Here is a 56,479-nt window from a genome sequence, read left to right as displayed (position 1 = left end):
GAAATGCCGCTGGTCGAGCTGACGGCCAAGGATCTCCCCGCCTACTGCCCGAACCCGGCCATGACGCGCTGGAACGCGCACCCGCGCGTGTTCATCGACGTGTCGCACGGCGAGGCGCGCTGCCCGTACTGCGGCACGCGCTACAAGCTGCGCGACGGCGAGGTCGTCAAGGGCCACTGAGCCCCGGCGCCGGGCCTCACGGCCCGCCGACCCGCAAGGCGGCGCAGCCGGACGCCCGGCGCGCCGCCCTTTCCCATTCTGGCAACCCGAACGCGGCGCCCGCGCGCCGTGCTTCATTACGACATCGGAAGTCGACCTGATGCGTCGAGCGCTGGTTATCGCACCGAACTGGATCGGTGACGCATTGATGGCGCAGCCGCTTTTTGCGCTGCTGAAGAAACTCCATCCCCGCATCGCGATCGATGCCGTCGCACCGTCGTGGGTCGCGCCCGTGCTCGAGCGGATGCCCGAGATCCACGATGTCCACGCGACCGATCTCGCGCACGGCAAGCTGCAGCTGCTGCGCCGCTGGCAGCTCGCGAGCGACCTGCGCGACGTCGGCTACGACGCGGCGTACGTGCTGCCGAATTCGCTGAAGTCCGCGGTGATCCCGTGGCTCGCGAACATCCCGCTGCGGATCGGCTATACGGGCGAGCACCGCTACGGGCTGCTGAACGTGCGGCACGCGAACCCCGACAAGTCGGGCGAGCGGCCGCCGATGACCACCCACTACGCGGCGCTCGCGTACGCGCCGGGCGCGAAGCTGCCCGAGTCGATGAAAACCCTGCCCGCGCCGCGCCTCGACGCCGACCTGAACGAGACGGCGCGCGTGTCCGCACGTTTCAATCTCGATACACGCAAGCCGCTCGTCGTGTTCTGCCCGGGCGCCGAATACGGCCCGGCCAAGCGCTGGCCGCCCGAGCACTTCGCGTCGCTCGCGACCATCGTCCATCAATCGTTCCCGTATACGCAGATCGTCGCGCTCGGCTCGCAGAAGGACGCCGCGGCCGCGCAGGCGATCGCCGACCACGCGCCGAACGTGCGCAACCTGTGCGGGCAGACGTCGTTGTCCGAGGCGTGCGCGCTGATCGCGCGCGCGAACGCCGTCGTCACCAACGATTCGGGGCTGATGCACGTCGCGGCCGCGTTGCGCCGGCCGCTCGTCGCGTTGTACGGATCGACCGATCCGCGCCATACCCCTCCGCTGTCGGACCTGGCGAAGGTACAATGGTTACATCTCGAATGCAGTCCCTGCTTCGAACGCGAGTGCCCGCTCGGCCACCTGAAGTGCCTGCGCGAACTCGGTCCCGAGCAGGTATTCGGCGATTTGCGCGGCATGCTCGTCGGGCAGCGCTGACCCTGGCCGGCAGCGTCGCACGGCGCGCCGGGCAATCCGATTCACCGGTGTGCGGCGGCTCCATCCGGGCCGCCGCGCTGAATACGGCGCGCGACGCGCGCGAGAGACAACCCCGATGCCACGTTTTGCCCGCCTCTTCGAAGCCGCTGCCGATACGCTGAACGCCTACTACCAGGCCGTCGCGGATGCCAATCTCGACGCGCTGCTGGCGTTGTGGATCGACGAGGATTTCGCCAGCTGCGTATGGGCGGACGGCGAGCATCTGCACGGCCTCGACCAGATCCGCGGCGGGCTCGCCAACCGGCTCGCGACGCGCCCGGTCACGATCGAGCCGCTCGACATCCGCGTGTACGACAGCCTCGGCACGGTCGTCTATACGATCGCCGAAGCGCATCAGCAGGCCGACCTGACGGCCGAACCCGACATGGTTTTCGCGACGTACGTGATGATCCACGAACGTGGCGAGTGGCGGATCGCGCACATCCACGCGAGCCCGATTCCCGAACAGGCGGCCGGACAATTCGCCGCGAAGATCCGTCACGGGCAGGGTCCGCTGCACTGACGAAAAACGAAGCAACGCATTAGCGGGGCGATCATGAGTACGGCTTCTCCGCCCACCTCGCCGCTGACCGGGGCCCCGGCCCCCGCCGACGACACACTGCGCTATCGCGCACCGCGCTGGCTACCCAACAGCCATGTGCAAACCATCGTGCCCGCGCTGTTCGCGCGGCGTCCGGTTGTCGCCTACCGGCGAGAGCGATGGGAAACGCCCGATCACGACTTCATCGATCTCGACTGGGTCGCGCACCTCGACAGCGCGGCGCCGGCGCCCGACGCGCCGCTGTTCGTGCTGTTCCACGGCCTCGAAGGGAGCTCCGGCTCGCACTACGCGCTCGCGATGATGGCCGCCGCGCGCGCGAAGGGCTGGCACGCCGTCGTCCCGCACTTTCGCAGTTGCAGTGGCGAGATCAACCGCCAGCCGCGCTTCTACCATCTGGCGGACAGCGCCGAGGTCGACTGGATCCTGCGCCGGCTCGCCGGGCAGCATCGCGGGCCGCTGGTCGCGGCCGGCGTATCGCTCGGCGGCAACGTGCTGCTGCGCTGGCTCGGCGAGCATCGCAGCGACACGTCGATCGTGCGCGCCGCCGCCGCGATCTCGACGCCGATCGACGTGCACGCGGGCGGCCGCGCGCTGTCGCAGGGGTTCGCGATGGTCTACACGCGCAGCTTCCTGAAGACGCTGAAACGCAAGGGACTCGCGAAGCTCGAGCAGTATCCGGGGCTGTTCGACCGCGATGCGATGCTGCGGGCCGTGACGATGCGCGACTTCGACGAAGTCGTGACCGCACCGCTGCACGGCTTCGCGAACGCGGACGACTACTGGACACAGGCCACGACCCGCCCGCTGCTGCGCGCGATCGACGTGCCCACGCTGCTGCTCAACGCGCGCAACGATCCGTTCCTGCCCGAGTCCGCACTGCCGGGCGCCGCCGACGTGTCGCCGGCCGTCGAGCTCGACCAGCCCGCGCACGGCGGCCATGCGGGCTTCATGACCGGCCCGTTCCCCGGCCGCCTCGACTGGCTGTCGGCGCGGGTGTTCGGTTATTGCTCGAAATTCGTCGACCATGGATGACATCGTCAGGCAGGCGCTCGCCAAATGGCCGAACGTGCCGCATTGCACCGGCTGGCTGCTGCTCGACCGGCGCGGCACATGGCGGCTGCGCGACGACGCGGCGCAGGCGGCCGGCGAGCTCGGCTCGCCGGTCCGGCATGCGGCGCTGAACGCGTTCATCGGCCGCAACTACGCATGCGACGCGCAGGGCCAGTGGTTCTTCCAGAACGGGCCGCAGCGCGTATACGTCGAACTCGCCTATACGCCGTGGATCGTGCGGCTCGCCGAACGCGACGGGCAGCTCGCGCTCACCGACCAGACGGGCGCCCCGTTCGAACCGGACGCAGCCTGGCTCGACGACGGCGGCGGCGTGCTGTTTCGCGAGGCCGGCACACCCCCGCGCATCGCGGCGCTGCACGACCACGATCTCGGGCTATTCGCCGATCACGCGGATTTCGATGCCGAGCCGCCCGTGCTGCGCTGGCGCGACGGCCGCACGCTGCCGCTCGGCAGCATCGCCTGCGCCGACGTGCCCGCGCGGTTCGGCTACGTCGCGAGCCCGGCGCGCCACGCACGCGACGCCGCCGGCAGCGGCAACTGACCCGCCGCGGCGCCGTCGGCGTTCGCCCCTTGGCGGCCGCTACCCGCGGCCGTTCTTCTCGTCGTCGCGCTCTTCCTTGTAGCGCGCCTCGAATTCCAGCAGCCGCGCGCCGATGATCGACTGCTCGTAGAACGACACGTCCTTCGCATCGCGCGCTTCCTTCAGTTGCCGGATCGCCGACGGCCACGCGCCGTCGAGCGCCAGTTTCTCCGCCAGCGCCCGGCGCCGCGCGAGCACGTCGCCCTTGCCGTCGCTCGCCTTCGCGAGGTAATCCCACCAGTCCGGCTGTTCGGGGTCGGCCTTCGCTTGCGCCCGGGCGAGCGTCTGCGCTTCGGCGAAACGGCGCGCGGCGAGCAGCGCCTGCAGGTGCGCGACGATCGCCGCGTGCGACGCCGGCCAGCGCCGCTGCGCGAGCGCCGAGAGCCGCACCGCGTCGTCGGTGCGGCCCGCGCGGCGGGCGATGTCGGCGGCCAGCACGTCGAGGCTCGGCGAACTCGTCGCCGGATCGTCGTCGCGCCGCTCGCGCGCATCGAACGCGCCGCGCGCCGACGCGAGCGCCTTGTCCGCCGTGTCGTACTGGCCGAGCAGCGTGTTCGCGAGCGCGATGCCGTACCAGTTCGCCGCGACGTTCGGCGCGGTGCGATCGTCGATCTCGAGCTGCATCCGCCGCGCCTCGGCCGAGATGTCGGTCGGCGCCCGGTTCTGCAGCACGCGAAGACGCGCACGCACGAACCCGTATTCGGCCGACTGGCGCGGCTGCCGGTACGGCGCGCGGCGCGCGCGATCTTCCATGTCCGCAATCCGCTCGCCGGTCAGCGGGTGCGTGCGCGCATAGGCCGGCACGCCCGCATCGCCCATCGACGCGCGGTCGAGCCGCTCGAAGAAGCCCGGCATCCCGTACGGGTCGTAGCCGGCGCCTGCGAGCAGCTGGAAGCCGACGCGATCGGCCTCCCGCTCGGCCGACCGCGAGAAGCGCAACTGGTTGTCGACCGCATACGCCTGCCCGCCCATCGCGATCGCGCTGCCGAGATCGCCGCTGCGCGCGAGCACGCCGGCCAGCACGCCGAGCAGCATCGTCGCGAGCGCCGTGTAGCCGGTCTTCTCGTTCGCGCCGATCATCCGGGCGATGTGCCGCTGCAGCACGTGGCCCATCTCGTGGCCGACCACCGATGCGAGCTCCGATTCCGTCTGCGTCGTCACCACCAGCCCGCTGTTGATCCCGATGAAGCCGCCCGGCATCGAGAACGCGTTGATCTGCGGATCGCGTACCGCGAACAGGTCGAAGTCCGGCGTGTAGCCGCCGATGTAGCGCGCGGCCGCCGCGGCCGCGAGCCGCGCCGCCATCGCGTTCAGGTAGTCGCGCACGAGCCAGTCGTCGAGATAGTCGGGATCGCGCCGCACTTCGCGCATCACGCGCTCGCCGAGCCGGCGCTCGGCTCGCGGCGTCAGCGAACCGCCGGAGCCATCGCCGAGATCGGGCAGCTCCAGTGCACGCAGCGGCGCGCGCAGGCTCGCGACGGGCGCCGACGCACCGGCCACGCCCGAGAACCGGCTCTCCGCGCCGCCGTATGTACCGAACACGCCGGTCGCGATGCCGGACGGCACGGTGGAAATCGACGTCCCGCCGCCAGCCGCCGGCTCGAGCGGTGGCGCGGATGCGCTCTGAGCATGGCCGCCCGGCGGCAGCGCGAGCGCCGCCGACAGCGACACAGCAAGCAACTGTTTGACACGCATGGCAGGATGAAAACGACGCCGTCCCGCGCGAGCGGTGCGCATCGCGGCGTTTGGTCTGAATATTCGGGTCATTGTACCGGCGCCGCGACGACTGTCCCGTGCCGCGCGTGCGTCATCTGCGCCCCCGGCGACGCAGACGCCGCTGCTATGATAGGCGCCCGTCGCGAGGCTGGATCGGTTCGCCGCGTCGGCATGGGTTCCGGTACCCGGCCGATCGCGAAGCAGCGATCGACGGACGTGCGCGCGCACTCCGTTCTCACAAGAGGAAGACATGTCAGGACTCACCCATTTCGATGCCGCCGGCCATGCGCACATGGTCGACGTCGGCGACAAGCAGGAAACCCGGCGCATCGCGATCGCGCGGGGCACGATCCGGATGCTGCCGGCCACGTTCGCGCTGATCCGCGACGGCAAGGCCAAGAAAGGCGACGTGCTCGGCGTCGCGCGCATCGCGGCGATCCAGGGTGCGAAGCGCACGGCCGACCTCATCCCGCTGTGCCACCCGCTCGCGCTCACGCGCGTGGCCGTCGACTTCGAACTCGACGACGCGCTGCCAGCCGTGCATTGCGTCGTGCAGGTCGAGACGTTCGGCCGGACCGGCGTCGAGATGGAAGCGCTGACGGCCGTCCAGGTCGGGCTGCTGACCGTCTACGACATGTGCAAGGCCGTCGATCGCGGAATGGTGATCACCGACGTGAGCGTGCGGGAGAAACGCGGCGGGAAGTCGGGGGACTGGAAGGCGGAAGACGCGGCGGGCTGAACGGCCGGGCGCGGCCGGCCCGCAAATTCGAGATAAAGCCGTTTATCTCATACAATTACCGGATTCCGCACGAGAGAGCGTGCGAACCAGCAAAACAGCACAACAAAGCGAGCCCTGGTGATGAATTCGCAAGCGTCAAGAAGCGCGTTGCTGGCCGGACCGGTCCAGCACGAGCGCCTCGTCAAGCTGGATACCCCGCTCGGCCCTGACGTCCTGTTGCCGCAGCGGGTCACGGGCCGGTCGCGGCTCGGACGCCATTTCGAGTTCACCGTCGATACCGTGTCGGTATCCGACGACGTCGAACTCAAGAAACTGATCGCGCAGCCGGTGACGCTGTGGATCCAGCAGGCCGACCAATCGTACGCGCCACACCACGGCTACGCGCATGCGGTCCGCCGGCTCGGATCGGGCAGCGGCCTCACGCACTATCAGGTCGTTTTTGCGTCGTTCCTGCACTTCCTGAAATTCCGCCGCGATCAGCGGATCTGGCAGGACCGGTCGGCAGACGACATCATCGCCGACGTGTTGAACCAGCACCCGCAGGCCAAGGGCCGCTTCACGTTCAAGCTCTTCCAGCCGCTGCCGTCGCGCTCGTTCTGCATGCAATACGAGGACGACTGGAATTTCGTCCATCGCCTGATGGAATCGGAAGGCCTGTACGGTTTCTGGGAACAGGACGACGACGGCAAGTCGCACCGGCTCGTCATCGTCGATCGCCTCGATGCGTTGCCCGCGCTGTCGCCGCGAACCGTGCGCTTTCATCACGCGGGCGCGGGCGACGAAGCCGACACGCTCGTCCAGTTCACCGGTACGCGCACGCTGCGAAGCGTCGCGCGCACTACCCGCACGTTCGACTACAAGCAGCCGCCCACCGCGTCGAATCCGAAGGCCACTCACACGCCGACGATCGCGAACCAGGGCGACCTGCCGGGGCAACTCGAAGTCTACGAATACACGGGTGCTTACACGTATCCCGAACAGTCGCGCGGCGACCATCTATCGAAGATCTGGATGGAGGAACAGGAATCGCACGCCAAGCGCTTTCACGGTGTCGGCGGCGTGCGACGCATGGACGCGGGACGCACGTTCGAGTTCGCCGATCATCCCGAACACGACAAGGACGATGCCGGTCAACGCGAATTCGCCGTGATCGAGACGACGTGGGTCATCGTCAACAACCTGCCCGTGGCCGACGAGTCGGCCGTTTTCCCGCACAGCCTGCAGGCCGAAATCGGCCGCCTCATTCGGGAAACCGATAACGACCTGTCGCGCGTGCGGCATCCCGACGGCAGCGAGGGCTTCTTTCAGATCCGCATCGAAGCGCAGCGCACGACGGTGCCGTTCCGCAGCCCGTTCGAGCATGCGAAGCCGCCGATGCACCTGCAATCGGCGATCGTCGTCGCCCCGCAGGGCGAAGAGGTTCACACGGACGAGCTCAACCGGGTCAAGGTCCGATTCCACTGGGACCGCTTGAACGACGGCGACGAAAAGGCGTCGTGCTGGCTGCGCGCCACGGCGTCCGATTCGGGCAATGGCTACGGCGCCGTTCACCCGCACCGCGCCGGCGAGGAAGTGCTGGTCGATTTCCTCGGCGGCGACTGCGATCGCCCGATCGTCGTCGGCAAGGTCTACAACGGCGCGACGCGTCCGCAATGGCACAGCAACGGGCTCCTGTCCGGATACCGGTCAAAGGAATATGCGGGCGCCGGCTACAACCAGCTGGTGCTCGACGACGCGACCGCACAGAACCGCGTGCACCTGTACAGCAGCCAGGCCAACACGCACTTGCACCTCGGCTACCTGATCGACCACACGGGCAACAACCGCGGCAGCTATCTCGGCAGCGGCTTCGACCTGCGTTCCGACGCATACGGCGCGGTGCGCGCGAACCGCGGGCTGTATGTGACGACGCATCCGAAGCAGGCGGCAAGCCAGCCGCTCGACGTCGACGAGACGCGGGAGCAGCTCATGCGCGCGCAAGGGCTGATCGACGCCATGTCGCAGGTCAGCGCGCAGCATCAGGGCGAATCGCTCGACCCCGGCCACACGGCGCTAAAGCAGTTCAGCGATGCGACGCAGCACAGCGTGAGCGGCAGCAGCGCCGGCGGCAGGACCGCAGGTGGCGGAACCGGCTCGGCCAATGCGTTCAAGGAGCCCGTGATGCTGTTCGGCAGCCCGGCCGGCATCGGGCTGTCCACGCAGCAATCCGCGCAATTTGCCGCGGACCAGCACATCAACCTCGTCAGCGGGCAAAGCACGCACGTCGCCGCCGGCAAATCGCTGATCGCCAGCGTCCTCGACCGGATCAGCCTGTTCGCGCAGAACGCGGGGATGAAGCTGTTCGCCGGCAAGGGCAAGGTCGAGGTGCAGGCGCAGGCGGACAACATCGAGCTGACCGCGCAGAAGGCGCTGAAGCTGATCGCCGTCACGCAATCGGTCGAAGGCGCCGCGGCGAAGGAGATCCTGCTGACGTCCGGCGGCGCTTATATCCGCATCGCGGACGGCAACATCGAGGTGCACGCGCCCGGCAAGATCGACATCAAGGGCGCGCAGCATGCGTTCAGCGGCCCCACCCACCTGTCGCAAACGATGCCGACGCTGCCGAACTCCAGCGGCAACTACGACCAGGCGTTCATCGCGCACTGGGCCGGCACCGACATTCCGGTCGCGAACACGCGGTACCAGATGTTCTCGAACGGCAAGCTGATCTCGGAGGGCGTCACCAACGCGGCAGGCGAGACGGGGCTCACGCAGAGCCACGTGCCGCACGACGTCGTCGTCAAGTTTCTGGGGAAATCGAATGGCTGACGGACAACACGACAAGGTGCTCGGGACAGGTGCGGCGATGCTCACCCCGACGGGATACCAGGATCGGCCGAAGGTGCAGATCAACATCTGCGACAAGCATGTGACGCCGGCGGCGGATTCCATTATTGGAACCTGTCCGTACTACTACCGGCCACTGCATGGCGAATACTGGGAGACGGTCGAAAAGGTCAGCACGTCGAGTATTTGGGCGACCGTCAAGAAATTCGCGACGTCATGGGATCCGTGGAAAGACACGAAAGTTGCCCGTGACCTGCTGCATCGGCGGGAGAACCTGATACAAGCCGAAAGCACCGATTCCGACTGGTCCCGCCACGGCAATTTCATGATGCGTCATATCGGGTGCGGGCATAAGCCGCCGGGATATTACGTGAGTTACGGTTACTACTACTGCTCGAATTACGGTAAATACCTGCTTCCGCAATTGAGCGACAAGGGCAAGGCGTGGCTTGCGAGCGCACGCTGGTTCCTGCAGCATTACCTGGAACAAGGTTTGCAGCAGAACATGCGCGGCGACACCATTTCGATCCGGGGCAAGAAGCCGAACAGCGGAAGCTGCTCGATGAACGTGCCGCAGTACTCGCTCGAACTGGACGACGACACCTTCAAGACATACGCGTTCAAGACCCACCCTCTCGCCTATCTCGACGGCGGTCTGGCCGGGCTCGGGCCTGTCGACATGTACTATATCCTCAAGCAACCTAACGCCCAGGAATGGGGCGATGTGAGGACGTTCTCCCAGGCATTCGACAGTGGTGTCGGCGTGGGCAAGCAATACGTCGACAATACCGTGGAATATGCAAAAAAGGCCGGTGATGCCGTCAACGAACATGTCATCGACCCTGTTGCACAGGCAATCGAAAAACTGATGCCGAAATGAAATGACGAAAAAATCCGTGAAGCTGTCGCTGGTTGCGGCAGTCGTGCTCATTGTCTTGATTGTCGGGTTCTCATATATGTCGAATGACTGGCAGGTCGTTTCCAACACTTTCATGAAGAACAGCAAGCCATACGGCGGGGGCGACTTCGTGATATCGGGAAACGAGGCGATCACGCTGAAGATCAGCGATCCTGAAATCACGTTCAAGCCTTACGCGGAATGGAGGGACAAGGAAAAAGCGGAGCCGGCCGAAGCCTGGATGAACGACAGTCGCGAAACGCTGAACCGGACGTCGGTCGAATTCTGGCGCGGCCCGGTGAACGGCGACATGACGCGCCATTTCAAGCAGGTGGGCCAGACCGCCGCCTGGTGGCACGCCAAGGACTGGACGGTCGAATTCATCAGCACCGGCTGGATGGACTACAAGTCGCCTCAGCCTGCCGATGGACTGACGCCGCAAGTGACCAAGCTCTGGAAGTCGTCCAACGGCGGACGCGACTGGGTGCAGCTCGCGTGGCCCGAAGACCGGAACATCGGCCGCCTGCTGTTTCTTGATCCGCAGCGCGGTTATGCGATCGGTTGGGGCCCGCACGTGTGGCGCACGTCCGACGGTGGTCAGTCGTGGCGGGAAATCGCACTGCCACCCGGTGCCGCGGAATCCGGCAAACCCCGCCGCACCTTTGACGGCATCGACCTTGGTCCGGACGGTACCTTGCGCGTGGCATACCACGTCGGGAAAACCGAGCAAGCTGCCGCCGGAAGCGTTGTCTATCGGCTCGGCTGGGAACAATCCGAGTTCGCGCTGGATGCCGTTTTGCCCGAACAGGTGGTCGTCAACCTGTCCTCGTCTCCAACCGCGTCGAATCGCTATGCGCTTTACGCGTTGTCGCGCCTCGGTGAACCGCGCAATTCCGGCGATCCCGCCGACAAAGGACAACGCGTCGGCGCCATTTCTACCTGGACGAACAGTACACCCGAGCAGGTTCAGCAGTTGCATACGTTTGACGACAGACTGACGCTCGATAGCCTGAGCGTCGGCCGGGACGGATTGCTGCTCGTCTACGCAACCGACTCCAGCCGCAACGGCACACCGCTCGATCTCACGTTCGTCAGCAGCGACGCGGGAAAGACCTGGAACTCGAGCAGGGAGAAACTGACTCAGGGCGGATATTTCGATGCCCAAACGAACACGCTGTATTCACTGGTCGCCTATACGCTCAAGAAGCGGCAGTTCTGACCGTTCCGATGCGATGACCGCGGGGCTCCCGTCGCGATTCGGGCGTCGGCTCCGCGGCCTGCGGCCGATCCGAAATGACCGAGCAATGCGGGGCCCGGCCGCACGATCGCGACGCGACGCCTGCCCGAGCCGTCAGATACCGGTCCTGCCGAGTCGGTCGTGTCTCGGGGTAACCGCATATCCAATGAGATGCAAACACACACTCGCCGGATAGGGTTCGTCGTGAGCCTCGCCGTCCTGGCCGTGGTGACATTCAGTTATATCCGCCCCACGACGGATCGGGAGACGATTTCGACGCACTTCATGCGGGATGACACGCCATACGGCGGCAACAGTTTCCGCATCAAGGGCAATGACGTGATGAGCGTCAAGCTCGCCAATCCCGTAGTAACGTTCAAGCCTCAGCCCGAATCGAACGAGCCGCAGCGGCCCGAGCCGACCGAAGCATGGATGAACGACACCGGCGAGTTGCTGAACCGCATGACGATCAGCTTCTTCCGCGGCACAATCGACGGCGGGATGAAACGCCAATTCCAACAGGTCGGCCAGAATGCCGCCTGGTGGTACTCGCCAGACTGGATCGTTCAGTTCATCAGCACGTCATGGATGAACTACAAGGCTCCCGAGGCGCAAGGCGGCGACGCGCCACAAACCACCAAGCTGTGGAAATCGACCGATGGCGGCCAGACCTGGTCGCAACTTCGATGGCCCGCCAGCCAGAACATCGGCCGCCTGCTCTTTCTCGATCCGCAGCGCGGCTACGCGGCCGGCTGGGGCCCCCGCATATGGCGGACTTCGGACGGCGGAAACACGTGGCAAGCGGTCGACGTGCCGGCCGATGCACACGTCGGAAGCGAAACGCGCCGGGATTTCAATGAAATCAGCCTCGGGCCGGACGGGGTTCTGCGGATCGCCTACGCTGTCGCACAGACTGCCGACGCACCGGCTCACAGCGTGGTCGCCAGGCTCGACTGGGGGCGGCACGCATTCGTGACGGATACCGTGCTGCCAGGCCAGGTCATCACTGCGCTCGACACCACGCCGACCACACCGGAGTCGGGATCACGTTATTCGGTGTACATACTGTCGCGTCTCGACAAGTCGCAAAACGGAGAGGCTCACGACAATGGCCGCCGGACGGGCGCCATTTCCACGTGGACGACCGACCATCCCGAGGCCGTGCAGCAACTGCGCACGTTCGACGAGAAGCTCACGCTCGACGGTATGAGCGTCGGTCGCGACGGCCTCCTGCTCGTTTACGCAACCGATCCGAATTCCGGAAGCGGCGGTACCGGCGGCGGCGCCCCGATCGACCTGACGTTCAGCAGCACAGACGCCGGCAAGTCCTGGAATAAAACGATCGACAAGACCGCACATGGCGCCTACTTCGACGCGCAGACCAACACGCTGTACCGGCTGCACGGCTATACGCTCAAGAAGCGAACCTTCTGAGCGCGCGCCGTCTGCCACGGTGCCCCGCCTCACTGGCCACGTGACGGCTCGAACACGAACGGTTGCGTGAGCAGGAACGGATTCGCGGTCGCGCCCGTCTGCGTGCAACTCGCGTGCGTCATCGCCTCGACGGCCGCGCGATCGGCCGCCGCATTGCGGCTGCTCGTCGTCACGGTCACGTTCTGCGCTTCGCCGGACGCCGTCATCAATGCGCGCACCAGCACGGTCGCCTGGCGCGTGAGCGGCTTCGCGGTATCCGGATAGACCGCGCGCGGAATGTGGCAGGTCAGCTTGCTTTCCTGCGACGACGTCAGCATCGCGCAGCCGGAAAACAGCATCGCGACGGCGGGCAGGATCAGGTAGGTCGAGCGGATAGCCATGGTCGAATATCGTTCTTGAGTACTGGTCTGGGCACGCGCGCCGCGCGACGGAAGCCTTCCCCGGCCGCGCCGCGTGTGTTGCACCGCGCCGCGGCCATCGGACCGGCGCCCCGTTACGGCCGCACGGCCGAGCGACGCTCGACCGCGATCCTGTTCGTGGAATGTCCCGGATAGCCGCGGGCGTTTTCTACGCTCGCACCGGTTAGCCCCGCGCCGCTTTCATGCGAGCGCTTTCGCGCATTGTGCACGCGCCACCCGGTCAACGGCGGCGATTTGACAATGGTTGACGCGAATCGCCGCCCATTCGAGCGGACTCCACGCGATCCGCGATGTAATCGATACCCGACCGGCGTGGCGCGTTGCGCGTGCACCGGGCCGCGGGGCCCGCCGTCGATCCGCCTTCATCGCAACCGATAGACGCCGGTATTCCCCGTGCCGGCACGCGCAGCCGGTCAATCCGAATCGTCGTCGTCCGAGTCGTCGCCCGCGTCGGCCGGCGCTTCCCCGTACTTCGCGGCCAGTGCGGCCCGGAACGTCTTCAGCGTGGGCTCGTCATCGCACAGCTTGTACAACGCGGCCAGCTGTTGCGGCCAGTCCTTCAATTCCTTTGCAAACACATGCAGGCGCGCGACGGTATCGAGCGCGTCGGCTTCGCGGCCGGCCAGCGCCTGCAGCACCGCGTAGCGGCGCAGCACCGTCTCGCCCGGCAGCAGCGCGATCGCGCGCTCGTGCGCGGCGAGCTTGAGCGGCAGGTTCTCCGACGAAATGGTGAGCAGCGTCGCCGCACCGTAATCGCCCCACGCGCCGAACAGCCGCGACGGCGCATCGCGATACTGCGCGGCCGGGCTGCTGCCGTAATAGAGCACTTCCGCGCGCTGGTAGTCACGCAGCACCGGCACCGCCGCCAGCACGCCACCGAACGACAGCACCGCGAACAGCCCGAATGCCGCGCGCCCCGGCAGGATGCGCAGCGGCTTCACGTCGAGCAGCCCGATCACGAACATCGCCGGCAGCAGGAAGAACATGTATTGCTGCGGATACTCGACCAGCGCATGCATCAGCAGGATGCCGATCAGCGCGAAACCGAACACGCGCATGCTCGACTGCGGCGCCCGCACCGCGCGCACGAACCACGCGACGAGCGTGACGGCGAGCACGCCGAGGCCGACCAGACCGGACTTCGCGAGCAGATCGATGAAGATGTCGTGCGAGTTGTTCGCGATCTCGACGCCGCCGAGCGTGCGCACCAGCGCAAACTGGTGCGACGGGAATTCGCCCCAGCCGACCCCGAGCAGCGGATGCTCGCGGAACATCGCGAGCCCGTACTTCCACAGTGCGAGGCGCGGCGCGATCTGCCCGGCGTCGCGCATCCGGTCGGCGGCCGACTCCGCGAGATTCAGGTGGTAGTGCACGTTGGCCCAGCGCACCGCGACGTTGACCGCGATGAATGCGACGGCGAGCACGACCGGGATCAGCCACGCACGCGCATTGCCCTGCGTGCGGCGCGATTCGACCCACGCCATCCAGAACCCCGCGACGACCATCACCGCGACCTGCAGCCACGGCCCGCGCGACACCGTCAGCGCGAGGCCGACCGACAGCACGATCGACAGCGCGAGCCATGCCCACACCGCGAGCCGGCGGGTCTGCACCAGATACAGCGCGCCGGCCATCGCGAACGCGATATAGCTGGCCAGATGGTTCGCCTGCGCCATGTTGCCGTACGGACGGCGGTCGACCGCGATGTTGTACACCACGACGAACGGCGAGACGGCCGACTCGAGGTGGAACAACTGCACGATCTGCGTGCCGACCGCGAACACGCCGCCGACGAGCAGCGCACCGGCCATCATCCGCGACACGGTTTCCGCCATCCCGTCGCGCGCGAGCGCGTAGCCGGCCTGCATCGCGACGAGCGCGGCGGCCAGATAACCGAGTGCCAGCCAGTTCATCGACGGCACCTTGAGCGGGATCAGCGCCAGTTGCGCGATCAGCACCACCGCGAAACCAATCGGCACGACGAACGCAGCCGGCGCGGCGAACGGCTCGACCGGCCGGCCCGTGCGCGCGAGCAGCACGACCGATACGCCCAGCAGCAGATACAGCACGAGCGCGGAAAACTCGGAATAGAAGGTCGGGATCGGATACGTGTGATTCGTGATCGCATACGGCACGATCAGGGCGACAGCCAGCGCAACGAGCGACAACGAACGGGAAAAAGTAGAAGGCATGAGCGAACCGGGTGTCAGCAACCGGCGCACTATACAAAACTTTCCCCGCTCTGTGCGGCGCACGCGCGATGAACCGCGGCGCGTCCGCCGCCGCATCGGACACGCGGCGGCCGGCTTTGCGCACGGGCCGCCGCCCTTCCATACCGGCGGCGGCGCTACGCACGGCACTCCGCGGGCGCATATTTCGCGGGCAGCGTCGCGGCGTTACCCGGCAACGGCCCCGCTCCCGGCGCGGGCAGCGACGATGCGTCCTTGCCGGCGGCGAAACATTCCCACGCGATCGCGCCCGCCTGTATCGCCCCCTTTTTGAGCGGTACGCGCGCGGTGGGCGCATCGGCCTTGTCCGGCGCCGACGGCACGAGCACCAGCGTATTCGCGCCGGCCGCGGCGACGCGGGGGGGTAAACGCGACCGTGATCTGGCCGGTGGCGCCGTCGATCGCAACCGATTCGACGTTGCGGGTCGGGGCAGGCGGGCTGTAGCCGCCGTCGAGGCTCGCGCCGCTCGCCGCGTTGTCGGCGACCGCGAGCCGCGCCGACGACGCGAGCGCAAGGCCCTCGCCGACGCGTGACCGCGCGAGGTAATCCTGGTACGCGGGAATTGCATAGGCGACGACGACGCCGACGATCGCCAGCACGATCATCAGTTCGATCAGCGTGAAGCCGGCCGGCCGCCAGCGCGGCGACGGCCGGTTCGCGCGCCGCAGGTCGGCGGCAACGCGACGAAACAGGGAAACGGAAAAAGCTTCGAACATGACAGGCTCCGGAAACGAAAAACGCCTGCCGATACAGGCAGGCGTCTCGATCGTAGCCAGCGGGCCGCGAAGCCGACAGTCGGCCGGATGGCCAGTCAGGGCGCGTGCGTCACGCCGCGGCGCTTCCTGAGCGCGTAACCGATCGCCACGACGAACAGCGCGCCGGCGATGCTTGCGCCATAGACCACCGACGGCGAATCGAGCACCGGCCAGCGGTCGCCGACCGGGTCGTTCACGATCAGCCCGCCCGCGATCCAGCCGAGCAGCCCCGCGCCAAGCGCCACGACGACCGGGAAACGGTCGAGCAGCTTCAGCACCAGCGTGCTGCCCCACACGATGATCGGCACGCTGACGACGAGCCCGAAGATCACGAGCGCGAGCCGGTGCGACGGATCGGCCTGCTCGGCCGCGCCGGCGATCGCGATCACGTTGTCGAGGCTCATGACCGCATCGGCGATCACGATCGTCTTCACGGCATCCCACAGCCGGTCGGCCGGTTTGATGTTGTCGTGCGCGTCGGCGGCCGGCGCCATCAGTTTGATACCGATCCACAGCAGCAACAGCCCGCCGCCGAATTTCAGGAACGGTACGTCGAGCAGCGCGACCGCGAACGTGATCAGCGCGACACGCAGCAGGATCGCCCCCGCGGTGCCCCAGACGACGCCGCGCAGCCGCTGGTTCGCCGGCAGGTTGCGGCACGCAAGCGCGATCACGACCGCGTTGTCGCCGCCGAGCAGGATATCGATGATGACGATCTGGAGAATGGCGCCCCAGTGCAGCGAGGTCAGGAATTCGAGCATGGAGGTGAGGAAAGGACAACGGCCGCCTCGCGGGCGACCCGGTTCATCGCCGGCACATGCATGACGCATGCCCGGTGCTTACGAATTCATTGCGGGAGCATAACAAAAAACGCCGGCAAAGCCGGCGTTTTCTGCAGGACGAGCCCAACGGAAACAATTACAGCGCCTTCTTCAGCAGACGGCCCATTTCCGACGGGTTGCGCGTGACGGTGATGCCGCACGCTTCCATGATTTCCAGCTTCGCTTCGGCCGTATCCGCACCGCCCGAGATCAGCGCGCCGGCGTGGCCCATGCGCTTGCCCGGAGGCGCCGTGACGCCCGCGATGAAGCCGACGACCGGCTTCTTCATGTTGTCCTTGATCCACTCGGCGGCATTGGCTTCGTCCGGACCGCCGATTTCGCCGATCATCACGACCGCATCCGTATCCGGATCGTCGTTGAACATCTTCATCACGTCGATGTGCTTCAGACCGTTGATCGGGTCGCCGCCGATACCGACTGCCGACGACTGGCCGAGGCCCAGTGCCGTCAGCTGCGCAACCGCTTCATACGTCAGCGTGCCCGAACGCGACACGACGCCGATGCGGCCCTTGCGGTGGATGTGACCCGGCATGATGCCGATCTTCAGCTCGTCCGGCGTGATCGTGCCCGGGCAGTTCGGCCCGAGCAGCAGCGTCTTGCGGCCTTCGCGACGCATGCGGTCCTTCACTTCGATCATGTCGCGCACGGGGATGCCTTCCGTGATGCAGATCGCGAGATCGAGGTCGGCTTCGACCGCTTCCCAGATCGCAGCGGCCGCGCCTGCCGGCGGCACGTAGATGACCGACACGGTCGCGCCGGTTTCCGCCTTCGCTTCCTTGACGCTCGCGTAGATCGGAATGCCTTCGAAATCTTCGCCGGCCTTCTTCGGGTTCACGCCCGCGACGAATGCTTCGCGGCCGTTTGCGTATTCACGGCAGGCGCGCGTATGGAACTGACCGGTCTTGCCGGTAATGCCCTGCGTGATGACCTTCGTGTCCTTGTTGATCAGAATCGACATGTATTTTGACCTCTGTTCGATGGGCGTCGCGAGCAAGCCGCGCCGCCCTACGTGTTCATTAGCGCGTGCTTACTTGCCTGCGGCAGCCGCGACGACCTTCTGCGCGGCTTCTTCCATGCTGTCCGCCGAGATGATCGGCAGGCCCGAATCGGCCAGCATCTTCTTGCCGAGGTCCTCGTTCGTGCCCTTCATGCGCACGACGAGCGGCACGTTCAGGTTCACGGCCTTCGAACCGGCGATCACGCCTTCCGCGATCACGTCGCAGCGCATGATGCCGCCGAAGATGTTCACGAGGATCGCCTTCAGGTCCGGGTTCTTCAGCATCAGCTTGAACGCTTCCGTGACCTTCTCGGTGGTCGCGCCACCGCCGACGTCCAGGAAGTTCGCCGGCTCGCCGCCGAACAGCTTGATGGTGTCCATCGTCGCCATCGCGAGGCCCGCGCCGTTCACGAGACAGCCGATGTTGCCGTCGAGCGAGATGTACGCGAGGTCGAACTTCGACGCTTCGATTTCAGCCGGATCTTCTTCGTCCAGATCGCGGTACGCGACGATTTCCGGGTGACGGAACAGCGCGTTCGAGTCGAAGTTGAACTTCGCGTCGAGTGCGGTGACCTTGCCGTCGCCGGAGACGTTCAGCGGGTTGATTTCAGCCAGCGATGCGTCGGTTTCCCAGAATGCCTTGTACAGGCCTTGCAGGATCGCGCGCGCTTGCGGAATCGATGCGGCCGGCACACCGATCTTCGCGGCGAGGTCGTCGGCCTGCGCGTCCAGCAGGCCCGTCGACGGCTCGACGATGACCTTGTGGATCAGTTCCGGGTGCTTTTCGGCGACTTCCTCGATGTCCATGCCGCCTTCGCTCGAACCCATCAGCACGATCTTCTGCGAGATGCGGTCGACGACGAGGCTGACATACAGTTCCTGCTTGATGTCGGCGCCTTCCTCGATCATCAGACGGTTGACCTTCTGGCCTTCCGGGCCCGTCTGGTGCGTGACGAGCTGCATGCCGAGGATCTGGTTCGCGTATTCGCGCACCTGTTCGATCGACTTCGCCACCTTCACGCCGCCGCCCTTGCCACGGCCACCCGCGTGAATCTGAGCCTTCACGACCCATACCGGGCCGCCGAGCTCTTCCGCCACCTTGACGGCCTCGTCAACCGAGAACGCCGGCTTGCCGCGCGGTACCGCGACTCCGAATTTCCGCAGGATTTCCTTACCCTGGTACTCGTGAATCTTCATGCGTGATTCCCTTCAGTCTGAGAGTTGGATGAAAAGTCGCTTAAGACGCTTCTTCGAATGATTTCCGTTCATTCCTTCGTGCTGCCTTCACCGGGCAGGTCCGGCCGAATCGGGCCGTACCAGCGCGGGTAGTACTGCCGTACGACCTCGCCGTCGAATCGCAGCGCCCGGCAGCGGCCGAGCTGGAAAGGCGGTTCGGCGTGCGCGCCGTCATGATCCGGCCCTTCGCCGCCCTCCTCGCGCACGTTCCACACATCACCGGCGAACGCCTGGATCGCGGCCGTCGGCAGCACGGCGCACAGTTCGGTGAGATGGGAACAGCCGGCGACGCCGGCGAGCAGCCGGTTCGCGTTGCGGCGGAAATTGCGGAAGAGGTTGAGCCCGATGAGGGCCCGATAGGCGGGAGAAGCGGATTGACAGTGACCGGGATAGGGAACCCATTCCGAAGACGCTTCGGCGTCGACGACATTGAGGTCACGATCGATGGTCACGCGTAGCCAGAGTTCGTGGATCGGCAGGCCCTGGGGCCGGATGCCCGACGCAAGCGCGACATCGCGCGGCTTGTGGTCGGTCAGGCAGGCTTCGATGTCCCACAAGCCGTCGCCGCGCTCGTAGGCTTCCGCTCGGATTGCGCGTCGATGTCGCAACTGACGGGGCACGGGCTCGGATAGCGGCATGCTGGAGGTTGAGGCCGAAGAGGAAAACCCGTGGATTTTAGCATATTGGGTATTTGAGACATCCGGCCTCGACGGCGGGTATTCCCGCCTGTCCGGAAGCGGTTGCGATGCAGCAAAATCGCGCGCCCCGCGCGCGACCGGGCGGCTCAGTCGTCGAGCGGGAAATCGTCGCCGACCTTCAGCAACTTCACGATGGTCGCGCTCGAGAAGCCGCGCGCGGCAAGGAAGCGCGCCTGCTTCGCGCGTTCGGCGGGCGTTTGCGGCAGCGCACCGAATTTCTTGCGCCACACGGCCTGCGCGCGCGTCAACTCGGTCTCGCGCAATTGGGCATTCACCGCTTCGACGAGGCTGTCGCCGACCGCGTGGCGCTTCAGTTCGCTGACGATGCGCGCGACGCCGACGCGCGACGCGCGGCGATGCACGAGACTCTCGGCGAAGCGCGCGTCGGACAGCCAGCCTTCCTGTTCCAGCGCATCGAGCACCGGTTCGACGGATTCGTCTTCGCCGACGTAGGGGGCGAGCTTGCGCGCGAGCTCCGCGCGGCTGTATTCGCGCCTTGACAGATAGCCGAGCGCACGGCCCTTCAATGACCGCGGCGGTTTCGACGGCTTGCGCTCGCCTACGCCCGACGCGTCGCTCGAAGCAGCGCCGCGGGAAGATGCGCCGGCTGCGCGGCGTATGCGGCGCGGATGCTGGCTGCTGCGCGTATAGACATCTTCCGTCGCGGGCGCATCGGCTGCGCGATCGTCCGGGACGCGATCGTCCGGGACGCGATCGCCCGGGAAGCGGACACCGGACACGCGACGGCGGGAGCGGTCGTGCGCGTCGAACGACTCATCGTCGTCGAACGGGTCGTCCGGTGCGGCAATCTCAAACGAAACGAGGGCATCGTCGGATGCCCTCGTCGCGGTGCGGTTCGCGGCGTTGCCGCCTGCGCCCCGCCGGTCGGCGCCCGAGGATCCGACTCGCCGCCCGGAGCGACCCGCCGTTTCGGGCGTGTCGTGCTCCGCCGGCTCGCGAGCCTGACCTCGGCGCGCAACCATCACTCTTCTTCGTCCATCGCCTCGGCTTCGTTGACTACGCCATCGGGCATCGCCACGACACCGAGCGATTCGCGGATGCGGTTCTCGATCTCGCGCGCGATTTCCGGATTTTCGCGCAGGAATTCACGCGCGTTGTCCTTGCCCTGGCCGATCTTCTCGCCGTTGTAGCTGTACCAGGCGCCCGCCTTGTCGACGATCTTCGCCTGCACGCCGAGATCGATGATCTCGCCCTGGCGCGAAATGCCTTCGCCGTACAGGATGTCGAAGATCGCTTCGCGGAACGGCGGCGATACCTTGTTCTTGACGACCTTCACGCGGGTTTCGTTGCCGATCACCTCGTCGTTCTTCTTGATCGAGCCGATCCGGCGGATATCGAGACGCACCGACGAGTAGAACTTCAGCGCGTTGCCGCCCGTCGTGGTTTCCGGGTTGCCGAACATCACGCCGATCTTCATCCGGATCTGGTTGATGAAGATCACGAGGCAGTTCGTGCGCTTGATCGTGCCGGTCAGCTTGCGCAGCGCCTGCGACATCAGGCGGGCCTGCAGACCCGGCAGCGAATCGCCCATCTCGCCTTCGATTTCGGCCTTCGGCACGAGCGCCGCGACCGAGTCGATGACGATCATGTCGATCGAGCCCGAGCGCACCAGCGCGTCGGTGATTTCGAGCGCCTGCTCGCCGGTGTCCGGCTGCGAGATCAGCAGCTCCGGCACGTTCACGCCGAGCTTCGCGGCATATTGGACGTCGAGCGCGTGCTCGGCGTCGATGAACGCCGCGGTGCCGCCCAGCTTCTGCAACTCGGCGATGACCTGCAGCGTGAGCGTGGTTTTGCCGGACGATTCCGGACCGTAGATCTCGACCACCCGGCCGCGCGGCAGGCCGCCGACGCCCAGTGCGATATCGAGACCCAGCGAGCCCGTGGAGACGACCTGGATATCCTCGGCCGCTTCGCCGTCGCCCATGCGCATGATCGAGCCTTTGCCGAACTGCTTCTCGATCTGCGCGAGTGCGGCCGCCAGCGCCTTGCTCTTCTCGGCGGTCATCCCGGAGCCCTTCTTGCTATCTTCCATGAATCGTCCTTTGCTATGATGAGCAGCGTCTGTTAAAGGCGCGCCCGCTTTCAAGCGCCGCCCACGAATGCAGACACTGTATAAAAAAACAGTGTTTTATGCAAGCCCGCAATGCAGGCTGCGTTGTACACGGATAACTTCGGAGACAGCCGCGCCGGCGCGAACGCCTCGCCGGCCATCGGTCAGCAACATGCGAATTCTCATCGCCGAAGACGACAGCATACTCGCGGACGGCCTCACCCGGTCACTCCGCCAATCGGGCTATGCCGTCGATCACGTGAAGAGCGGCGTCGACGCCGACACCGCGCTGTCGATGCAGACTTTCGACCTGCTGATCCTCGATCTCGGGCTGCCGAAAATGTCCGGGCTCGACGTGCTCAAGCGCCTGCGCGCACGCAATTCCAATCTCCCCGTGCTGATCCTGACCGCCGCCGACAGCGTCGACGAGCGCGTGAAGGGGCTCGACCTCGGCGCCGACGACTACATGGCCAAGCCGTTCGCGCTCAACGAGCTCGAGGCGCGCGTGCGCGCGCTGACCCGGCGCGGCGCGGGCGGCGGGCCGACCGTCGTGCGCCACGGCTCGCTCGCGTTCGACCAGGTCGGCCGCATCGCGTATGCGAACGATCACGTGCTCGATCTCTCGGCGCGCGAACTCGGCCTGCTCGAGGTGCTGCTGCAGCGGATCGGCCGCCTCGTGTCGAAGGAACAGCTCGTCGATCACCTGTGCGAATGGGGCGAGGAAGTCAGCAACAACGCGATCGAAGTCTACGTGCACCGGCTGCGCAAGAAGATCGAACCGAGCGGCGTGCGGATCTCGACCGTGCGCGGCCTCGGCTATTGCCTCGAGAAGGTCGCGCCCGCGACGCCGCCCGACCCGGCGGCGCCCCAGCCCGCGGCGGCCGGCACGCCGCTGCGCTGACGCCGGGCGGCGCCGCGATGGCCACGCCGGCCCATTCCCGTCACCCGACCGGCGCGCCGTCGTCAGCCGCCGACGAGGCGCGCGACGCGCGCTACGAGAACCCGTTCGCGCCGCCCGACGAAACCGAATCGGCCGAAACGCCGCGCCCGCGCTCGCTGTTCGGCGAAATCCTCGACTGGATGCTCGCACCGCTGCTGCTGCTGTGGCCGATGAGCATCGCCGTCACCTATCTCGTCGCGAAGACGATCGCGAACAGCCCGTTCGACCGCGCGCTGGAGACCAACGCGTACGTGCTCGCGCGGCAGATCCATCCGGTCAACGGCGTCGCCGAGCTGACGCTGCCGGAGCAGACGCGCGACTTCCTGCGCGCGGACAACATCGACAGCGTCTACTTCCAGGTGCTCGGCACGCGCGGCGAGCTGGTCGCGGGCGAAGCCGACATGCCGCTGCCGCGCGACGAGGACCGCCCGCCGCCGGGCGTCGTCGTGTTCCGCGACGACCTGCTGCGCGGCAACGACGTGCGCGTCGCGTACACGACCGTCGCGCTGCCGCAGGCGAGCGGCGCGCAGCCCGTGCTCGTGCAGGTCGGCGAGACGCTCGACAAGCGCAACGCGCTCGCGAACGACATCATCAAGGGCGTGATCCTGCCGCAATTCGTGATCCTGCCGCTCGCGATCCTGCTCGTCTGGTTCGGGCTGTCGCGCGGGCTCGCGCCGCTCAACGCGCTGCAGGCGCACATCCGCGCGCGCCGGCCCGACGACCTGTCGCCCGTCGAGGCGCAGCGCGCGCCGCCCGAGATCGAGCCGCTCGTCACGTCGTTCAACGACCTGCTCGCGCGGCTCGAACAGAACATGGCGCTGCAGAAACGCTTCATCGCCGACGCCGCGCACCAGATGAAGACGCCGCTCGCGGGCCTGCGCACGCAGGCCGAATTCGCGCTGCGCCATCCGGTGCCGCCCGACGTGCAGCGTTCGCTCGAGCAGATCGCGACGAGCTCCGAGCAGGCCGCGCGGCTCGTCACGCAACTGCTCGCGCTCGCGCGCGCCGAGAACCGCGCGAGCGGGCTCACGTTCGAGCCGGTCGAGATCGGTTCGCTCGCGCGGCGCACCGTGCGCGACTGGGTGCAGGCCGCGCTCGCGAAACGCATGGATCTCGGTTACGAAGGCCCGGACGACGACGCGCCGCTCGACGTCGACGGCAATCCGGTGATGCTGCGCGAAATGCTCGGCAACCTCGTCGACAACGCGATCCGCTACACGCCCGAAGGCGGCCGCATCACCGTGCGCGTGCGCGCCGAGCGCACGAGGCGGCTCGTGCATCTCGAAGTCGAGGATACGGGCCCCGGCATCCCGGCCGGCGAACGCGAACGCGTCGTCGAGCGCTTCTACCGGATCCTCGGCCGCGAAGGCGACGGCAGCGGCCTCGGGCTCGCGATCGTGCGCGAGATCGCCACGCAGCACGGCGGCACGCTGATGCTCGACGATCACGTCTACCAGCACACGCCGCGCCTCGCCGGCACGCTGGTGCGCATCAGCCTGCCGCTGACCGACACCACCCCGGATTAACCCTGACGCGCGCCGCCGCGGCTGGGTGCAAATATGCCGAAACCGGCGTTTTAACGGACGTTCGCATCACGATCGACACGCGAAGCGGCCGGTTCGCCACGGGTTAACGTGCAGTCGTTTTGTACGCGCGAGTCAGTACGCCGTAAGTTTCCGTGCCAATAATCGTCGACAGGCCCGCCCTCCCAAGGCGGCCGCACATCTATATCAAGGGACTTGGAGACGATTCATGGCAACGTTAGGCGGGCAAATTTCGCACTCGCCGATGACGGGCGAAGAGAAGAAGGTGATCTTCGCGTCGTCGCTCGGCACCGTGTTCGAGTGGTACGACTTTTACCTGGCCGGCTCGCTCGCGGCCTACATCAGCAAGAGCTTCTTCTCCGGCGTCAATCCGACCGCCGCGTTCATCTTCACGCTGCTCGGCTTCGCGGCCGGCTTCGCGGTGCGGCCGTTCGGCGCGATCGTGTTCGGCCGGCTCGGCGACCTCGTCGGCCGCAAGCACACGTTCCTCGTGACGATCGTGATCATGGGCGTCTCGACGTTCGTGGTCGGCTTCCTGCCCGGCTACGCGTCGATCGGCATCGCCGCGCCGGTGATCTTCATCGCGATGCGGCTGTTGCAGGGCCTCGCGCTCGGCGGCGAGTACGGCGGCGCGGCGACCTACGTCGCCGAGCATGCGCCGGCCAACCGGCGCGGCTTCTACACCGCGTGGATCCAGACGACGGCCACGCTCGGCCTGTTCCTGTCGCTGCTCGTGATCCTCGGCGTACGCACGTTCGTCGGCGAGGAAGCGTTCGGCAACTGGGGCTGGCGCGTGCCGTTCGTCGCGTCGATCCTGCTGCTCGGGGTGTCGGTGTGGATCCGGTTGCAGTTGAACGAATCGCCGGTGTTCCTGCGCATCAAGGCGGAAGGCAAGACGTCGAAGGCGCCGCTGACCGAGGCGTTCGGCCAGTGGAAGAACCTGAAGATCGTGATCCTCGCGCTCATCGGCCTGACGGCCGGCCAGGCCGTCGTGTGGTACACGGGCCAGTTCTACGCGCTGTTCTTCCTCACGCAGACGCTGAAGGTCGACGGCGCCAGCGCGAACATCCTGATCGCGATCGCGCTGCTGATCGGCACGCCGTTCTTCCTGTTCTTCGGTTCGCTGTCGGACAAGATCGGCCGCAAGCCGATCATCCTCGCGGGCTGCCTGATCGCCGCGCTGACCTACTTCCCGCTGTTCAAGGCGCTCACGCACTACGCGAACCCGCAGCTCGAACTCGCGACGCAGAAGGCGCCGATCACGGTCGTCGCCGATCCGGCCACCTGCTCGTTCCAGTTCAACCCGGTGGGCACGTCGAAGTTCACCAGCTCGTGCGACATCGCGAAGAGCGCGCTCGCCAAGGCCGGCCTGAACTACGAGAACGTCGCGGCGCCGGCCGGTGCGCTGGCCCAGATCAAGGTCGGCGACACGGTGATCCAGACCTACGACGGCAAGGCGGCCGACGCGAAGGCGCAGGGCGCGGCGTTCGACAAGACGCTCGCGTCGACGCTGAAGGGAGCCGGCTACCCGGCGAAGGCCGACCCGGCGCAGCTCAACTGGCCGATGACGATCGTGATCCTGACGATCCTCGTGATCTTCGTGACGATGGTCTACGGCCCGATCGCCGCGATGCTGGTCGAGATGTTCCCGACGCGGATCCGCTACACGTCGATGTCGCTGCCCTATCACATCGGCAACGGCTGGTTCGGCGGCTTCCTGCCGGCGACCGCGTTCGCGATCGTCGCGGCGAAGGGCAACATCTACTCGGGGCTCTGGTATCCGATCGTGATCGCGCTGGCCACGTTCGTGATCGGCCTGCTGTTCGTCAAGGAGACGAAGGACTCGGACATCTACGCGCAGGATTGAGGCTGCGGGCGGAGCGGGAGATAGCCGGCGCGGATGCACTCGTTTCCGTGACCGGCTCCCGCCGGCGATGAAGGCCGGTAAGGGCTCACGGCAACTTTTTCGGGAAAGATCGAAAAAGGTGTTGACAGCCGAGCGGTAGATCTACATAATTCAAGTCTTCGGCGAATTAGCTCAGTCGGTTAGAGCGACGGAATCATAATCCGCAGGTCCGGGGTTCGAATCCCTGATTCGCCACCAAATGCAGAAAGGGCTCAGCGCAAGCTGGGCCCTTTTTCTTTGCTCCGCAGACATCGCGCGGCAACAATTCCGGCATCGCCAATCCTAATCACGCGACTCCCGCCACGGTTGCCCAAAATCTGACTGCCCGCCCGAAGCCGCCCCCCCCCCGACGCCCGCATCAGTGACGCCTTCTCATCGCGCCCGCAGCGCAACAGCTCCTGCTTCGTTTGCCGTATTTTTCGATGCCGCTCGCTTGGAAGTCGCAGCTCGCGGCCAACCACAACTGCACTCATGACAACCTTCACGGAGGTTGCGGCATAGGTCTTCCTTCTGCTTGGTCTTGTAATCCTACCTGCTTACCACCTTGCGAACCTCGCCCAGCAGCTTCTTCGTGGCGGCAGGCCCGGAAATGGTCACGTCGTCTACATAAGCCGTCATCCGGCATTTCTCGCCCTCTGCCAGTTCAGCGATATCGTTGAACATATGCCTCCCCGCAAAGAAAGCGATCTTCGCCGCACGATTCGTTTTCGTAATACACAACCTCAAGAACGTCGGCCACTTGCCGTTATCACGACATACTGCGTCGATAGCCAATCGGTCGACTCTGGCCACGGTCTTTGCCGCCGATGGTCCCTGGCGGTCTGCGCAGCAAGTAACGTTGCCTGCAAGACGCCATGTCAAAAATGAAACCTGTAGCCCTCCTCGCGAGCGTTTTTATTGCGGCGACATCTGGTTGCGCATCGCGGCCGCCCATTTCCTTCGAGCCGCCAGCGCCGGCCCAATGCTGCTCCACTTTCCAGAGCTTTCACTTCGACGACCTTGGGCCCGACGGGGCCGACAGCGTGTCAATCCAGGTCGGACAAAGTCCCACTTTCGACTTTCCTGAAGGGCGATCTACCTTCGTAGCCTACAAAGTTCCGGCAACGCATCCCGAAGTGGTGGAAGTAAGAACGTATATCGCTGCTTGGGGAGCAATGCTGCTTCCCCATGTGACCATATTCAAACCGCGCCTGATGTTCCTCGACGACAACCTGCACATTACGGAAACAGATCGTCTCGAACCACTGAAGGGCCGCTCCAGGTCTCTCGCCACCCCTTACTTTTTCGCAAGAGCGCAGGTTCCGGCAAACGCGAAGTACATGATCGTCTACGCCGCATCGTCGGCAAATAGCGAGCGGCTGATTGCCTATTCACAAAACGGCTCGATGTACGCCATACCGAACGCCTACGAAGGCAAAATCTCAATTACTTTCCCATGAACAAGTCAGTACGTATATTCGCAAGCGCCCGAGCAATCGCCTTGTGTGTGATTTCTGCTTGGCTCCTCTCTGCTTGCGCCTCGCCTCTACTCACGACCGATATCAAGCTTGGACCAAACGACACGACCGCAAAGGTACGATTCCGGTTCGTCGGTAACGGTTGGTTGAATATCCTCGAACACGGAAGTGCCGCTTGCTATGCTGAAGCAGACCCGGCCATTCGGTCACTCGCCTCCATCACCTATCAGGCGCGCTCCCTGAATGCAACAACTTGGCTCTTTAGTCAGCCAAGGCTTGGTATGCCGAACGACCTGGAGGATGTGTCGCAACTCACATACGCTGAAGTCGTCGTCAAGGCCGGCATCCCCCTCGTTTTTTCAGCACATTGGAGCATTGGGGATCGCTATCGGTACTACAAGGCTTGGCGATTCCTTAGCTTCACTCCGGTAACGGGAGCGGACTACGAGGTTGTCGTCACGGACGACGTCAAGATACCGATGTCCGTGACTATTGCCCGACTTCAGGTCGATGATGGAAAGATCGTGCGAACTCCTGTGGAGGTAACGCCGCTGCGCATCTGCGGGACGTCCTGACTCGTCGATTGACAGGAGCGACGCAAATCGGTCTGGACAATAGCCGTCCACATCCCTGATTCGCCACCAAATGCGAAAAGCCGCTGTTTCTTTCGAAACAGCGGCTTTTTTCATTGCTTCATCCAGCGCACGCCGTGCCGCGCGCTGCCCGTCCTTCAGGCCGCGCGCCGCGACTACGCCACCACCGCTCCGCGCCGCGCATCCGCCGCCTCCACCCCCACCTTCCCCCGCCAGTTCTCCCCGCCCTCCAACGCCGGCGTCGCCTCGAACACCTCCGCGATCCAGTCGGCGAACACGCGCACCTTCTGCGACAGATGCCGGTTGTGCGGATACACGATCGAGATCGGCTTCGGCTTCGGATTGCAGTCCGGCAGCACCTCGACCAGCGAACCGTCGAGCAAGTGCGGCAGCACCATGAACAACGTAGGCTGGATCATCCCGAAGCCTTCGAGCCCGCACGTGACGTACGCATCCGAATCGTTGACCGTGACGCTGCCGTTCATCCGCACCTCGAACGGCTTGCCGTCGATCATGAACACCCACGGAATCGTCCGCGCGCCGTGGCTCGCGCGAAAATTCACCGCCTGATGTTCGACGAGATCGGCAATCTCGTTCGGCTCGCCGTGACGCGCGAGGTAATCGGGCGACGCGCACGTCACGCGCTTGAGCATCCCGATGCGCCGCGCGACCATCGACGAATCCTCGAGCGGCCCGACCCGGATCATGCAGTCGATGCCTTCCTCGACCGGATCGACGTAGCGGTCCGACAGCCCCAGCTCGAGCGTGATGTCCGGATAGCGCTGCCGGAAGGTCGACAGCGACGGCAGCACGATACGCCGCCCGAGCGAACTGGGCATGTGGACGCGCAGCATGCCGCTCGGCTTGCGGTTGCCCGCCTGGAAACTCGCGTCGGCCTCGGCGATCTCCGCGATGATCTTCATGCAATGCTCGTAGTACGCGGCGCCCTCCGGCGTCAGCGACAGCCGGCGCGTGGTCCGGTGCATCAGGCGCACGCCGAGCAGCGCCTCGAGATTCTGGATGATGGTCGTCACCGACGCGCGCGGCATCGAGAGCGTGTCGGCCGCCCGCGTGAAGCTGTTCGCGTCGACCACGCGGGTAAAAACTTCCATTGCCTGGATCCGGTCCATGCTGCTCCCCCTTTCGAATCGCCAACGGAACAGAATAGAGCGCGCGGCGGGCGCGGCACAAGCCCCCGCCTATTGTTCTCCGATCCTGAATAGTTTCGAAACTTCGGACTGGAAACCGACCGGTTTCCGTTCAGTTCCGGGCGCCACCCGCTCCGGCCCCGATGATCGGTGGACCGTTACCGCACGAACCGCTCGCGATATCCCTGCGGCGACACGCCGAACACGCGCACGAAACTGCGCCGCAGCGTCTCTTCGGAACCGAAGCCGCACCGCCCGGCGATCCGCTTGACGGGCCACGCCGTTTCGCCGAGCAGGCGTTGCGCGGCCTCGACACGGATCTGCTCGACCGCGCGCGCGGGCGTGCGGCCGGTTTCCGCGCGATAGTGACGCACGAAGCTGCGCTCGCTCATGCTCATGCGCTCGGCCAGCGCGGGCACCGACAGGTCGGCCGTCAGGTGCTCGGCCATCCACGCGTGCAACTCGCCGAACCGGTCGGCGGTGCGCTGCATCGACAGCATCGTGCTGAATTGGGCCTGCCCGCCCGGACGCTTCAGGAACACGACGAGCTCGCGCGCGACGTCGAGCGCGGTCGCCCGCCCGAGATCGTCCTCGACCAGCGCGAGCGCGAGATCGATGCCGGCCGTCACGCCGGCGGACGTCCACAGCGCGCCTTCGCGGATGAAGATCGGGTCCGGCTCGACGCGCACGTTCGGGTAGCGCGCCGCGAATTCCTCGCAGCGCGCCCAGTGCGTGACCGCGCGCCGCCCCTCGAGCAGGCCGGCCTCGGCGAGCAGGAACGCGCCGGTGCACACCGACGCCACGCGCCGCGCGCGTCCGGCCTGCTGCCGCACCCAGCGCACCACCCGCGCGTCCTTCGACGCCGCGTGCACGCCCTTGCCGCCGGCGACGATCAGCGTGTCAGGGTGGCGCGCGATGGTGCGCAGCGACTCGGCCATCACGACGAGGCCCGACGACGTCTCGACAGGCCCGGCTTCGACGGCCACGACGCGCGGCGCATACGGCGCCGGCTGCCCGCGCTCCAGCGCGAGCTCGTTGACGGACGCGAACACCTGCAGCGGCCCCGTCACATCGAGCAACTGCGCACGGGGAAACGCGAAGACCAGGATCGAACGCGGGGCGGCGGCAGGCATGGCGATTGGCTGAAAACGTGGGTGATATGGCAATTTCGCCAAACACTACGCGCCTAGAATCGATCTGTCCATCCTGTGCCGAACGGCGCGTTCCCTTTCCCCTCCGGAGCCTTCGCATGACACTTCACATCGGCCTTCTCGTCTTTCCGGGCGTCCAGCAACTCGACCTCACCGGCCCGCACGACGTGCTCGCGTCACTGCCGGACGCGGCCGTTCATCTGGTGTGGAAGTCGCGCGACGCGGTCGCATCGAGCAGCGGCCTCGCGCTCGCGCCGACCTGCACGTTCGACGACTGCCCGCCGCTCGACGTGATCTGCATCCCGGGCGGGATCGGCATCAACGAATTGCTGCTCGATGCCGAAACGATCGCGTTCGTGCAGCAGCGTGCGGCCACCGCGCGCTATGTGACGTCGGTCTGCACGGGCTCGCTGCTGCTCGGCGTGGCCGGCTTGCTGCGCGGACGACGCGCGACGACGCACTGGCGGTTCCACTCGCTGCTGGAACCGCTGGGCGCGATACCCGTGCGCGAGCGCGTCGTGCGCGACGGCAACCTGGTCACGGGCGGCGGCGTGACGGCCGGCATCGACTTCGCGCTGACGATCGCCGCGGAGCTCGTCGGCGACGAAGAAGCGCAGGCGATCCAGCTTCAGCTCGAATATGCGCCCGCGCCGCCGTTCGACGCCGGCTCGCCCGACACCGCGCCGGCCGCGGTCGTGACGCGCGTCACCGAACGTACGGCGGCCGGCTTCGCGAAGCGCAAGCAGATCGTCGAGCAGGCGCTGCGCGCCACGTCGCGCTGAAGGCGGATGTCGGGAAAATGACTGGAAAGCGGCGCCCGCGCGCGCCGGGGAACACATCGATGAACATCATCCGGAGTGCCGCATTCACGGCGGACCGCGCGTGGGGCGCCCTCGACATCGCGAACCTGAACGGCATCACGATCCGGCTGCACTGGACCGACCAGCCGTATCGCTGGCACGTGAACGACGGCGAGGAGGTGTTCGCGGTGCTCGATGGCCGCGTCGAGATGCGCTACCGCGAAGCAGGCGTCGAGCACGCGACGGTGCTCGAAACGGGCGACGTCTTCCATGCGACGGTCGGCACCGAACATGTTGCGCATCCGCTTGGCGCCGCGCGCATCCTCGTGATCGAGACCGAAGGCAGCGCCTGACGGCCGGTATCGGCGCCGCGATGCCGCGCGAACGACGAGCGCCTGCGGGCGGCGGGACTCAGCCCGAGATCGTCCCGGTTGCCTGCGATGCGATCAGTTTCGGCTGCGGCATGCACTGGCACTGGCACAGGTCGTGTTCGAGCGCGACGACCTTGCCCATCACGGTCATCGTGCGCTCGCCGCCGTCCGACACGATCACGCCCGGCGACTTGCACGCCGCACAGAACACGGATGCGCCGAGATACGCGAGTTCGCGCCCGTCGAACGACGAATTGGCGATCCCTTCGAGCACGACGCCGCCGTGATCGGTCGTGTCGCCCTTCAGAATGAATTTGCGGCTCATGATGTCGGTTCTTCCCTCGGAAACGCCGCGCAACGCAGCCGTGCACGGGCATCGTGAAACCGCCCGTCGGTCGCGGGCGTCCCGCGAGCATATCACCCGGACACGATTGCATGCGACGGTTCGATCCGCTGCTTCGTCGCGGCCGTGCGTCGGCACGATGGCGCGAAAACGCCGGAAATACTTTATCTCGATAAAATCGAATCGCCCGATATCTCAAATACGCGAAAAAACAATCGTCTGAACTTTCGTACAATTACTAAAAATGGTTGTAAAAATTACCCTTAACCGGACGCAAACCAGCGCTCACAAAACGCCGAAACCCTATATTTTCCGGGCTTCCCAGCCATCAAATCAACCTATAGTTTCATAATACTTTTTCCTCCATCGTCCGACGCTCTGAACAGTAAATTGGAAGATAGAATTAAATAAACAATTTCTGATTCTAGGCAAAAAAATGGACGAACTCCTTCCAATGCGACTATTTGTCAAGGTTGCCGAACTACAAAGTTTCGTGCGCGCCGCGACCGAACTGAACATCTCCAATTCGTCGGCCACCCGCATGATCATGAGCATCGAGAACCGGCTCGGCGCGCGCCTGCTGAATCGCACGACCCGCAGCCTGTCGCTGACCGACGCCGGCCACCTCTACCTGGCGCAGATGCGTCACGTGATCGAGGAAATCGACCGCGTCGAGGAAACGATCGCGTCGATGCACCAGGAACCGATCGGTTCGCTGAAGATCGCCGCGCCGGTCATGTTCGGCATGCACGTGCTCGCGCCCGCGATCGACGCGTTCAAGGCACGCCATCCCAACATCGTGCCGGAAGTCACGATCGTCGACCGCCATGTCGACCTCGTGTCGGAAGGCTTCGATATCGGGCTGCTGCTGTCGCAGCACATCGGCAACAGCACGTTGGTGAAGCGCCCGCTCATGCAATTCCAACGCGTCGTCTGCGCGTCGCCGCAATATGTCAGCCGGCACGGCTCGCCGGCCCATCCGCACGATCTCGCCACGCATGCATGCCTGGTGTTCCATGCCGACTTCGCGAGCGATTACCTGACGTTCGAGCACGACCAGACGCGTGTCACGGTGCGCCCGAACAAGGCCGCGTCGTCGAACAACTTCGGCATGATCCGGAACTGGGCGCTTGCCGGCATGGGCATCGCAGTCCTGCCGGACTTCCTCGCCGAACCGGATCTTCATGATGGCCAGCTTCTGGCCCTGCTCGCCGACTATCGTCTCGAAGCGCTCCAGATGAACGTCGCATACCCGAGCCGCAAGCACTTTCCGCGTAAATCCCGCCTTTTCATCGATCACCTCGTCGAACATTTCGTCAGTTGAATGATGCGATCGCGACGGTCTTTTCGGTGCCAGATGGCTTCCGAACGCGGATGCGGGACGACGTGTACCGCGGGGCCGCACCCGCGCGCGGGCCCGGCCTCGCGGCGCACGATCCCGGCGCGGGCACGGGTGTTGCGCCGCTGCATCTCAGTAGTGAACCACCCTTGGCAGCCCGCTGCGGAGGACTACACTAATCCTTAATGAGGTGCGGCCGGAGCCCGCGCCTTCAGGGAGACGCCGCCATGAATCGGCCGCTGAATCGCATCCTGCCGCGCGTGACCGGAGCTGCATCGGTCTGGACGTGGATCAAGTGGTCCTTGCTGGCCGCGCTGGTGATCGCGATCGCGGTCGTGGTGAGGCTCGTGATGACCGAAATCGCGACGTCGCGCCTGCAGGCGCACTATTTGTCCGAGCTCACCCGCGACGTCGGCTACACGGTCGAAACGGGCGCGAGCAACCACATCCGTTTCCCCGCGAACGGGCCGTACGATCAACGCCTCGGCTATTCGATGATTCCCGCGTTCCAGCAGCGGCTGCTCGCGCGCGGCTTCGTCGTCGGCAAGCAGGCGCGCGATTCCGACCGGATGCTGGCGCTCGCCGATCACGGCCTGTTCCTGCCTTACGAAGAGAAAGACCAGACCGGGCTGATGCTGTTCGACTCGACCGGCTCGCCGCTGTTCGCGACCGTGTTCCCGCAGCGCGTGTACGCCGATTTCGACACGGTGCCGCGCGTGGTCGTCGATTCGCTGATGTTCATCGAGGATCGTTACCTGCTCGACCCGAACCAGCCGAACCGCAACCCGGCGATCGACTGGGGTCGCTTCAGCCGCGCGCTCGCCGACCAGGCGCTGCACGTCGTCAACCACCACCAGGCGCGCCCGGGCGGCAGCACGCTCGCGACGCAGATCGAGAAGTTCCGCCACTCGCCCGACGGCCGTACCGCGACGCCGCCGGAGAAACTGCGGCAGATCGCGTCCGCGTCGATCCTCGCGTACCTGAACGGCCCGCAGACGATGCTCGCGCGCCGCTCGATCGTCGTGCGCTACCTGAATTCGGTGCCGCTCGCCGCCCGGCCGCACGTGGGCGAAATCACCGGTATCGGCGACGGTCTCGCCGCGTGGTACGGCCGCGACTTCAACGACGTGAACCGCATCCTGTCCGCGCCGACGACCGGCGACAACGTCGATCAGCAGGGCAAGACGTTCCGCGAGGTGTTGTCGTTGCTGATCGCGCAGCGCGCGCCGTCGTACTTCCTGAATCGCGGGTATCCGGCGCTGCAGAAGCTGACCGACAGCTATCTGCGGCTGCTGTCGAACGGCGGCGTGATCTCGCCCGCGCTGCGCGATGCGGCGCTCGCCGCGCAGATCGAACGCAGCGCGCCGCCGGCCGCCGCGCGCGTGCAGTCGTTCGTGTCGCGCAAGGCCGTCACGTCCGCGCGCGCGTCGCTGCTGTCGGCGCTCGGCATCACCGACCTGTACCAGCTCGACCAGCTCGACCTGGAAGCGACCAGCACGCTCGACAACGGCGTGCAGCAGGCGGTCGCCCAGCGGCTCGCGCAGGCGTCGACGCGCGACGGCGCGCAGGCGGCCGGCCTGTACGGCTTCGAGATGCTCGCGCCGAAGGACGACCCGTCGCACCTCACGTACAGCTTCACGCTGTACGAGCATCGCAACGGCGCGAACCTGCTGCGCGTGCAGACCGACAGCGTGAACCAGCCGTTCGACGTGAATCGCGGCGGCCGCATCAACCTCGGCTCGACCGCGAAGCTGCGCACGTTGATCACGTACCTGCAGATCGTCTCCGACCTGCATGCGCGCTACGCGAACCTGTCGAACGCGGAGCTGGCGCGCGTGAAGCCCGATCCGATCGACGGGCTGTCGCGCTGGGCGCTCGACTATCTGTCGCATACGCGCGACCGCTCGCTGCAGGCGATGCTCGATGCGTCCGTCGAGCGCAAGTACTCGGCGAGCCCGGACGTGTTCTACACGGGCGGCGGCGCGCAGGTGTTCTCGAACTTCGAGAAGTCGGACAACGGCCGCATCATGACGCTGCACACGGCGTTCGAGCACTCGGTGAACCTCGTGTTCGTGCGGCTGATGCGCGACATCGTCCACTACGAGACGCTGCAGGCGGCCGGACCGTCGTCGTCGTGGCTGAACGATCCCGCCCAGCGCCAGCACTACCTGCAGCAGTTCGTCGACGGAGAAAGCCAGGTCTACGTGAAGCGCTACTACACGCGCTATGCGGGCAAGGCGCCCGACGACGCGCTCGCGCTGATGCTGCGCGACGTACGCAAGTCGCCGCCGAAGCTCGCGACGGTGCTGCGCAGCGTCGCGCCGAACGAATCGCTCGCGTGGTTCGCCGCGCGGATGCGCGCGCAACTGAAGGGCACGCCGGCCGCGACGCTGTCCGACGACGATCTCGCCGCGCTCTACGCGAAATACGCGATCGACCGCTTCAACCTGAACGACCGCGGCTATATCGCGAGCGTGCATCCGCTCGCGCTGTGGACGCTCAACTACCTGCGCGCGCATCCCGCCGCGTCGCTCGCGGACGTTCAGCGCGACAGTCGCGACGCGCGTTTCTACACGTATTCGTGGCTGTACAAGACCCGCTACCACGCGACGCAGGACCGGCGCATCCGCCGCATGGTCGAGCTGCGCGCGTACGCGGAGATCACGAAGTCGTGGCGCGCGCTCGGCTATCCGTTCGCGGAAGTGACGCCGTCGTATGCGGCCGCGATCGGCGCATCGGGCGACCAGCCCGACGCGCTCGCGAAACTGATCGGCCTGATCGTGAACGGCGGCCAGAAGGCGCCGACCGAGACGATCACGCGGCTCGATTTCGCGAAGGGCACGCCGTACGAAACGCGCTTCGTGCGCGCGGCCGCGCAACCTCAGCCGATACTGCCGCCGGAGATCGTCAAGGTGGCGCACACGCTGCTGCGCGACGTCGTGCTCCACGGCACCGCGCGCCGCCTGGCGGGCGGGTTCACGCTGCCGGACGGCAAGACGCTCGACGTGTACGGCAAGACGGGGACGGGCGACCAGCGCTTCAACGTCTATGCGCGGGGCGCGCGGCTGATCGAATCGCGCAAGGTCAACCGCAGCGGCACCTTCGTGTTCGCGATCGGCGACCGGTTCTTCGGCGTGCTGACGGCGACCGCGCACGAGCCATACGCGGCGCGCTACGACTTCACGAGCGCGATGGCCGTGCAGCTGCTGAAGTCGATGGCGCCGGCGCTCGCGCCGCTGATCGAACGGCCGGCCGACGCCGGCACGCGCACCGCGGGCCCGGCGCCGCAGGCGGAAACGCCCGCGCCGGGCGCGACGACCGCGCACCCGTCCTGACCCGATCGCCGCGCGCAGGCGCCCGCATCGGCGCGCCGCTCAGTGCGAGCGGCCGTCGTAGTGCGTGACGGGCAGCGCGGCGAGGTCGACGCCCTCGAGGCAGCGCACGTTGATCGCGGCCATCGCGGTGCCGTCCGGATGCACGCCTTCGCCGAACGCGTGAATCCCGCAGCGCTTGCAGAAGCGATGCTTGATCACGTGTTTGTTGAACATGTAGGTCGCGAGATTGTCTTCGGGCGTGAGCAGCGTCATGTGATCGCGCGGCACGAACCACATCAGCGCGCCCTTGCGCTGGCAGATCGAGCAGTTGCAGGCCATCACGCCCTGCAGGTCGCCTTCCGCCTCGAACGTCACGTCACCGCAGTGACAGCTTCCTCGATAAAGCATGGTCGTCTCCCGGTGCAGCCCGTGCGCGGTACCGGCACCCGGGCGGGGCACCGTTGGCCGGGCCGATCCAAACGCGTACAGTAGCGCTCGCATGCGCCGCACGCAATGTGCGGCGCCCCCTCACCCGTCAAGGAGACCGTCATGCTTGAACTGCGCCCCGGCTGCGAATGTTGCGACAAGGATCTGCCGCCGGATTCGACGGACGCGCGCATCTGTACGTTCGAATGTACTTTTTGCGCGACGTGCGCCGACGACGTGCTCAAAGGCCAGTGCCCGAACTGCGGCGGCGACCTGGTCGCGCGGCCGCGGCGGCCAGCGAGCCTGCTCGCGAAGTACCCGCCGTCGACGGAACGCATCCACAAGCCGGGCGGCTGCGCGAACGCCTGACGGCACCGCAACGGCGCCGCCCGCCCCGCTTCCGTCACGACATCTCGATCCGCGCACGCGTCACCGCGAGCAGCGTCGCCATCGCGCGGCGCGCGCCGTCCTCGTCGCGCACGCGGATCGCGTCGCTGACGGCCGTATGCTCGGCCAGCGACGCGTTGTAAACGTCCGCCCGGCGCGCATTCAACTGCAGTTGCGCCTCGAGCGTGCGATCGATCAGCGCGCCGAGCGGCACCAGCAGCTCGTTGCCGCCGGCCTCCAGCACGCTCAGGTGAAAGCGCAGGTCGGCGCGCACCCATTCGTCGACGTTGCGCGCGGCGGCCATCGCGCGCGCCGCGCCCTCGATCGCGTCGAACGCGTCGGGCGTATGCGCGCGGGCGGCGAGCGCGGCCGCGTACGGCTCGATCATCTCGCGCATTTCCTGCAGCTTCAGCGCGAACGCGAGCGGCGGCGCGACGCGCGCATACCAGTCGAGCAGGTCGGCGTCGAGCAGGTTCCACGCCTGGCGCGGCCGCACGCGCGTGCCGACCTTCGGCCGCGATTCGACGAGCCCCTTCGACGTCAGCGTGCGCAGCGCCTCGCGCATCACCGTGCGGCTCACGCCGTACATCTCCATCAGGTCGGGTTCCCTCGGCAGCAGCGAGTCGGGCGGATAGTCGCCGCGCAGGATCGCCGTCGCGAGCCGGAAAGCCGTCTGTCCATGCAGGTCGCGTTGAATGATCGTTCTCCGTCGGGCGGGCTGCCCACTATCTGCACATTAATACTATTAATACTATTTTTTATTCGACTACGCTAGGATAACCGCGAAAGCACGGATCGTGCGCCGCGCCCGAACGGTCGCGCCGGTCAATCATGGAGACTCGCATCGTGAAAATCACCCGCCTCGAAACCTTCGTCGTCCCGCCGCGCTGGCTGTTCCTCAAGATCGAAACCGACGAGGGTATCGTCGGCTGGGGCGAGCCGGTCGTCGAAGGCCGCGCGCACACGGTCGAGGCCGCCGTGCAGGAACTGGCCGACTACCTCGTCGGGCGCGACCCGCTCCTGATCGAGGATCACTGGCAGGTGATGTACCGCGCGGGCTTCTACCGCGGCGGCCCGATCATGATGAGCGCGATCGCGGGCGTCGACCAGGCGCTGTGGGACATCAAGGGCAAGCATCACGGCGTGCCGGTGCATGCGTTGCTCGGCGGCCAGGTGCGCGAGCGCATCAAGGTGTATTCGTGGATCGGCGGCGACCGGCCGAGCGACGTCGCGAACAATGCGCGCGCGGTCGTCGAGCGCGGCTTCAAGGCCGTGAAGATGAACGGCTCCGAGGAGCTGCAGATCGTCGACACCTACGACAAGGTCGAGCAGGTGATCGCGAACGTCGCGGCGGTGCGCGACGCGGTCGGCCCGCACGTCGGGATCGGCGTCGACTTCCACGGCCGCGTGCACAAGCCGATGGCGAAGGTGCTCGCGAAGGAACTCGATCCGTACAAGCTGATGTTCATCGAGGAGCCGGTGCTGTCGGAGAACGCCGAGGCGCTGCGCGACATCGTCAACCAGACCAACACGCCGATCGCGCTCGGCGAGCGGCTGTACTCGCGCTGGGACTTCAAGCACATCCTCGCGGGCGGCTACGTCGACATCATCCAGCCGGACGCGTCGCACGCGGGCGGCATCACCGAGTGCCGCAAGATCGCGACGCTCGCGGAAAGCTACGACGTGGCGCTCGCGCTGCACTGCCCGCTCGGGCCGATCGCGCTCGCCGCGTGCCTGCAGCTCGACGCGGTCAGCTACAACGCGTTCATCCAGGAACAGAGCCTCGGCATCCACTACAACCAGGGCAACGACCTGCTCGACTACCTGCGCAACCCCGAGGTGTTCCGCTACGAGGACGGCTTCGTCGCGATCCCGCAGGGCCCGGGGCTGGGCATCGACGTGAACGAGGAGAAGGTGCGCGAGATGGCGAAGACGGGCCATCGCTGGCGCAACCCGGTGTGGCGTCACGCGGACGGCAGCGTCGCCGAGTGGTGACGAACGCGTGAGATAAGAGCGACGCGCGCGTGCCGCGCCACGCGTTCGACACGGCCGCCCCGACAAGGCGGCCGTTCTTGCCTCCGCGCCACGCGCGCGGCGCGCGCCGGCGCCCGGCGCCGCGCCGTCCGGCCGTCAGCCGAGCGCCGCGAAGCCCGGCACGCTGAACGACAGCACGGCCGCCGCGACGAACACGCCGATCATCGTCATCCCCTCGAGATGCAGGATGTTGCGGAACGTGTGCGCGTCCTCGGTCGACGCGGTGCGGCGCAGGCGCGGCAGCGCCGAGAAGCGGTTGAGCCCGCCGAGCACGAGCGCGAGCGCGACGAGCAGCAGCTTCAGCAGCAATACTCGGCCCCACGTGCTGCCGTCGAGCGGCGCGAGCGAGCCGCCGAGCCCGCGGATCGCGTTGAGCGCGCCGGTGCCGAGCACGAAGACGACCGCGACGATCGACGTGCGCGACAGGTGCTGGCCGATGCGGATCAGCGCGCCGCGCGCGACCGACGTCCCGAGCGCCGGCAACACCGCGAGCCCGCCCGCGAGCACGAGGCCGCCCCATACGGCGGTGGCCAGCAGGTGCAGCGTCTGCACGCCGACCGCCGCGGACAGCACGCCGCTGTCGGCCGCATGGCCGAGCGACGCCTTGCCGGCCGCCACCACGATCACCGCGAACCACAGCACCGCATGCGCGAGCGGGCCGTCCGGCTTCGCGAGCGCGACGATCGCGAGCAGCACCGCGCCGGCGAACGCGACGCTCCATGCGAAGCCCGTGTGCGTCTGCATCAGCATGACGGGAATCGCGGCGAACGCGCCGCCGAGCCCCGCGCCGCTCATCGCCGCGGCCTCGTACACGAGCCAGCCGAGATCGGCGAGCACCAGCGCCAGCGCGGCCGCCACCAGCGAATGTTGCGCGCGCAGCCATGCGGGGTGCGACGGCGCGATGACCGGCCGCGCGCCGTCCTTGCCGAGCCACGCCTTGAGCAGCGCCGAGCCGACCGCCATCGCGAACGCCGCATCCATCAGCGCCGCGAGCGCGACCTGGCCGATCCACAAGCTGTCGAACTTCATCGCGCGCACCCTCCCGCAAGCGGCAGGCCGGCAGCGCGGCGGCAACGGGACGGACAGCGTGAGGCAGGCAACGGCACGGTAGAAAACGTCATCGATGAATCCGGAAACGGGAGAAATGACTGGGTCAGCGGCGGAGGCGGCGCCGCGCGACCCGCGAGTGTACGGTCTTCGAGGGTGAAAGCGCACGCCGGTTCACTCGACCGTCGCGCAATGCGCGTCAAATTGTCGCAAGTCGCAAACGGACAGGAACCGATGTCCTTTCGTCAAATAGCCGTCATTACCCATCGATGATAGAATGCCGCGTCGCAGCAGCCCGGCTGTCCTGCCGTCCATGCGCCGAGCCGATCGTAGCCCGGACAAGGTCCCCGACGAATAATCATGGAGTCTCGTGTGTCTTCAAGACGCCTCTTCCGTCCGCTGCTCGCCGTTCTGATGATCGGCGGCGCGGGCCTTATGAGCGCTGCCCAAGCGCAGACCAAGCCCACGGAGCAAGCGCACGCCCAGCAGGCGCCGCTCAAGGCACCCGATACCATGGCCGAGCGCGTGCGCGGCTGTACCGCATGCCACGGCGTCCACGGCCAGGGCACGGACAACGACTATTTCCCGCGTCTTGCCGGCAAGCCGGCCGAGTACCTGTACAACCAGCTCGTCAACTTCCGCGACGGCCGGCGCAAGTACCCGCCGATGAACTATCTGCTCACGTACCTGAACGACGACTACCTGCGCGAAATCGCCGAGCACTTCTCGGCCGAGCGTCCGCCGTACCCGACGCCGGCGAAGCCGACGCTGCCGGCCGCGACGCTCGCACGCGGCAAGCAGCTCGTCACGCAGGGCGACCCGGCCCGCAAGCTGCCGGCCTGCGTGGCCTGCCACGGCGCGGGGCTGACCGGCATGCAGCCGGCGATCCCGGGCCTCGTCGGCCTGCACGCCGATTACCTGAGCGCCCAGCTCGGCGCATGGCGCTCGGGCAACCGCCACGCGAAGGCGCCCGATTGCATGCACGACATCGCCGCGAAGCTTTCCGACGAAGACGTGACGGCCGTGACCGCATGGCTCGCCGCGCAACCGGCGCCCGCCAACCCCGTGCCGGCCCCGGCGCGTTCGATGAAGACTCCGCTCGCCTGCGGCAGCGAACCGCAATAAGGCAAGGGAGACAGACACAATGAAACGCAAGTCCCTGTTTGCACTCTCGGCCGTCGCGATCGTCGCGGCTGCCGCCCTCGTGCCGGTCCTGTGGCCGGGCAACGACACGCTGCACGGCGCTGCCGCCGTCGCGGCCACGCCGGCCGACCAGGCCGCGCTGATCAAGAAGGGCGAATACCTCGCGCGCGTCGGCGACTGTATCGCGTGCCACACGGTGCGCGGCGGCAAGTCGTTCGCGGGCGGCCTGCCGATGGCGACGCCGTTCGGCACGATGTACACGCCGAACATCACGCCGGACGACCAGAACGGTATCGGCAAGTGGACGTCGGACGACTTCTACCGCGCGATGCACACGGGTCGCTCGAAGGACGGCAGCCTGCTGTACCCGGGCTTCCCGTTCGCGAGCTACACGAAGGTCACGCGCGCCGATTCGGACGCGATCTACGCGTACCTGCGTTCGGTCCCGCCGGTGTCGGTGCCGAGCCGTCCGCACGAACTGAAGTTCCCGTTCAACAACCGCAACCTGCTGATCGGCTGGCGCACGCTGTTCTTCAAGGAAGGCGAGTACAAGCCGGATCCGACGAAGTCGGTCGAATGGAACCGCGGCGCGTATCTCGTCGAAGGCCTCGGCCACTGCTCGATGTGCCACACGTCGATCAACATGATGGGCGGCCCGGTGAACTCGTCGGCGTTCGCCGGCGGCCTGATCCCGCTGCAGAACTGGTATGCGCCGTCGCTGACGAACGACAAGGAACTCGGCCTCGGCGACTGGCACGTGCAGGAGCTGTCCGACCTGCTGCAGGCCGGCGTGTCGCAGAAGGGCGCGGTATTCGGCCCGATGGCGGACGTGGTCCACAACAGCCTGCAGTACATGACCGACGAAGATACGCGCGCGATGTCGACGTACCTGAAGTCGATCCCGCAGAAGGCTGAAGCGCCGAAGAACATGCAGTACGAGCCGTCGAAGCAGTTCGGCAACGCGCTGTTCGAACAGGGCAAGAAGATCTACGCGGACAACTGCGCGACCTGCCACGCCGAAAACGGCGCGGGCAAGCCGCCGGCCTATCCGCCGCTCGCGGGCAACCACTCGATCATGATGGAATCGGCCGTCAACCCGATCCGCATGGTGCTGAATGGCGGCTACCCGCCGAGCACGTTCAAGAATCCGCGTCCGTACGGGATGCCGCCGTTCGCGCAGTCGCTGTCGAACCAGGAAGTCGCGGCGGTTGTCACGTATATCCGGATGTCATGGGGTAACAACGGTACGCCGATCTCGCCGCAACAGGTGAGCGATCTGCGTTCCGCGCCGCTCGACTAAGAAGCGGCGCACACAAACGGGGCGCGGCTGCGGGAAACCGCGGCCGCGCCCTTTTGCTTTTTGGCTGTTTTGCGATGCAGGTTTGCCGCGCGGGCCGCGCGATGCATCGCCGATCATAAAACTCAAGAGTGGTATCTATGTCTTTCGAATCTCTCGGCCTGGCCGAACCGCTGGTCAAGGCGGTCAACGAGCTCGGCTATACGTCGCCGACTCCGATCCAGCAGCAGGCCATTCCGGCCGTCCTCGGCGGCGGCGACCTGCTCGCCGGCGCGCAAACCGGCACCGGCAAGACCGCCGGCTTCACGCTGCCGATCCTGCAACGCCTGCACACGTTCTACGCCGAGCACCGCGGCGCGAAGCGCGCGGTGCGCGCGCTGATCCTCACGCCGACGCGCGAACTCGCCGCCCAGGTCGAGGAAAGCGTACGCGCGTACAGCAAGTACCTGAAGCTGCGCTCGACCGTGATGTTCGGCGGCGTCAGCATCAATCCGCAGATCGATGCGCTCAAGCGCGGCGTCGACATCGTCGTCGCGACGCCGGGGCGCCTGCTCGACCACATGCAGCAGAAGACCATCGACCTGTCGGATCTCGACATCCTCGTGCTCGACGAAGCCGACCGGATGCTCGACATGGGCTTCATCCACGACATCAAGCGCGTGCTCGCGAAGCTGCCGCCGCAGCGCCAGAACCTGCTGTTCTCGGCCACCTTCTCCGATGAAATCAAGGCGCTCGCCGACAGCCTGCTCGACTCGCCCGCGCTGATCGAGGTCGCGCGCCGCAACACGACCGCCGAGAGCGTCGCGCAGAAGATCCATCCGGTCGACCGCGATCGCAAGCGCGAGCTGCTCACGCACCTGATCCGCGAACACAACTGGTTCCAGGTGCTCGTGTTCACGCGCACCAAGCACGGCGCGAACCGGCTCGCCGAGCAGTTGACGAAGGACGGCATCAGCGCGATGGCGATCCACGGCAACAAGAGCCAGTCGGCGCGTACGCGCGCTGGCCGAGTTCAAGAACAGCACGCTGCAGGTGCTCGTCGCGACCGATATCGCCGCGCGCGGGATCGACATCGACCAGTTGCCGCACGTCGTCAACTTCGATCTGCCGAACGTGCCGGAAGACTACGTGCACCGGATCGGCCGCACGGGCCGCGCGGGCGCGACCGGCGAAGCCGTGTCGCTCGTGTGCGTCGACGAGAAGCAGTTGCTGCGCGACATCGAGCGGCTGATCAAGCGCGAGATTCCGCAGGAAGTGATCGCGGGCTTCGAACCCGATCCGAACGCGAAACCGGAGCCGATCCAGCAGCGCCGCGGCCAGCAGCAGCCGCGTGGCGGTGGCGGCGGCAATCGTCAGCCGCGTGCCGGCGGCTCAGGCCAGCCGGCCGCGAAGCGCGACGGCAACGCGCAACCGAAGGCGGCGCAGAAGGCCGCGAAGCCGCGCACGCAAGGCGGGGCCGGTGCCAATGGCGGCGGACGTCCGGCCGGCGGCGGCAATGGCGCCCGCCCGGCAAGCGGCAACGCCGCGCATCCGAACCGCAATCGTTCGTCGCGCAGCGGCCAGCGCGGTCACTGAAGCCGCGCGGCCGCGCGCCGCAGGTGCTCGATCTGGCGTCGCCAGCGTGCGAGCACCGCGGCGCGCTCCCCTTCCAGCGTGAACGTGACGCCTGTCGCGAGACGCGCATAGCCGACCCGCTGCGCATCGCCGTGCGCGATCGTCGCAGCGAATCCGGCCAGGCCGCCGAAGTCTCCTTCGAGCGGCGCCATCTCCAGTTGCGCCTGAAAGAACGCGCCGTCCGCGACGAGCGTCAACGCGGCCGTACGCCGCTGCGCGATCGCGCGCGCGGCCCGCGACTGCGGCCAGAGCGCGATCAGCAGCGTGCGTGCATCGCGTGCATAGATCTCGCCGACGCCGAGCAGCGTCGTGCGCAACTGGCCGTCGTCGGTCGCGACGATCAGCGACGCGGCGAGGTCGGCATGACGCTCGAGCGCGGTGCCGTCGAACAGCGACACGACGGCGGGCGGCCACGCGTCGAACGTCCATTGTTCGAGCGCGTGGCGATGGGTATCGGTCATGATGGCGTGGCCCGGGCGCGAATCGGTTGAGAATCCGCCAGCATACGCGCGACGGGCCGTGCCGCGGCGATCAGCGCAGGAAAACGTGCCGCGTGATCTTCGTGAGCGGATAGTGGACGCCCGGCTGGATCTTCGCGGGCAGGTCGAGCGGCTTGAGCAGCATCTTCACGCACATGTCGGCCGACAGATTGCGCCGGACGAGCGAATTGATGCGTGCGGCGCGCTCGCGGTTGTATTGGCTGTCGCCGACGCGGTCCGGATAGCGGATCGCGAACACGTGGCGCAGCGCGATCTCGGAATCCTCGTTCTTGATTTCCATCACGCGGCGCGCCAGCGCCCCGAGCACCGCGAGCCGGCCGTTGCCTTCGACCTGGTTGTACTTCTTGAAGAACTTGAAGAAGTGCTTGTAGTGACGCACTTCGTCCGTACGGATGTTGTCGGTGATTTCCTTCAGCACCGGCTCGTCCGAGCATTCGTTGATCGCGCGATAGAGCGTGGCCGTGCCCGTCTCGACGACGCAGCGCGCGACCATTTCGAGCGCGCGGGTTTTTTCGAACGCCTCGACCGAGCAGGTCTTCGAATACTCGGCGAAGAAATTCGCGAACGCCGTATCCCAGTCGAACTCGGGCCACACGTGCGCGATATACGCCTTCAGCGCGCGGCCGTGCTGCAATTCTTCGGGCTCCCATGCATTGTTGAGCCATGCGGAGACTTCCGGATCGTCATTGAAGAATTCGCTCAGATTGCTCGTATAGAGATCCGAGCCGCTTTCGATGAACGACGACGCGCACAGCAGCAGCAGCAGATCCTCGTTCGCGGCGGCACGCTGACGATCGATCCGGTTCAGGTCGATGTCCTCGATACGCCACGGCATCACATGCGTCGTTTTGGTGTCCATGGTGGTGCGCTCCCAGTCGTCGCGCGGAGGCCGGCCCATGCCTGGGGCACAGGCGCCAGCCGATCCGCGGCGGCGTTTTACTTGCGTTTATAGTGAGTCGGTCCGGCCGAACCATTCTGGCATCTTAGCCGGACTTTCATGTTCGTGCTCCAAAGCACTGACCATACCCGACAGGCGCAGTTCCACGGCGTCCGTTGCCGTTCGTTAGATGAGACCTTCAAACCGGTTGCGCGCGTTCGATGGCATGCGCCGCGCCAAACGAAACGGGCGGCCGCCGGGCCGCCCGTGATGCCGGGAAACTGCAAGGAAAGCTGGAAGCGATCCGTCAGAAACCGGCCGCCAGCCCGTCGCGCCGGCTGTCGCTCGCGGCCACGTAGCCGCGCTCCGGATCGTCGGGATCGAGGCGCCAGACGAACTGCCCCGAACCGAAATCCATGTACGGATCGTCGATCGACTTGATCGTATGGCCGCGGGCGGCCAGCCCGTCGACGGTCGCGCGGTTCATCGTCGCCTCGACGTCGAGCGTGAAGTCGCGGTTGACCTTCCAGCGCGGCGCGCAACATGCGGCCTGCGGCTGCTGGCCATAGCCGAGCATTCGCACGACGGTCTGCAGATGGCCTTGCGGCTGCATGTCGCCGCCCATCACGCCGAAGCTCATCACGGCCTCGGTACGGCCGTTGGCCTGCTCGGTGACGAACGCCGGGATGATCGTGTGGAACGGCCGCTTGCCGCCCGCGACGACGTTCGGCGAAGCCGGGTCCATCGAGAAGCCGTGCCCGCGGTTCTGCAGCGCAATGCCCGTACCGGGCACGACGAGCCCCGAACCGAAGCCCATGTAGTTCGACTGGATGAAGCTCACCATCATCCCGCTCTCGTCGGCCGCCGACAGGTAGATCGTGCCGCCCGAATGCGGGCGGCCGGCGGCGAAGTGCGTCGCGCGCGCGCGATCGATCAGCTTCGCGCGTTCGGCGAGATAGGCGTCGTCGAGCATCTGTTCGGGCGTGACGTCCATCGCGCGTGGATCGGCGACGTAGCGATAGACATCGGCGAACGCGAGCTTCATCGCCTCGATCTGCAGATGCTGCGAATCGACCGAGTCGACCGGCCATTCGGTCACGCCCGCGTGCTCGGCGATGCCGAGCGCGATCAGCGCGGCGATGCCCTGCCCGTTCGGCGGAATCTCGTGAATCGTGTGGCGGCCGAAGCGCTTGCCGATCGGCTCGACCCATTCCGGCCGGTACGCGCGCAGGTCGGCTTCGGTCAGCGCCCCGCCGCCCTCGCGCGCGAACGCGGCGAGACGCTCGGCGAGCGCGCCTTCGTAGAACGCCCGGGCGCCTTCCGTCGCGAGCGTGCGCAGCGTCTGCGCATGACCGGGCAGGCATACGCGTTCGCCGACGAGCGGCGCGCGGCCGCGCGGCATGAAGGTGTCCGCGAAACCCGGCAGGCCCCGCAGTTCGGGGACGGCCGCCGCCCACTTGTGCGCGACGATCGGCGGCACCGAATAGCCGCGCTCCGCGATCTCGATCGCCGGCTCGAGCAGGTCCGCGAACGGCAGCGAACCGAACTTCGCGTGCAGCGCTTCCCAGCCCGCGATCACGCCCGGCACGGTGACGGTGTCCCAGCCGCGCGTCGGCTTGTTCGCGATGCCGCGCGCGTCCTCGCCGTGGCGCTGGCGGAAGTAGTCGACGTTCCATGCGGCCGGCGCGACGCCCGATGCATTGAGTCCCGACAGTCGCTCGCCGTCCCACACGAGCGCGAACGCATCGCCGCCGAGCCCGCACGACACCGGCTCGACGACGGTGATCGCGGCAGCCGCGGCCAGCGCCGCGTCCACCGCGTTGCCGCCCTTCCACAGCATCCGCAACCCGGCCTGCGCGGCCAGCGGGTGCGACGTCGACACGACGTTGCGCGCGAACACCGGGATGCGGGTTGTCGGATACGGGTTGTGCCAGTTGAAGTCAGTCATCGATGCCACCTTGTCGAAAACGGGATGAACGCGCGCCCGCACGCGCGGGCCATCCGCCATTGCAGCGCGATCGGCACGATCGCACAAATTCATTTGTCACATGAATCCATGCCATTTCTACATGAATCACGCGCGCCGACGCCCGGCAGGCCGGCCGAACGCCGTTGCCGCCCTTACAATACCCGCTCCGTCTCACGACACGACCATCGAGCCATGACCCGAGATCCCCGCCTCACCCTCAACGCGCGCCAGCAGGAATTGCTCGAATGGGTGCAGCGCGACGGCTTCGTGACCGTCGACGATCTCGCCGCGCACTTCGCGGTGACGCCGCAGACGATCCGCCGCGACGTGAACTGGCTCGCCGACCTGAACCTGCTGCGCCGCTACCACGGCGGCGCGAGCCTGCCGACCAGTTCGGAGAACGTGTCGTACACGGCGCGCCAGCGGATGTTTCATGACGAGAAGCGGCGCATCGCGGCGCTCGCGGCGTCGCACATCCCCGACCAGGCGTCGCTGTTCATCAATCTCGGCACGACGACCGAGGAAGTCGCGCGCGCGCTGAACCGCCATCACGGGCTGCACGTGATCACCAACAACCTGAACGTCGCGTCGATGATGAGCGGCTACCCCGACTGCGAAGTGCTGATCACGGGCGGCATCGTGCGGCCGTGGGACAAGGGCATCGTCGGCGAGCTCGCGATCGACTTCATCCGCCAGTTCAAGGTGGACTACGCGATCATCGGCACGTCGGCGATCGAGGCCGACGGCACGCTGCGCGATTTCGACACGCGCGAGGTGCGCGTCGCCGAGGCGATCATGCAGCATGCGCGCACGGTCTACCTCGTGACCGATCATTCGAAGGTCGGCCGCCCGGCGCTGGTGCGCCAGGGCCACCTGAGCCAGGTGCACGCGCTCTTCACCGACAAGCCGCTGCCGCCCGACATGGCCGACACGGTCGCCGCCGCCGGCACGCAGGTGTACGTCGCGGAATGACGGTCGCGATGCTGCACCGCACCTGAAACTTCAAGTGAAATCAAGAAGTTGGCGCCGCGCGCGAACCGCTTGTGGCATGCGCTTCTGTCAAACGGAAAATTAACGGGGCACGATTTGTCGTTGCCCGCGCGCTCGACTAGACTCCAGTTCCCCGGCCCGTTCGCCGATCCGCCTGTGCCAGGGCGGTGCGAATCGCAGGCCGGCGAATGCAGCTTTTCCCCCCAAGCCATACCCTCGCGGGGTATCGCGCGGCGGCGTGTACGCCGGCCGCGCGGGCAGTCCGATTGCCATGGAGAGAACGATGCTGAGTCCGCATGAATTCGCCACGCTCTTGCTTGTAAAGGACGCGCCTGATCAGCGCGACATGGATCGGGATGAACTGGACATCCTGCTCGAACAACAACTCGTCCGCCTGGAAGGGCTCGGCTCGGGGCGCAAATACTGCGTGACCGAGACCGGCGACGCCGCGCTGCGATCCATCAAGTACCGCTATTCGTAAGCCCGCTGTTCCCGACCTGACCTGATCGCGCGGCCGGATTCCGGCCGCGCGGTCATTCTGCCTCCCGCCTGCCCGTCGCCGCCGCCGGCTTCAGCCGCCGCGCAGCGTCGGATCGACCGCCGCCCGCCAGCTGATGGCCTGCGCGCGTGCGCCGTTGAAATACGCGATCCAGCCGGCGCGCGCCGCCGCGTCGGGCGCCGCATAGTGGGTCGAAAGTTCGTTTACGAACGCACAATAGTTCGCTTCGGTCAGCCCGCGATACCGTTTCGCGACGTACGCGTCGTACAGCGTCGAGTACACCGGCTGCGCGTCCGCGCCCCAGTCGCGCGCCGCGCCGCCGCACGACGTCTGCAGGTCGACGAACGACGGCGCCCGCCAGTTGCCCGCGAGCGGCGGCGTCCCCGCGCCGCATCCCGCCAGAAGGACGGCGCACACGCCGGCCCACATCCCAATACGCATGATTCACCTCGCGAAACGGTCGATTCCGTCAGTATCGTCCGGGATCGCGTCGCACGCTACTGGCCCCGCTTTTTCGAACTTTACTTTTTCGATTTCGTTCGTTAAATTTCGAATTCGAACATTTCGTGTTCGCCCCATTTCAACAGACGATAAGGACAGCAGGTGACCCAACCGAATCGCTACGATCTGCTCGTCGTCGGCGGCGGCATCAACGGCGCGGGGATCGCGCGCGATGCGGCCGGCCGCGGCCTGTCGGTCATGCTCTGCGAACAGGACGACCTCGCGTCGCACACGTCGTCGTCCAGCACCAAGCTGATTCACGGCGGCCTGCGTTACCTCGAGTACAACGAGTTCGGGCTGGTGCGCAAGGCGCTGCAGGAGCGCGAGACGCTGCTGCGCGCGGCGCCGCACATCATGTGGCCGCTGCGCTTCGTGATGCCGCACATGCCGAACCTGCGCCCGGCCTGGCTGATCCGCATCGGCCTGTTCCTCTACGATCACCTCGCGAAACGCGAACTGCTGCCCGGCTCGCGCGGCATCGACATGCGCCGCCATGCGGCCGGCGCGCCGTTGATCGACTCGATCAAGCGCGGCTTCGTGTATTCCGACGGCTGGGTCGACGACGCGCGCCTCGTCGTGCTGAACGCGATGGATGCGAAGGAGCGCGGCGCCGAGATCCTGACGCGCACGAAGCTCGTTTCCGCCGAGCGCCGCGGCGACGAGTGGGAAGCGCGGCTGCAGCACGCCGACGGCTCGATCCGCGTCGTGCATGCGCGCGCGATCGCGAACGCGGCCGGCCCGTGGGTCGGCGACGTGCTGCACGGCGCGCTCGGCCGCGGCGCGCATCACAGCGTGCGGCTCGTGAAGGGCAGCCACATCATCACGCGCCGCCTGTTCGATCACGATCACGCGTACATCTTCCAGAACCCGGACAAGCGGATCATCTTCGCGATTCCGTACGAGCACGATTTCACGCTGATCGGCACGACCGACGTCGAGTACACGAACGATCCCGCGAAGGTCGCGATCGATCGCGACGAGACGCAGTATCTGTGCGATTCGATCAACCGCTACTTCAAGCGCAAGATCTCGCCGGCCGACGTGCACTGGACCTATTCGGGCGTGCGTCCGCTGCTGGAGGACGAGAACGCGGCGAACGCGTCGGCCGTCACGCGCGACTACCGCCTCGAGCTCGACGACGGCGCCGGCGCCCCGCTGCTGTCGGTGTTCGGCGGCAAGATCACGACGTTCCGCAAGCTCGCGGAAGAAGCCGGCGACATGCTGTGCCGTGCGCTCGGCCGCGACGCGAAGCGCTGGACGGCCGGCGTCGCGCTGCCGGGCGGCGACATCGCGGACGCGAAGTTCGACGTGTTCGCCGGCGCGTTCGCGAAACGTCACCCGTGGCTGCCCGCCGCGCTCGCGCGCCGCTATGCGCGTGCGTACGGCACGCGTGCGGAACGCGTGGTGGAAGGCGCGAAGTCGCTCGCCGATCTCGGCGCCGAAATCGCGCCGGGCATCCACGACGCCGAGCTGCGCTACCTGCGCGACGCCGAATGGGCGACCTGCGCGCAGGACGTGCTGTGGCGCCGCTCGAAGCTCGGCCTGCACGTCGCGCCCGGCACGCTCGATGCCGTGACCGCCGCGGTCGACGCGTGGTTCGCCGCCGCGCATGCGCCGCACGCGTGACTCGAACGCAAATTGCAGTTGCAGTTGCCTGACCGACGTTGATTCACCGACGCGCCGCCCCATGCGGCGCGCATCACAACTAAGCCGATCCACGGATGGAGATGAGAGACATGCAGGACCAGTACATCCTCGCGCTTGACCAGGGCACCACGAGTTCCCGCGCGATGCTGTTCGATCGCCAGGGCAATATCGTATCGATCGCCCAGAAGGAATTCGAACAGATCTACCCGCAACCCGGCTGGGTCGAGCACGACCCGCAGGAAATCTGGTCGACGCAAGCCGGCGTCGCCGCGGAAGCCGTCACGCGCACGGGCCTGAACGGCACGTCGATCGCGGCGATCGGCATCACCAACCAGCGCGAAACGACGATCGTCTGGGATCGCGAGACGGGCCAGCCCGTCTACAACGCGATCGTGTGGCAGGATCGCCGTACCGCCGACTTCTGCGACTCGCTGAAGAAGCAGGGCCTCGAAGCGAAGGTGCGCGCGAAGACCGGCCTGCCGATCGACTCGTACTTCTCGGCGACGAAGATCCGCTGGATCCTCGACAACGTGCCGGGCGCGCGCGACAAGGCGCGCCAGGGCAAGCTCGCATTCGGCACCGTCGACAGCTGGCTCGTGTGGAACTTCACGAAGCACGAGCTGCACGTGACCGACGTGACCAACGCGTCGCGCACGATGCTGTTCAACATCCATACGCGCGAGTGGGACAACGAGCTGCTCGAACTGCTCGACATCCCGCGCAGCATGCTGCCGGAAGTGAAGGCGTCGTCGGAGATCTACGGCCACACGAAGACCACCGTGTTCGCATCGAAGATCCCGCTCGCGGGCATCGCCGGCGACCAGCACGCGGCGCTGTTCGGCCAGATGTGCACGACGTCGGGCATGGTGAAGAACACCTACGGCACCGGCTGCTTCCTGATGATGAACACCGGCGACAAGCCGATCGAGTCGAAGAACAACCTCGTCACGACGATCGCGTGGCAGATCGGCGACGACGTGCAGTACGCGCTCGAAGGCAGCATCTTCATCGCGGGCGCGGTCGTGCAGTGGCTGCGCGACGGCGTCGGCCTCATCAAGACGGCCGCGGAAATCGAAGCGCTCGCCGCCAGCGTGCCGCATACCGACGGCGTGTATCTCGTACCCGCGTTCGCCGGCCTCGGCGCGCCGCACTGGAACGCGCGGGCGCGCGGCTCCGTGTTCGGCGTCACGCGCGGCACGAGCGCCGCCCATCTCGCCCGCGCGGCGCTCGATGCGATCGCGTACCAATCGCTCGACGTGCTGGCCGCAATGGAAGCCGATTCCGGCATCAGCATCGGCGAGCTGCGCGTGGACGGCGGCGCGAGCGCGAACGATCTGCTGATGCAGTTCCAGGCCGACCTGCTCGGCGTCGACGCGGTGCGTCCGCAGATCACCGAGACGACCGCGCTCGGCGCGGCCTACCTCGCGGGCCTCGCGATCGGCTACTGGAAGAACCTCGACGAAGTACGCGACCAGTGGCAGCTCGATCGCCGCTTCGCCCCGTCGATGCCCAAGGAGCAGGTCGAGCAGCGCATGGCCGGCTGGCAGCGTGCGGTACGCGCCGCGAAGGCATGGGCCGACGACACCCAGTAACCCGAATCAATCCAGACGAAATACAACAACACCGGCGGACCGCGCGATGCGCGAGTCCGCCGTGACATACGAGAGACAACCATGTCACCTTATATTGCGGAATTCATCGGCACGGCGATCCTCGTGCTGCTCGGCAACGGCGCGGTCGCGAACGTGCTGCTTGCCAAGACCAAGGGCAAAGGCGCGGACCTGATCGTGATCGTGATGGGCTGGGCGATGGCGGTATTCGTCGCGGTCTACGTGACCGCGTCGTTCAGCGGCGCGCACCTGAACCCGATCGTCACGATCAGCCTCGCGCTCGCGGGCAAGTTCGCGTGGTCGAAAGTGGGCGGCTACGTGCTCGCGCAGATGCTCGGCGGGATGGCCGGCGCGCTGCTCGTGTGGCTCGCGTATCGCCAGCACTTCGCGAAGGAAGCCGATGCGGACCTGAAGCTCGCGGTGTTCTGCACGGCGCCCGCGATCCGCAGCACCACGCACAACGTGCTGACCGAAGCGATCTGCACGTTCGTGCTGATCCTCGGCGTGCTGTATCTCGCGTCACCGCAGGTCGGCCTCGGCGCACTCGACGCGCTGCCCGTCGGCCTGCTGGTGCTCGGCATCGGCATCTCGCTCGGCGGCCCGACCGGCTATGCGATGAGCCCCGCGCGCGACCTGTCGCCGCGCATCATGCATGCGCTGCTGCCGATTCCCGGCAAGCGCGACAGCGACTGGCGCTATGCCTGGGTGCCCGTCGTCGGCCCGCTGCTCGGCGGCGCCGCGGCAGCCGGGCTGTATCTGCGCCTGCACGCGATGGCCTGATCGCCGTTTGAACGAAGCGCGCGGCCTTCCCTGCCGCGCGCTTCACGCCCCTCCTTTCTTCTGCCGGTCATTCACGGCCGTCACCAGCGATTTCAGCTTCACCGCGACGTCCGCGACCGCAGCCGGCGTCACGTCGATCCCGCGTTCGACCAGCATCCTCGCCACGCGCATTTCCTTCACGAATCCCGCTGCACGGCCGAAGCCGCTCGCCGCGACGAGCCGCGCGAGCGCATCGAAATGGAAATGGATTTCCGCATCGTCGCCGAGCACGCGCGCGACCGACTGCACGCCGAGCGCCGGCTCCCCGGCCACCTGCAACTGCGCATCGTATTGATCGGACCAGAACCACGGTATGTCGCGATAGGGTTCGCCCGCGCCGAGCATGTTGCGGGCGACGACGTGCGCCTGCGTGTCGGCGCCGTGCCACGTTTCCTGTCGAATCGGCAACCCCGATAATGCGCTCGGAAACACCGCGACGTCGCCGGCCGCGTAGATGCCGCGTGCCGACGTCTCGAGCTGCGCGTTCACGACGACCCCGCGCTCGACCGCAAGGCCCGCATCGCGCGCCAGCTCGTCGGCCGGCTCGATGCCGATGCCGGCCACGACCGTGTCGGCCAGCAGCGTGTCGCCGTCGTCGAGCACGACGGCCAGCGCACCACCCGAGGTCCGCTCGATCGCCACCGGCTTGCGGTTCAGGCGGATCGCCACGCCCTGTTCGTCGTGCAGCGCATGCACGCGCGTCGCGATGGCTTCCGGCACTGCCCGGCCGAGCAGCCGTGGCGCCGCATCGAGCACGGTCACGCGGCAACCGCGCTGCCGCGCCGACGCCGCGACTTCGAGTCCGATGAAGCCGCCGCCGACCAGCACGATCCGTGCGTCGGGCACGAGCCGCGCGCCGAGCGCGGCCGCATCGTCGAGCGTGCGCAACGCGACTACGCCGTCGAGCGCCGCACCGGGAACGGCAAGACGGCGCGCACGGCCCCCGGTGGCCAGCAGCAGCGCGTCGTAGCCGAACACGTGTCCACCGGCCACGCGTACTTCGCGTGCATGCGGATCGATGCGCTCGACGGTCGCGACGACCCGCTCGATGCGGTCGGCCGCCCACGCCTCGGCGTCGCGCAACCGGCATTGCGCCGCGCTACGGTCGCCCGTCAGCACGCCCTTCGACAACGGCGGCCGCTCGTACGGCGGATGCGGCTCCGCGCCGATCAGCACGATGCGCCCGCGCCAGCCGGACGCGCGCAGCACCTGCGCCGCGCGGCCGCCCGCATGACCCGCGCCGACGATCGCCATTACCCGGTCGTGGCTCATCGCGTCACACCTCGATCAGGATGCGGCCGTCTTCGATCTTCGCGCGGTACGTGCGCAGCTTCTCGCACGCGGGCGCGGACAGCGGCCGGCCGTCGCGGACGTCGAAGCGACCGTTGTGCTTCGGGCATTCGATCACGTGATCCATCACGAACCCGTCCGCGAGATGTACGTGCTCGTGCGTGCACAGGCCGTCGCTCGCGTATACCTGGCCGTCGATCCGGTAGATCGCGTACGTGCGGCCTGCGTGATCGAAGCGCGCGACGTCTTCGTCGTCGATGTCGTCGAGCGCGCCGGTGTCGATCCATTGCGTCATGGGGTGTGTCTCCTTCGTCGGGATGGTCGGTAGCTGTCATGCGCGCGCGGCATCGGGCACCGGCCGCACGACGTAATCGGACGGATCGCGCGTCTGCCGGATCAGCGCCGGCACGATCTCCGCATACGCGGCGAGCGTGCTGCGGTACGGCGGCGGCATGTCGGCCTTCACGGCTTCGTGCAGCTTCGGCAGCGCATGGAACGGCACCATCGGGAACATGTGGTGCTCGACGTGATAGTTCATGTTCCAGTACAGGAAGCGGAACACCGGATTCATCATCACGGTGCGGCAGTTGCGCCGGTGATCGAGCACGTTCTCCGGCATGCCCGCGTGCTGCGTGAGGCCGAAATACAGGTACAGCCATGCGCCGTAGAGGCTCGGCAGCCCGATGTAGAGCAGCGGCAGGATCGTGTGCCAGTACATCGCGGCGCCCGCCACGAGCGCGTAGATCGCGAGATGGATGCGCGACTCGCGCACGACCTTCGGCCATTCCGATTCAGGCACGTAGGTGCGCTCCTCGTCGTCGAGCCGGCCGGTGACCGACGCCGCGATCATCTTGCGCAACTCGCCGGCCACGTGCTTCAGCGCGACGACGTTCAGCACGAGTGCGAGCCAGTCGGTCGGCTTCGGCGCGGCGATTTCCGGATCGCGCCCGACGACCAGCGTATCGGTGTGATGGCGCGCATGACTCCAGCGCCACGCGGTTGCGCGGCGGAACACCTGGAACGATGCGAGCTGGTACAGCGCGTCGTTCATCCAGCGCGTGCGGAACGCGGTGCCGTGCCCGCATTCGTGCCAGCGCGAATCGGCCGGGCTGCAGTAAAGGGTGCCGTACACGAAGAACGCCGGGATCGCCCATGCCGAATGCGCGTGCCACGCCAGCCACGCGAGCGCGCCGCTGATCGCGATCGCCGCGTACCAG

Annotated in this window: 51 protein-coding genes, 1 tRNA gene and 2 pseudogenes (2 of these 54 only partly in view); 30 read left to right on the top strand and 24 right to left on the bottom strand. The window is 66.8% G+C overall.

All coding sequences use genetic code 11. The features are described from left to right. The 5 genes from LGN10_RS24635 to LGN10_RS24615 form a co-directional block, all read left to right on the top strand. Positions 1-180: the 3' portion of a zinc-finger domain-containing protein gene (locus LGN10_RS24635; protein WP_006482499.1), read on the top strand. The gene continues 15 nt to the left of window position 1, outside the view; 180 of the gene's 195 nt are visible here — the last part of the coding sequence; its start codon lies off the left edge, out of view; it ends in the stop codon at positions 178-180. A 139-nt stretch (positions 181-319) separates the two neighbouring features. Further along, a complete protein-coding gene (waaF, locus tag LGN10_RS24630; protein WP_059578574.1) occupies positions 320-1,357 on the top strand; it encodes a lipopolysaccharide heptosyltransferase II in 1,038 nt (345 codons plus the stop codon). Positions 1,358-1,472: 115 nt separating this feature from the next. Beyond that, on the top strand, positions 1,473-1,919 hold the full coding sequence (locus LGN10_RS24625; protein ID WP_006477934.1) for a nuclear transport factor 2 family protein: 447 nt from the start codon (positions 1,473-1,475) through the stop codon (positions 1,917-1,919). Between the two features lie 33 nt (positions 1,920-1,952). Next, positions 1,953-2,990, top strand: a complete 1,038-nt coding sequence (locus tag LGN10_RS24620; protein ID WP_059578575.1) for a hydrolase — start codon at positions 1,953-1,955, stop codon at positions 2,988-2,990. Continuing rightward, on the top strand, positions 2,983-3,570 hold the full coding sequence (locus LGN10_RS24615; RefSeq protein WP_060966706.1) for a DUF2946 family protein: 588 nt from the start codon (positions 2,983-2,985) through the stop codon (positions 3,568-3,570). The genes LGN10_RS24620 and LGN10_RS24615 overlap by 8 nt, the downstream gene beginning before the upstream one ends. Before the next feature lie 39 nt (positions 3,571-3,609). Here LGN10_RS24615 and LGN10_RS24610 read toward each other — a convergent pair whose 3' ends face one another. Further along, the gene (locus LGN10_RS24610; protein WP_226225282.1) at positions 3,610-5,304 is read right to left on the bottom strand and encodes a M48 family metalloprotease; all 1,695 of its coding nucleotides are present in this window, start codon (positions 5,302-5,304) and stop codon (positions 3,610-3,612) included. Between the two features lie 271 nt (positions 5,305-5,575). Between LGN10_RS24610 and moaC the strand changes: the two genes are divergently transcribed. The 5 genes from moaC (at position 5,576) to LGN10_RS24585 (ending at position 12,459) form a co-directional block, all read left to right on the top strand. Beyond that, positions 5,576-6,064 carry a cyclic pyranopterin monophosphate synthase MoaC gene (moaC, locus tag LGN10_RS24605; RefSeq protein ID WP_059643063.1) on the top strand — a complete coding sequence of 163 codons (489 nt, stop codon included), beginning with the start codon at positions 5,576-5,578 and terminating at the stop codon, positions 6,062-6,064. A gap of 120 nt (positions 6,065-6,184) precedes the next feature. Next, positions 6,185-8,872 (top strand): type VI secretion system Vgr family protein, encoded by a 2,688-nt coding sequence (locus LGN10_RS24600; RefSeq protein ID WP_226225281.1) that lies wholly within the window; start codon positions 6,185-6,187, stop codon positions 8,870-8,872. After that, complete coding sequence (locus tag LGN10_RS24595) at positions 8,865-9,770, top strand: hypothetical protein (RefSeq protein WP_059643057.1); 906 nt, start codon at positions 8,865-8,867, stop codon at positions 9,768-9,770. The genes LGN10_RS24600 and LGN10_RS24595 overlap by 8 nt, the downstream gene beginning before the upstream one ends. Positions 9,771-9,846: 76 nt before the next feature. Continuing rightward, complete coding sequence (locus LGN10_RS24590) at positions 9,847-11,007, top strand: WD40/YVTN/BNR-like repeat-containing protein (protein ID WP_226225296.1); 1,161 nt, start codon at positions 9,847-9,849, stop codon at positions 11,005-11,007. 303 nt (positions 11,008-11,310) lie between these two features. Further along, complete coding sequence (locus LGN10_RS24585; protein ID WP_226225295.1) at positions 11,311-12,459, top strand: glycosyl hydrolase; 1,149 nt, start codon at positions 11,311-11,313, stop codon at positions 12,457-12,459. Positions 12,460-12,488: 29 nt separating this feature from the next. Here the strand turns inward: LGN10_RS24585 and LGN10_RS24580 are convergent, their stop codons facing one another. From LGN10_RS24580 to recA, 9 genes and pseudogenes are all read right to left on the bottom strand, one after another. Further along, complete coding sequence (locus tag LGN10_RS24580; RefSeq protein WP_226225279.1) at positions 12,489-12,839, bottom strand: TonB family protein; 351 nt, start codon at positions 12,837-12,839, stop codon at positions 12,489-12,491. Positions 12,840-13,291: 452 nt separating this feature from the next. Then, complete coding sequence (locus tag LGN10_RS24575) at positions 13,292-15,070, bottom strand: PglL family O-oligosaccharyltransferase (protein ID WP_226225277.1); 1,779 nt, start codon at positions 15,068-15,070, stop codon at positions 13,292-13,294. A gap of 155 nt (positions 15,071-15,225) precedes the next feature. Continuing rightward, positions 15,226-15,823 (bottom strand): annotated as a pseudogene (locus tag LGN10_RS24570) (pilin). Between the two features lie 95 nt (positions 15,824-15,918). Further along, the gene (locus tag LGN10_RS24565) at positions 15,919-16,623 is read right to left on the bottom strand and encodes a TerC family protein (RefSeq protein ID WP_059578598.1); all 705 of its coding nucleotides are present in this window, start codon (positions 16,621-16,623) and stop codon (positions 15,919-15,921) included. A 157-nt stretch (positions 16,624-16,780) separates the two neighbouring features. Then, positions 16,781-17,662 (bottom strand): succinate--CoA ligase subunit alpha, encoded by an 882-nt coding sequence (sucD, locus tag LGN10_RS24560; protein WP_006477916.1) that lies wholly within the window; start codon positions 17,660-17,662, stop codon positions 16,781-16,783. Positions 17,663-17,731: 69 nt separating this feature from the next. After that, positions 17,732-18,898, bottom strand: coding sequence for an ADP-forming succinate--CoA ligase subunit beta (gene sucC, locus LGN10_RS24555; protein ID WP_006477915.1), 1,167 nt, complete (start codon positions 18,896-18,898; stop codon positions 17,732-17,734). Positions 18,899-18,966: 68 nt separating this feature from the next. Next, a complete protein-coding gene (locus LGN10_RS24550; protein WP_060315087.1) occupies positions 18,967-19,575 on the bottom strand; it encodes a DUF2889 domain-containing protein in 609 nt (202 codons plus the stop codon). A gap of 146 nt (positions 19,576-19,721) precedes the next feature. Beyond that, positions 19,722-20,618 (bottom strand): recombination regulator RecX, encoded by an 897-nt coding sequence (recX, locus tag LGN10_RS24545; RefSeq protein WP_226225276.1) that lies wholly within the window; start codon positions 20,616-20,618, stop codon positions 19,722-19,724. After that, positions 20,618-21,688, bottom strand: coding sequence for a recombinase RecA (gene recA, locus LGN10_RS24540; RefSeq protein ID WP_059578606.1), 1,071 nt, complete (start codon positions 21,686-21,688; stop codon positions 20,618-20,620). The genes recX and recA overlap by 1 nt, the downstream gene beginning before the upstream one ends. Positions 21,689-21,878: 190 nt before the next feature. Between recA and LGN10_RS24535 the strand changes: the two genes are divergently transcribed. From LGN10_RS24535 to LGN10_RS24520, 4 genes are all read left to right on the top strand, one after another. Then, positions 21,879-22,607, top strand: a complete 729-nt coding sequence (locus LGN10_RS24535) for a response regulator transcription factor (protein ID WP_226225275.1) — start codon at positions 21,879-21,881, stop codon at positions 22,605-22,607. A 17-nt stretch (positions 22,608-22,624) separates the two neighbouring features. Further along, positions 22,625-24,172, top strand: coding sequence for a sensor histidine kinase (locus LGN10_RS24530; protein WP_226225274.1), 1,548 nt, complete (start codon positions 22,625-22,627; stop codon positions 24,170-24,172). A gap of 226 nt (positions 24,173-24,398) precedes the next feature. Next, positions 24,399-26,057, top strand: a complete 1,659-nt coding sequence (locus LGN10_RS24525) for an MFS transporter (protein ID WP_059643034.1) — start codon at positions 24,399-24,401, stop codon at positions 26,055-26,057. Between the two features lie 160 nt (positions 26,058-26,217). Further along, a tRNA-Met gene (locus tag LGN10_RS24520) sits at positions 26,218-26,294 on the top strand. A 330-nt stretch (positions 26,295-26,624) separates the two neighbouring features. Here the strand turns inward: LGN10_RS24520 and LGN10_RS24515 are convergent. After that, complete coding sequence (locus LGN10_RS24515) at positions 26,625-26,888, bottom strand: hypothetical protein (protein ID WP_226225273.1); 264 nt, start codon at positions 26,886-26,888, stop codon at positions 26,625-26,627. A gap of 62 nt (positions 26,889-26,950) precedes the next feature. Here LGN10_RS24515 and LGN10_RS24510 point away from each other — a divergent pair, with 62 nt between their 5' ends. Together LGN10_RS24510 and LGN10_RS24505 are read left to right on the top strand one after the other, a co-directional pair. Continuing rightward, entirely contained in the window at positions 26,951-27,535 is a 585-nt protein-coding gene (locus tag LGN10_RS24510; RefSeq protein ID WP_226225272.1) for a hypothetical protein, read from the top strand. Beyond that, a complete protein-coding gene (locus tag LGN10_RS24505; protein ID WP_226225271.1) occupies positions 27,532-28,128 on the top strand; it encodes a hypothetical protein in 597 nt (198 codons plus the stop codon). The genes LGN10_RS24510 and LGN10_RS24505 overlap by 4 nt, the downstream gene beginning before the upstream one ends. 173 nt (positions 28,129-28,301) lie before the next feature. On the opposite strand, the gene LGN10_RS24500 is transcribed toward LGN10_RS24505, so the two are convergent. Then, entirely contained in the window at positions 28,302-29,276 is a 975-nt protein-coding gene (locus LGN10_RS24500) for a LysR family transcriptional regulator (protein WP_124658644.1), read from the bottom strand. A 176-nt stretch (positions 29,277-29,452) separates the two neighbouring features. Continuing rightward, entirely contained in the window at positions 29,453-30,427 is a 975-nt protein-coding gene (locus tag LGN10_RS24495; protein ID WP_226225270.1) for a GlxA family transcriptional regulator, read from the bottom strand. A gap of 116 nt (positions 30,428-30,543) precedes the next feature. Between LGN10_RS24495 and LGN10_RS24490 the strand changes: the two genes are divergently transcribed. Then, positions 30,544-31,227, top strand: coding sequence for a DJ-1/PfpI family protein (locus LGN10_RS24490; protein WP_059578626.1), 684 nt, complete (start codon positions 30,544-30,546; stop codon positions 31,225-31,227). A gap of 59 nt (positions 31,228-31,286) precedes the next feature. Further along, positions 31,287-31,598 carry a cupin gene (locus LGN10_RS24485; protein WP_226225269.1) on the top strand — a complete coding sequence of 104 codons (312 nt, stop codon included), beginning with the start codon at positions 31,287-31,289 and terminating at the stop codon, positions 31,596-31,598. A gap of 58 nt (positions 31,599-31,656) precedes the next feature. On the opposite strand, the gene LGN10_RS24480 is transcribed toward LGN10_RS24485, so the two are convergent. Further along, positions 31,657-31,941, bottom strand: a complete 285-nt coding sequence (locus LGN10_RS24480) for a PAAR domain-containing protein (protein WP_226225267.1) — start codon at positions 31,939-31,941, stop codon at positions 31,657-31,659. A 454-nt stretch (positions 31,942-32,395) separates the two neighbouring features. Here LGN10_RS24480 and LGN10_RS24475 point away from each other — a divergent pair, with 454 nt between their 5' ends. Continuing rightward, positions 32,396-33,283, top strand: a complete 888-nt coding sequence (locus tag LGN10_RS24475; protein WP_059578634.1) for a LysR family transcriptional regulator — start codon at positions 32,396-32,398, stop codon at positions 33,281-33,283. 242 nt (positions 33,284-33,525) lie between these two features. Further along, positions 33,526-36,633 carry a transglycosylase domain-containing protein gene (locus tag LGN10_RS24470; RefSeq protein WP_226225265.1) on the top strand — a complete coding sequence of 1,036 codons (3,108 nt, stop codon included), beginning with the start codon at positions 33,526-33,528 and terminating at the stop codon, positions 36,631-36,633. Positions 36,634-36,672: 39 nt separating this feature from the next. On the opposite strand, the gene LGN10_RS24465 is transcribed toward LGN10_RS24470, so the two are convergent. Next, positions 36,673-37,020 carry a GFA family protein gene (locus LGN10_RS24465; RefSeq protein WP_226225264.1) on the bottom strand — a complete coding sequence of 116 codons (348 nt, stop codon included), beginning with the start codon at positions 37,018-37,020 and terminating at the stop codon, positions 36,673-36,675. 141 nt (positions 37,021-37,161) lie between these two features. Between LGN10_RS24465 and LGN10_RS24460 the strand changes: the two genes are divergently transcribed. After that, a complete protein-coding gene (locus LGN10_RS24460) occupies positions 37,162-37,407 on the top strand; it encodes a DUF1272 domain-containing protein (protein WP_059578642.1) in 246 nt (81 codons plus the stop codon). 34 nt (positions 37,408-37,441) lie between these two features. Here the strand turns inward: LGN10_RS24460 and LGN10_RS24455 are convergent, their stop codons facing one another. After that, complete coding sequence (locus tag LGN10_RS24455; RefSeq protein ID WP_099316791.1) at positions 37,442-38,125, bottom strand: FadR/GntR family transcriptional regulator; 684 nt, start codon at positions 38,123-38,125, stop codon at positions 37,442-37,444. A 146-nt stretch (positions 38,126-38,271) separates the two neighbouring features. Between LGN10_RS24455 and dgoD the strand changes: the two genes are divergently transcribed. Next, entirely contained in the window at positions 38,272-39,420 is a 1,149-nt protein-coding gene (gene dgoD, locus LGN10_RS24450) for a galactonate dehydratase (RefSeq protein ID WP_059643016.1), read from the top strand. Positions 39,421-39,555: 135 nt separating this feature from the next. On the opposite strand, the gene LGN10_RS24445 is transcribed toward dgoD, so the two are convergent. After that, positions 39,556-40,488 carry a CopD family protein gene (locus LGN10_RS24445; protein ID WP_059578801.1) on the bottom strand — a complete coding sequence of 311 codons (933 nt, stop codon included), beginning with the start codon at positions 40,486-40,488 and terminating at the stop codon, positions 39,556-39,558. Positions 40,489-40,866: 378 nt separating this feature from the next. Here LGN10_RS24445 and LGN10_RS24440 point away from each other — a divergent pair, with 378 nt between their 5' ends. The 3 genes and pseudogenes from LGN10_RS24440 (at position 40,867) to LGN10_RS24430 (ending at position 44,521) form a co-directional block, all read left to right on the top strand. Further along, a complete protein-coding gene (locus LGN10_RS24440) occupies positions 40,867-41,631 on the top strand; it encodes a c-type cytochrome (protein ID WP_006477898.1) in 765 nt (254 codons plus the stop codon). A 19-nt stretch (positions 41,632-41,650) separates the two neighbouring features. Next, positions 41,651-42,949, top strand: a complete 1,299-nt coding sequence (locus LGN10_RS24435) for a c-type cytochrome (RefSeq protein ID WP_059578646.1) — start codon at positions 41,651-41,653, stop codon at positions 42,947-42,949. Positions 42,950-43,086: 137 nt separating this feature from the next. After that, positions 43,087-44,521: pseudogene (locus LGN10_RS24430) on the top strand (DEAD/DEAH box helicase). Here the strand turns inward: LGN10_RS24430 and LGN10_RS24425 are convergent. The 3 genes from LGN10_RS24425 to LGN10_RS24415 all read right to left on the bottom strand — a co-directional run bounded on the left by LGN10_RS24425 (position 44,515) and on the right by LGN10_RS24415 (position 47,885). Then, positions 44,515-45,021, bottom strand: coding sequence for a hypothetical protein (locus LGN10_RS24425; RefSeq protein WP_226225263.1), 507 nt, complete (start codon positions 45,019-45,021; stop codon positions 44,515-44,517). The pseudogene LGN10_RS24430 and the gene LGN10_RS24425 sit on opposite strands and share 7 nt — an antisense overlap. Positions 45,022-45,091: 70 nt before the next feature. Beyond that, complete coding sequence (locus LGN10_RS24420) at positions 45,092-45,919, bottom strand: ferritin-like domain-containing protein (protein WP_011546143.1); 828 nt, start codon at positions 45,917-45,919, stop codon at positions 45,092-45,094. 325 nt (positions 45,920-46,244) lie between these two features. Further along, positions 46,245-47,885, bottom strand: coding sequence for a gamma-glutamyltransferase family protein (locus tag LGN10_RS24415; RefSeq protein WP_124862667.1), 1,641 nt, complete (start codon positions 47,883-47,885; stop codon positions 46,245-46,247). 213 nt (positions 47,886-48,098) lie between these two features. Here LGN10_RS24415 and LGN10_RS24410 point away from each other — a divergent pair, with 213 nt between their 5' ends. Together LGN10_RS24410 and LGN10_RS24405 are read left to right on the top strand one after the other, a co-directional pair. Next, positions 48,099-48,878 (top strand): DeoR/GlpR family DNA-binding transcription regulator, encoded by a 780-nt coding sequence (locus LGN10_RS24410; RefSeq protein ID WP_034208319.1) that lies wholly within the window; start codon positions 48,099-48,101, stop codon positions 48,876-48,878. A gap of 301 nt (positions 48,879-49,179) precedes the next feature. Further along, positions 49,180-49,377 carry a hypothetical protein gene (locus tag LGN10_RS24405; RefSeq protein WP_006477892.1) on the top strand — a complete coding sequence of 66 codons (198 nt, stop codon included), beginning with the start codon at positions 49,180-49,182 and terminating at the stop codon, positions 49,375-49,377. Positions 49,378-49,467: 90 nt separating this feature from the next. Here LGN10_RS24405 and LGN10_RS24400 read toward each other — a convergent pair whose 3' ends face one another. Continuing rightward, positions 49,468-49,836 (bottom strand): hypothetical protein, encoded by a 369-nt coding sequence (locus tag LGN10_RS24400; RefSeq protein ID WP_059643011.1) that lies wholly within the window; start codon positions 49,834-49,836, stop codon positions 49,468-49,470. 162 nt (positions 49,837-49,998) lie between these two features. On the opposite strand from LGN10_RS24400, the gene glpD reads away from it, so the two are divergent. The 3 genes from glpD to LGN10_RS24385 all read left to right on the top strand — a co-directional run bounded on the left by glpD (position 49,999) and on the right by LGN10_RS24385 (position 53,933). Continuing rightward, positions 49,999-51,522, top strand: a complete 1,524-nt coding sequence (gene glpD / locus LGN10_RS24395) for a glycerol-3-phosphate dehydrogenase (protein WP_059643008.1) — start codon at positions 49,999-50,001, stop codon at positions 51,520-51,522. Between the two features lie 110 nt (positions 51,523-51,632). Next, entirely contained in the window at positions 51,633-53,135 is a 1,503-nt protein-coding gene (gene glpK, locus LGN10_RS24390; RefSeq protein ID WP_226225294.1) for a glycerol kinase GlpK, read from the top strand. A gap of 81 nt (positions 53,136-53,216) precedes the next feature. Further along, positions 53,217-53,933, top strand: coding sequence for an MIP/aquaporin family protein (locus LGN10_RS24385; protein ID WP_011546148.1), 717 nt, complete (start codon positions 53,217-53,219; stop codon positions 53,931-53,933). A 42-nt stretch (positions 53,934-53,975) separates the two neighbouring features. Here the strand turns inward: LGN10_RS24385 and LGN10_RS24380 are convergent, their stop codons facing one another. The 3 genes in view from LGN10_RS24380 to LGN10_RS24370 are tightly spaced (at most 36 nt apart) and all read right to left on the bottom strand, a layout consistent with a single transcriptional unit that may run on beyond the window. After that, on the bottom strand, positions 53,976-55,244 hold the full coding sequence (locus LGN10_RS24380) for an NAD(P)/FAD-dependent oxidoreductase (protein ID WP_226225261.1): 1,269 nt from the start codon (positions 55,242-55,244) through the stop codon (positions 53,976-53,978). A gap of 4 nt (positions 55,245-55,248) precedes the next feature. After that, entirely contained in the window at positions 55,249-55,557 is a 309-nt protein-coding gene (locus LGN10_RS24375; protein ID WP_059578663.1) for a non-heme iron oxygenase ferredoxin subunit, read from the bottom strand. Between the two features lie 36 nt (positions 55,558-55,593). Next, positions 55,594-56,479, bottom strand: the 3' portion of a protein-coding gene (locus LGN10_RS24370) for a fatty acid desaturase family protein (RefSeq protein ID WP_089465116.1). The gene runs 197 nt beyond the window's last position; 886 of the gene's 1,083 nt are visible here — the last part of the coding sequence; its start codon lies beyond the right edge, outside the window; the stop codon is at positions 55,594-55,596.

It is taken from the genome of Burkholderia sp. AU32262 (genome assembly GCF_020419985.1).
In the GTDB taxonomy this organism is placed as follows: Bacteria; Pseudomonadota; Gammaproteobacteria; order Burkholderiales; family Burkholderiaceae; genus Burkholderia; species Burkholderia semiarida.
The sequence above is the reverse complement of the archived record's forward strand: the minus strand, read 5'-3'. Positions and strand labels throughout refer to the sequence as shown.

Bases quoted from the DNA above. Each gene is read 5' to 3' on its own strand.
- waaF (WP_059578574.1), top strand. From the start codon at position 320: ATGCGTCGAGCGCTGGTTATCGCACCGAACTGGATCGGTGACGCATTG.
- LGN10_RS24625 (WP_006477934.1), top strand. From the start codon at position 1,473: ATGCCACGTTTTGCCCGCCTCTTCGAAGCCGCTGCCGATACGCTGAAC.
- LGN10_RS24620 (WP_059578575.1), top strand. From the start codon at position 1,953: ATGAGTACGGCTTCTCCGCCCACCTCGCCGCTGACCGGGGCCCCGGCC.
- LGN10_RS24615 (WP_060966706.1), top strand. From the start codon at position 2,983: ATGGATGACATCGTCAGGCAGGCGCTCGCCAAATGGCCGAACGTGCCG.
- LGN10_RS24610 (WP_226225282.1), bottom strand. From the start codon at position 5,304: ATGCGTGTCAAACAGTTGCTTGCTGTGTCGCTGTCGGCGGCGCTCGCG.
- moaC (WP_059643063.1), top strand. From the start codon at position 5,576: ATGTCAGGACTCACCCATTTCGATGCCGCCGGCCATGCGCACATGGTC.
- LGN10_RS24600 (WP_226225281.1), top strand. From the start codon at position 6,185: ATGAATTCGCAAGCGTCAAGAAGCGCGTTGCTGGCCGGACCGGTCCAG.
- LGN10_RS24595 (WP_059643057.1), top strand. From the start codon at position 8,865: ATGGCTGACGGACAACACGACAAGGTGCTCGGGACAGGTGCGGCGATG.
- LGN10_RS24590 (WP_226225296.1), top strand. From the start codon at position 9,847: ATGTCGAATGACTGGCAGGTCGTTTCCAACACTTTCATGAAGAACAGC.
- LGN10_RS24585 (WP_226225295.1), top strand. From the start codon at position 11,311: ATGCGGGATGACACGCCATACGGCGGCAACAGTTTCCGCATCAAGGGC.
- LGN10_RS24580 (WP_226225279.1), bottom strand. From the start codon at position 12,839: ATGGCTATCCGCTCGACCTACCTGATCCTGCCCGCCGTCGCGATGCTG.
- LGN10_RS24575 (WP_226225277.1), bottom strand. From the start codon at position 15,070: ATGCCTTCTACTTTTTCCCGTTCGTTGTCGCTCGTTGCGCTGGCTGTC.
- LGN10_RS24565 (WP_059578598.1), bottom strand. From the start codon at position 16,623: ATGCTCGAATTCCTGACCTCGCTGCACTGGGGCGCCATTCTCCAGATC.
- sucD (WP_006477916.1), bottom strand. From the start codon at position 17,662: ATGTCGATTCTGATCAACAAGGACACGAAGGTCATCACGCAGGGCATT.
- sucC (WP_006477915.1), bottom strand. From the start codon at position 18,898: ATGAAGATTCACGAGTACCAGGGTAAGGAAATCCTGCGGAAATTCGGA.
- LGN10_RS24550 (WP_060315087.1), bottom strand. From the start codon at position 19,575: ATGCCGCTATCCGAGCCCGTGCCCCGTCAGTTGCGACATCGACGCGCA.
- recX (WP_226225276.1), bottom strand. From the start codon at position 20,618: ATGGTTGCGCGCCGAGGTCAGGCTCGCGAGCCGGCGGAGCACGACACG.
- recA (WP_059578606.1), bottom strand. From the start codon at position 21,688: ATGGAAGATAGCAAGAAGGGCTCCGGGATGACCGCCGAGAAGAGCAAG.
- LGN10_RS24535 (WP_226225275.1), top strand. From the start codon at position 21,879: ATGCGAATTCTCATCGCCGAAGACGACAGCATACTCGCGGACGGCCTC.
- LGN10_RS24530 (WP_226225274.1), top strand. From the start codon at position 22,625: ATGGCCACGCCGGCCCATTCCCGTCACCCGACCGGCGCGCCGTCGTCA.
- LGN10_RS24525 (WP_059643034.1), top strand. From the start codon at position 24,399: ATGGCAACGTTAGGCGGGCAAATTTCGCACTCGCCGATGACGGGCGAA.
- LGN10_RS24510 (WP_226225272.1), top strand. From the start codon at position 26,951: ATGTCAAAAATGAAACCTGTAGCCCTCCTCGCGAGCGTTTTTATTGCG.
- LGN10_RS24505 (WP_226225271.1), top strand. From the start codon at position 27,532: ATGAACAAGTCAGTACGTATATTCGCAAGCGCCCGAGCAATCGCCTTG.
- LGN10_RS24500 (WP_124658644.1), bottom strand. From the start codon at position 29,276: ATGGACCGGATCCAGGCAATGGAAGTTTTTACCCGCGTGGTCGACGCG.
- LGN10_RS24495 (WP_226225270.1), bottom strand. From the start codon at position 30,427: ATGCCTGCCGCCGCCCCGCGTTCGATCCTGGTCTTCGCGTTTCCCCGT.
- LGN10_RS24490 (WP_059578626.1), top strand. From the start codon at position 30,544: ATGACACTTCACATCGGCCTTCTCGTCTTTCCGGGCGTCCAGCAACTC.
- LGN10_RS24485 (WP_226225269.1), top strand. From the start codon at position 31,287: ATGAACATCATCCGGAGTGCCGCATTCACGGCGGACCGCGCGTGGGGC.
- LGN10_RS24480 (WP_226225267.1), bottom strand. From the start codon at position 31,941: ATGAGCCGCAAATTCATTCTGAAGGGCGACACGACCGATCACGGCGGC.
- LGN10_RS24475 (WP_059578634.1), top strand. From the start codon at position 32,396: ATGGACGAACTCCTTCCAATGCGACTATTTGTCAAGGTTGCCGAACTA.
- LGN10_RS24470 (WP_226225265.1), top strand. From the start codon at position 33,526: ATGAATCGGCCGCTGAATCGCATCCTGCCGCGCGTGACCGGAGCTGCA.
- LGN10_RS24465 (WP_226225264.1), bottom strand. From the start codon at position 37,020: ATGCTTTATCGAGGAAGCTGTCACTGCGGTGACGTGACGTTCGAGGCG.
- LGN10_RS24460 (WP_059578642.1), top strand. From the start codon at position 37,162: ATGCTTGAACTGCGCCCCGGCTGCGAATGTTGCGACAAGGATCTGCCG.
- LGN10_RS24445 (WP_059578801.1), bottom strand. From the start codon at position 40,488: ATGAAGTTCGACAGCTTGTGGATCGGCCAGGTCGCGCTCGCGGCGCTG.
- LGN10_RS24440 (WP_006477898.1), top strand. From the start codon at position 40,867: ATGGAGTCTCGTGTGTCTTCAAGACGCCTCTTCCGTCCGCTGCTCGCC.
- LGN10_RS24435 (WP_059578646.1), top strand. From the start codon at position 41,651: ATGAAACGCAAGTCCCTGTTTGCACTCTCGGCCGTCGCGATCGTCGCG.
- LGN10_RS24425 (WP_226225263.1), bottom strand. From the start codon at position 45,021: ATGACCGATACCCATCGCCACGCGCTCGAACAATGGACGTTCGACGCG.
- LGN10_RS24420 (WP_011546143.1), bottom strand. From the start codon at position 45,919: ATGGACACCAAAACGACGCATGTGATGCCGTGGCGTATCGAGGACATC.
- LGN10_RS24415 (WP_124862667.1), bottom strand. From the start codon at position 47,885: ATGACTGACTTCAACTGGCACAACCCGTATCCGACAACCCGCATCCCG.
- LGN10_RS24410 (WP_034208319.1), top strand. From the start codon at position 48,099: ATGACCCGAGATCCCCGCCTCACCCTCAACGCGCGCCAGCAGGAATTG.
- LGN10_RS24405 (WP_006477892.1), top strand. From the start codon at position 49,180: ATGCTGAGTCCGCATGAATTCGCCACGCTCTTGCTTGTAAAGGACGCG.
- LGN10_RS24400 (WP_059643011.1), bottom strand. From the start codon at position 49,836: ATGCGTATTGGGATGTGGGCCGGCGTGTGCGCCGTCCTTCTGGCGGGA.
- glpK (WP_226225294.1), top strand. From the start codon at position 51,633: ATGCAGGACCAGTACATCCTCGCGCTTGACCAGGGCACCACGAGTTCC.
- LGN10_RS24385 (WP_011546148.1), top strand. From the start codon at position 53,217: ATGTCACCTTATATTGCGGAATTCATCGGCACGGCGATCCTCGTGCTG.
- LGN10_RS24380 (WP_226225261.1), bottom strand. From the start codon at position 55,244: ATGAGCCACGACCGGGTAATGGCGATCGTCGGCGCGGGTCATGCGGGC.
- LGN10_RS24375 (WP_059578663.1), bottom strand. From the start codon at position 55,557: ATGACGCAATGGATCGACACCGGCGCGCTCGACGACATCGACGACGAA.